Source organism: Halomonas cupida (assembly GCF_900142755.1).
Lineage (GTDB): Bacteria > Pseudomonadota > Gammaproteobacteria > Pseudomonadales > Halomonadaceae > Halomonas > Halomonas cupida.
The window spans coordinates 341675-399345 of sequence record NZ_FRCA01000003.1 but is presented as its reverse complement, the minus strand read 5'-3'; the positions used below and the strand labels follow the sequence as shown (position 1 = coordinate 399345).

General features: G+C 59.5%; 51 protein-coding genes and 1 tRNA gene (2 of these 52 running past the window's edge). 25 read left to right on the top strand and 27 right to left on the bottom strand.

What is annotated here, in order from left to right; translation table 11 throughout:
- Window positions 1–2274, top strand: partial view of an insulinase family protein gene (locus tag BUE38_RS08175; RefSeq protein WP_084541829.1) — the 3' portion only. It extends 633 nt beyond the left edge of the window; only the last 2274 of its 2907 coding nucleotides appear in the window; its start codon lies beyond the left edge, outside the window; the stop codon is at window positions 2272–2274.
- Window positions 2275–2415: 141 nt separating this feature from the next.
- On the opposite strand, the gene sbcB is transcribed toward BUE38_RS08175, so the two are convergent.
- The 4 genes from sbcB to minC form a co-directional block, all read right to left on the bottom strand.
- Window positions 2416–3906: an exodeoxyribonuclease I gene (gene sbcB / locus BUE38_RS08170; RefSeq protein ID WP_073434528.1), complete on the bottom strand. Its 1491-nt coding sequence runs from the start codon at window positions 3904–3906 to the stop codon at window positions 2416–2418.
- Window positions 3907–4100: 194 nt separating this feature from the next.
- Entirely contained in the window at window positions 4101–4352 is a 252-nt protein-coding gene (gene minE / locus BUE38_RS08165; RefSeq protein ID WP_073434527.1) for a cell division topological specificity factor MinE, read from the bottom strand.
- Window positions 4349–5167: a septum site-determining protein MinD gene (gene minD, locus BUE38_RS08160; RefSeq protein ID WP_073434526.1), complete on the bottom strand. Its 819-nt coding sequence runs from the start codon at window positions 5165–5167 to the stop codon at window positions 4349–4351. The genes minE and minD overlap by 4 nt, the downstream gene beginning before the upstream one ends.
- 193 nt (window positions 5168–5360) lie before the next feature.
- Window positions 5361–6110 (bottom strand): septum site-determining protein MinC, encoded by a 750-nt coding sequence (gene minC, locus BUE38_RS08155; protein WP_073434525.1) that lies wholly within the window; start codon window positions 6108–6110, stop codon window positions 5361–5363.
- 417 nt (window positions 6111–6527) lie between these two features.
- On the opposite strand from minC, the gene BUE38_RS08150 reads away from it, so the two are divergent.
- Window positions 6528–9305 (top strand): DUF349 domain-containing protein, encoded by a 2778-nt coding sequence (locus BUE38_RS08150; RefSeq protein WP_073434524.1) that lies wholly within the window; start codon window positions 6528–6530, stop codon window positions 9303–9305.
- Between the two features lie 167 nt (window positions 9306–9472).
- Here BUE38_RS08150 and phbB read toward each other — a convergent pair whose 3' ends face one another.
- Window positions 9473–10219, bottom strand: coding sequence for an acetoacetyl-CoA reductase (gene phbB / locus BUE38_RS08145; protein ID WP_073434523.1), 747 nt, complete (start codon window positions 10217–10219; stop codon window positions 9473–9475).
- Between the two features lie 376 nt (window positions 10220–10595).
- Between phbB and BUE38_RS08140 the strand changes: the two genes are divergently transcribed.
- Together BUE38_RS08140 and BUE38_RS08130 are read left to right on the top strand one after the other, a co-directional pair.
- Window positions 10596–10672: transfer RNA gene (locus tag BUE38_RS08140), tRNA-Met, on the top strand.
- A gap of 533 nt (window positions 10673–11205) precedes the next feature.
- The gene (locus tag BUE38_RS08130) at window positions 11206–12150 is read left to right on the top strand and encodes a tetratricopeptide repeat protein (RefSeq protein WP_073434663.1); all 945 of its coding nucleotides are present in this window, start codon (window positions 11206–11208) and stop codon (window positions 12148–12150) included.
- 153 nt (window positions 12151–12303) lie between these two features.
- On the opposite strand, the gene BUE38_RS08125 is transcribed toward BUE38_RS08130, so the two are convergent.
- Window positions 12304–13497 carry a MalY/PatB family protein gene (locus tag BUE38_RS08125; RefSeq protein ID WP_073434521.1) on the bottom strand — a complete coding sequence of 398 codons (1194 nt, stop codon included), beginning with the start codon at window positions 13495–13497 and terminating at the stop codon, window positions 12304–12306.
- Window positions 13498–13575: 78 nt separating this feature from the next.
- Here BUE38_RS08125 and BUE38_RS08120 point away from each other — a divergent pair, with 78 nt between their 5' ends.
- The 9 genes from BUE38_RS08120 to BUE38_RS08080 all read left to right on the top strand — a co-directional run bounded on the left by BUE38_RS08120 (window position 13576) and on the right by BUE38_RS08080 (window position 19775).
- Complete coding sequence (locus BUE38_RS08120; RefSeq protein ID WP_073434660.1) at window positions 13576–14004, top strand: hypothetical protein; 429 nt, start codon at window positions 13576–13578, stop codon at window positions 14002–14004.
- Between the two features lie 77 nt (window positions 14005–14081).
- Complete coding sequence (locus BUE38_RS08115) at window positions 14082–14906, top strand: hypothetical protein (RefSeq protein WP_073434520.1); 825 nt, start codon at window positions 14082–14084, stop codon at window positions 14904–14906.
- 124 nt (window positions 14907–15030) lie between these two features.
- Window positions 15031–15441 carry an acyl-CoA thioesterase gene (locus tag BUE38_RS08110; protein ID WP_073434519.1) on the top strand — a complete coding sequence of 137 codons (411 nt, stop codon included), beginning with the start codon at window positions 15031–15033 and terminating at the stop codon, window positions 15439–15441.
- Window positions 15438–15905, top strand: a complete 468-nt coding sequence (gene ybaK, locus BUE38_RS08105) for a Cys-tRNA(Pro) deacylase (protein ID WP_073434518.1) — start codon at window positions 15438–15440, stop codon at window positions 15903–15905. The genes BUE38_RS08110 and ybaK overlap by 4 nt, the downstream gene beginning before the upstream one ends.
- Before the next feature lie 258 nt (window positions 15906–16163).
- The gene (gene loiP, locus BUE38_RS08100) at window positions 16164–16922 is read left to right on the top strand and encodes a metalloprotease LoiP (RefSeq protein ID WP_073434517.1); all 759 of its coding nucleotides are present in this window, start codon (window positions 16164–16166) and stop codon (window positions 16920–16922) included.
- Window positions 16923–17190: 268 nt separating this feature from the next.
- Window positions 17191–17517, top strand: a complete 327-nt coding sequence (locus BUE38_RS08095; RefSeq protein WP_073434516.1) for a hypothetical protein — start codon at window positions 17191–17193, stop codon at window positions 17515–17517.
- The gene (locus BUE38_RS08090; RefSeq protein WP_073434515.1) at window positions 17489–18010 is read left to right on the top strand and encodes a DUF501 domain-containing protein; all 522 of its coding nucleotides are present in this window, start codon (window positions 17489–17491) and stop codon (window positions 18008–18010) included. Before BUE38_RS08095 ends, BUE38_RS08090 begins: the two co-directional genes overlap by 29 nt.
- A gap of 64 nt (window positions 18011–18074) precedes the next feature.
- Window positions 18075–18611 carry an LOG family protein gene (locus BUE38_RS08085; RefSeq protein WP_073434514.1) on the top strand — a complete coding sequence of 179 codons (537 nt, stop codon included), beginning with the start codon at window positions 18075–18077 and terminating at the stop codon, window positions 18609–18611.
- A gap of 63 nt (window positions 18612–18674) precedes the next feature.
- Window positions 18675–19775 (top strand): NAD(P)H-quinone oxidoreductase, encoded by a 1101-nt coding sequence (locus BUE38_RS08080; protein ID WP_084541817.1) that lies wholly within the window; start codon window positions 18675–18677, stop codon window positions 19773–19775.
- Between the two features lie 75 nt (window positions 19776–19850).
- On the opposite strand, the gene BUE38_RS08075 is transcribed toward BUE38_RS08080, so the two are convergent.
- Both BUE38_RS08075 and BUE38_RS08070 read right to left on the bottom strand, forming a co-directional pair.
- On the bottom strand, window positions 19851–20354 hold the full coding sequence (locus BUE38_RS08075; protein WP_073434513.1) for a hypothetical protein: 504 nt from the start codon (window positions 20352–20354) through the stop codon (window positions 19851–19853).
- Between the two features lie 126 nt (window positions 20355–20480).
- Complete coding sequence (locus BUE38_RS08070; protein WP_073434512.1) at window positions 20481–20990, bottom strand: tetratricopeptide repeat protein; 510 nt, start codon at window positions 20988–20990, stop codon at window positions 20481–20483.
- A gap of 463 nt (window positions 20991–21453) precedes the next feature.
- Between BUE38_RS08070 and BUE38_RS08065 the strand changes: the two genes are divergently transcribed.
- Together BUE38_RS08065 and yaaA are read left to right on the top strand one after the other, a co-directional pair.
- On the top strand, window positions 21454–22485 hold the full coding sequence (locus BUE38_RS08065; protein ID WP_073434511.1) for an NADP(H)-dependent aldo-keto reductase: 1032 nt from the start codon (window positions 21454–21456) through the stop codon (window positions 22483–22485).
- A 182-nt stretch (window positions 22486–22667) separates the two neighbouring features.
- A complete protein-coding gene (yaaA, locus tag BUE38_RS08060; RefSeq protein ID WP_073434510.1) occupies window positions 22668–23444 on the top strand; it encodes a peroxide stress protein YaaA in 777 nt (258 codons plus the stop codon).
- Between the two features lie 21 nt (window positions 23445–23465).
- Here yaaA and BUE38_RS08055 read toward each other — a convergent pair whose 3' ends face one another.
- Window positions 23466–24047, bottom strand: a complete 582-nt coding sequence (locus tag BUE38_RS08055) for an isochorismatase family protein (RefSeq protein WP_073434509.1) — start codon at window positions 24045–24047, stop codon at window positions 23466–23468.
- Between the two features lie 144 nt (window positions 24048–24191).
- Between BUE38_RS08055 and BUE38_RS08050 the strand changes: the two genes are divergently transcribed.
- Entirely contained in the window at window positions 24192–25073 is an 882-nt protein-coding gene (locus tag BUE38_RS08050; protein WP_073434508.1) for a Tim44 domain-containing protein, read from the top strand.
- 108 nt (window positions 25074–25181) lie between these two features.
- Here BUE38_RS08050 and BUE38_RS08045 read toward each other — a convergent pair whose 3' ends face one another.
- Window positions 25182–25586 carry a hypothetical protein gene (locus BUE38_RS08045; protein WP_073434507.1) on the bottom strand — a complete coding sequence of 135 codons (405 nt, stop codon included), beginning with the start codon at window positions 25584–25586 and terminating at the stop codon, window positions 25182–25184.
- Between the two features lie 186 nt (window positions 25587–25772).
- Window positions 25773–26225: a hypothetical protein gene (locus tag BUE38_RS08040; RefSeq protein ID WP_073434506.1), complete on the bottom strand. Its 453-nt coding sequence runs from the start codon at window positions 26223–26225 to the stop codon at window positions 25773–25775.
- A gap of 530 nt (window positions 26226–26755) precedes the next feature.
- Between BUE38_RS08040 and BUE38_RS08035 the strand changes: the two genes are divergently transcribed.
- From BUE38_RS08035 to BUE38_RS08005, 7 genes are all read left to right on the top strand, one after another.
- Entirely contained in the window at window positions 26756–27688 is a 933-nt protein-coding gene (locus BUE38_RS08035; protein ID WP_073434505.1) for an ABC transporter substrate-binding protein, read from the top strand.
- Between the two features lie 223 nt (window positions 27689–27911).
- Window positions 27912–29414 (top strand): sugar ABC transporter ATP-binding protein, encoded by a 1503-nt coding sequence (locus tag BUE38_RS08030; protein WP_073434504.1) that lies wholly within the window; start codon window positions 27912–27914, stop codon window positions 29412–29414.
- The gene (locus BUE38_RS08025) at window positions 29411–30388 is read left to right on the top strand and encodes an ABC transporter permease (protein ID WP_073434503.1); all 978 of its coding nucleotides are present in this window, start codon (window positions 29411–29413) and stop codon (window positions 30386–30388) included. Before BUE38_RS08030 ends, BUE38_RS08025 begins: the two co-directional genes overlap by 4 nt.
- A 53-nt stretch (window positions 30389–30441) precedes the next feature.
- Complete coding sequence (locus tag BUE38_RS08020) at window positions 30442–31536, top strand: zinc-binding dehydrogenase (protein WP_073434502.1); 1095 nt, start codon at window positions 30442–30444, stop codon at window positions 31534–31536.
- Between the two features lie 192 nt (window positions 31537–31728).
- Window positions 31729–33267, top strand: a complete 1539-nt coding sequence (locus tag BUE38_RS08015; RefSeq protein ID WP_073434501.1) for an FGGY-family carbohydrate kinase — start codon at window positions 31729–31731, stop codon at window positions 33265–33267.
- Window position 33268: 1 nt separating this feature from the next.
- A complete protein-coding gene (locus BUE38_RS08010; protein ID WP_073434500.1) occupies window positions 33269–34015 on the top strand; it encodes an SDR family oxidoreductase in 747 nt (248 codons plus the stop codon).
- Window positions 34016–34055: 40 nt separating this feature from the next.
- Window positions 34056–35054, top strand: coding sequence for a LacI family DNA-binding transcriptional regulator (locus BUE38_RS08005; protein ID WP_073434499.1), 999 nt, complete (start codon window positions 34056–34058; stop codon window positions 35052–35054).
- Window positions 35055–35081: 27 nt separating this feature from the next.
- On the opposite strand, the gene BUE38_RS08000 is transcribed toward BUE38_RS08005, so the two are convergent.
- From BUE38_RS08000 to BUE38_RS07970, 7 genes are all read right to left on the bottom strand, one after another.
- Window positions 35082–36272: an HlyD family type I secretion periplasmic adaptor subunit gene (locus BUE38_RS08000; protein WP_073434498.1), complete on the bottom strand. Its 1191-nt coding sequence runs from the start codon at window positions 36270–36272 to the stop codon at window positions 35082–35084.
- Window positions 36254–38404 carry a type I secretion system permease/ATPase gene (locus tag BUE38_RS07995; protein ID WP_073434497.1) on the bottom strand — a complete coding sequence of 717 codons (2151 nt, stop codon included), beginning with the start codon at window positions 38402–38404 and terminating at the stop codon, window positions 36254–36256. Before BUE38_RS07995 ends, BUE38_RS08000 begins: the two co-directional genes overlap by 19 nt.
- A gap of 626 nt (window positions 38405–39030) precedes the next feature.
- Window positions 39031–39501 carry a hypothetical protein gene (locus tag BUE38_RS22470; RefSeq protein WP_143166238.1) on the bottom strand — a complete coding sequence of 157 codons (471 nt, stop codon included), beginning with the start codon at window positions 39499–39501 and terminating at the stop codon, window positions 39031–39033.
- 25 nt (window positions 39502–39526) lie between these two features.
- Window positions 39527–40813: a TolC family outer membrane protein gene (locus BUE38_RS07985; protein ID WP_255320737.1), complete on the bottom strand. Its 1287-nt coding sequence runs from the start codon at window positions 40811–40813 to the stop codon at window positions 39527–39529.
- A 370-nt stretch (window positions 40814–41183) separates the two neighbouring features.
- A complete protein-coding gene (locus BUE38_RS07980) occupies window positions 41184–44825 on the bottom strand; it encodes a transporter substrate-binding domain-containing protein (RefSeq protein WP_073434494.1) in 3642 nt (1213 codons plus the stop codon).
- Window positions 44822–45460 carry a response regulator transcription factor gene (locus tag BUE38_RS07975; protein WP_073434493.1) on the bottom strand — a complete coding sequence of 213 codons (639 nt, stop codon included), beginning with the start codon at window positions 45458–45460 and terminating at the stop codon, window positions 44822–44824. Before BUE38_RS07975 ends, BUE38_RS07980 begins: the two co-directional genes overlap by 4 nt.
- A gap of 681 nt (window positions 45461–46141) precedes the next feature.
- A complete protein-coding gene (locus BUE38_RS07970) occupies window positions 46142–47011 on the bottom strand; it encodes a LysR family transcriptional regulator (RefSeq protein WP_073434492.1) in 870 nt (289 codons plus the stop codon).
- A 112-nt stretch (window positions 47012–47123) separates the two neighbouring features.
- On the opposite strand from BUE38_RS07970, the gene BUE38_RS07965 reads away from it, so the two are divergent.
- On the top strand, window positions 47124–47870 hold the full coding sequence (locus BUE38_RS07965; RefSeq protein WP_073434491.1) for an NAD(P)H-dependent oxidoreductase: 747 nt from the start codon (window positions 47124–47126) through the stop codon (window positions 47868–47870).
- A gap of 12 nt (window positions 47871–47882) precedes the next feature.
- Here the strand turns inward: BUE38_RS07965 and BUE38_RS07960 are convergent, their stop codons facing one another.
- From BUE38_RS07960 to BUE38_RS07920, 9 genes are all read right to left on the bottom strand, one after another.
- Complete coding sequence (locus BUE38_RS07960; RefSeq protein WP_073434490.1) at window positions 47883–49115, bottom strand: benzoate/H(+) symporter BenE family transporter; 1233 nt, start codon at window positions 49113–49115, stop codon at window positions 47883–47885.
- 184 nt (window positions 49116–49299) lie between these two features.
- Window positions 49300–50553: a benzoate/H(+) symporter BenE family transporter gene (locus BUE38_RS07955; protein WP_073434489.1), complete on the bottom strand. Its 1254-nt coding sequence runs from the start codon at window positions 50551–50553 to the stop codon at window positions 49300–49302.
- Window positions 50554–50614: 61 nt separating this feature from the next.
- A complete protein-coding gene (gene benD / locus BUE38_RS07950) occupies window positions 50615–51400 on the bottom strand; it encodes a benzoate diol dehydrogenase BenD (RefSeq protein ID WP_073434488.1) in 786 nt (261 codons plus the stop codon).
- Window positions 51397–52422 carry a benzoate 1,2-dioxygenase electron transfer component BenC gene (gene benC, locus BUE38_RS07945; RefSeq protein WP_073434487.1) on the bottom strand — a complete coding sequence of 342 codons (1026 nt, stop codon included), beginning with the start codon at window positions 52420–52422 and terminating at the stop codon, window positions 51397–51399. Before benC ends, benD begins: the two co-directional genes overlap by 4 nt.
- A 65-nt stretch (window positions 52423–52487) precedes the next feature.
- Window positions 52488–52976, bottom strand: a complete 489-nt coding sequence (gene benB, locus BUE38_RS07940) for a benzoate 1,2-dioxygenase small subunit (protein ID WP_073434486.1) — start codon at window positions 52974–52976, stop codon at window positions 52488–52490.
- 26 nt (window positions 52977–53002) lie between these two features.
- Entirely contained in the window at window positions 53003–54367 is a 1365-nt protein-coding gene (locus BUE38_RS07935) for a Rieske 2Fe-2S domain-containing protein (RefSeq protein ID WP_073434485.1), read from the bottom strand.
- 188 nt (window positions 54368–54555) lie between these two features.
- Window positions 54556–55533 carry a catechol 1,2-dioxygenase gene (gene catA, locus BUE38_RS07930; protein WP_073434484.1) on the bottom strand — a complete coding sequence of 326 codons (978 nt, stop codon included), beginning with the start codon at window positions 55531–55533 and terminating at the stop codon, window positions 54556–54558.
- A gap of 75 nt (window positions 55534–55608) precedes the next feature.
- Window positions 55609–55899, bottom strand: coding sequence for a muconolactone Delta-isomerase (gene catC, locus BUE38_RS07925; RefSeq protein ID WP_073434483.1), 291 nt, complete (start codon window positions 55897–55899; stop codon window positions 55609–55611).
- A gap of 26 nt (window positions 55900–55925) precedes the next feature.
- Complete coding sequence (locus BUE38_RS07920; RefSeq protein WP_073434482.1) at window positions 55926–57041, bottom strand: muconate cycloisomerase family protein; 1116 nt, start codon at window positions 57039–57041, stop codon at window positions 55926–55928.
- 230 nt (window positions 57042–57271) lie between these two features.
- On the opposite strand from BUE38_RS07920, the gene BUE38_RS07915 reads away from it, so the two are divergent.
- Window positions 57272–57671, top strand: partial view of a LysR family transcriptional regulator gene (locus BUE38_RS07915; protein ID WP_073434481.1) — the start only. It continues 503 nt past the right edge of the window; only the first 400 of its 903 coding nucleotides appear in the window; the start codon lies at window positions 57272–57274; its stop codon lies beyond the right edge, outside the window.

The following is a 57671-nucleotide window of genomic DNA, read 5'->3' as shown; positions in this document are numbered from 1 at the left end:
GACCGCTCAGAGGACGAGCCGAGCCTGCGCGACCGGGTCATGCAGTTCTACCAACAGCATTATGGCGCCGGCGTAATGCACCTCTCCGTGGTTGCCCCACTACCACTGGATCAATTGACCCGGATGGTCACCGAAGACTTCGTGGACGTCCCCAACCGCGATCTGGAGCGCGAAAGAATCACCACCCCGCTGGTGGATGCTGATCGCCTGCCGCTGGCAGCAGAAGTCCAGTCGTTGCGTGACAGTCGCCATATCAGCTTCATGTTCCCGGTTGATGATCCGATTCTCAGCTACCGCACCAAGCCGGATAGCTACATTGCCAACCTGCTGGGGCACGAAGGCCCGGGCAGCCTGCTCAGCCAACTGCGCAAGCAGGGGTGGGCCGACGGCCTGTCCGCCGGCACTACTCGTGGTGACGGCCAGCATGCCCTGTTTACCGTCGATGTCAGCCTGACACCAGAAGGTGCAGAACATATCGATCGTATCCAGGCGAGCCTGTTTGCCGCCATCGAGCAGATCCGCCAGCATGGCGTCAGCGAAGCACGCTATGAGGAACAGGCCAGCCTGGCCCACCAGGCCTTCCAGTTCCAGCAGCACGGCAACCCGCTGGATGAAGCCATGCGTCTGTCCATGAGTCTCGCCTACTATCCGCTCAAGGACGTCAATCAGGCGGGCTACCGCATGGATGGCCTGGATCGGGGCGAAATTGATCACTGGCTGGATGCATTGCGGCCCGAGCACCTGTTGCGTCTGTACAGCGGCCCGGAGGTCGAGAGCGAACAACGTACGCAGTATTACGACACGGCCTGGCGAGAAGTGCCTGCCGACGTGGGAGAAGCCAAGGCACTGACCGGGCTGTCGCTTCCGGACCCCAACCCCTTCATCGCCGCAGACCTGACCCTGCTCGACCCGCACCAGGAGATTCCTGCCGTACTGCTCGATAGCCCACAGGCAGATGTCTGGTACAAGGCCGACAGCGAGTTCGACACCCCTCAGGTCTCCTGGCGCATCAGCCTGCAACACCCGGAAGCAAGCCAGTCGGCCCGCGAGTCGGCAATGACCCAGCTACTGGCGGGCTGGCTCAATGACAGCCTCAATGCGCGACTATACGCTGCACGCCTGGCGGGGCAGAGCTATACCGCCTATGCCCATTCACGAGGGATGACGCTGTCCTTCACCGGCTGGCGTGACCGCCAGTCACTGGTCATGCAGGAAGTGGTTGATCAACTGCTCAATGGCGAGATCGATGAAGCCAACCTGGAGCGTGTGCGCTACGGCCTGTCCCGAGAGTGGCGCAATGCACCTCAGGACCCCCTGTATCACCAGGCACAACGCACGCTGTCCGAGGCCCTGATTCGGCCACAGTGGTCCACCCCGGCGCTGCTGGAAGCCCTTGACGATATCAGCCTCGACGACCTCCGCGCCTACCGCGACGACTTCCTGAGTCAGTTGCATGTCCAGGCCCTGGTGGTGGGCAATCTCGGCGAGGAGCTCGCTCGTGACGAGGCCCAACAGGTGCTCGACAAGCTGCAACCTCAACTGAGTGCGGGTGATATTCCTGACCTGGTGGTGCTGGACGCCAATGACCTGCCGTCGCTGACGCCGGAGTCAACGCGAGAGGAGTCCATCCTGTTGCGATATATGCAGGGGGCCGACCAGTCCGTCCCCACCCAGGCGAAGCTGGCGGTGCTCGGCAAGTTGTTGGAGACACCTTTCTACCAGCGCCTGCGTACCGAACAGCAACTTGGCTACGTGGTCAATGCCGGCTATTCTCCGCTGCTCTATGCACCGGGTATCAGCATGCTGGTACAGTCACCCAGCACCTCCAGTGCTGAGCTCCGGCAGTACATCGACGCCTTCCTCAACGGCGTTCCGCAGATGCTGTCCAACCTCGAGGAAGAGGATCTCGCGGCCTGGCGCCAGGCGGTGCACGATGAGCTGCTGGTGCGTGATACCAGCCTCTCGGCTCGTACCTCTCGCCTGTGGGGAGCATTGTCCTGGGGTGACCTGATGTTCAATCATCGCCAGCGGCTTGCCGCCGCCGCCCTCGAAGTCAGTGCCGATGACCTGTCCACGATCTGGGGCGACCTGCTGGGTCATGACGTGGTCGATGTGGCCTTCGATCCAGGAGCAACTCCCAGCAACATCGCCAACATCAAGGCTGACCTCACGGTCCTGCCCGGTGACAGTAATGCCGATGTGGAGAGCAGCGCTCCCCGTTCGGAGATTCCTGCGGCCAACCTCAAGCAGGCACCGAGTCCCACATCTCCCTGAGGACCTCCTGTTCCCGCTCTCGCTGAGGGCTCCTCATTTCCCCCCTCGCTGAGGGCTCCCACAACGTAGAAGCCCGGCATCCGCCGGGCTTCTCATTTGCAGAACGCTGCAAGTCAATAGGGTTGCCTGCCGGGCAGAGCCCTAACCAAATGCCTGAGGCGGCATGATCGACTCCACATACATCACCATCTCCTCGAGAACCTGACGATCCCGGTCGGACAATGATGTCTGATTGAGGCGCTCGATCTCCCGGGCAAAATCCTTCAGCGTCAGACTGGAAATCGCCGAATCATTCATCCGCTCCCAGCGCTGAGTCTCCCAGCGTGCCTGCTCTTCCCCAGTCAAGGTGTCGGGATAACTGCGCGCCCGGTATCGGAACAGCATTTCCTCGAGGCGCGGGTCCTGGAAGGCGAAACGAGCATCGACCAGATCCCAGGCGGACGTCTCGCGCACGCGCTGCATCTGCTGACGATCCGCCGGCGAGAAGAAACCACCGGAATACAGCATCAGATCGGGATCCCGAGGGGGCTCGGGGTGAGCTTCGGCGAATACTTCACGGACCTTGTCGGCGATGGCGGGATCACTGGCCAGGCGCCGGTAGTGTTCACGACACAGGTTCATGTCCAGCTCGAGTCGCTCGACGATATCGCCGTACTCCCCCTGGCGCGCCCCGGAAACATCCTTGAGCGCACTGGGCGGGAAAATCACCGGGCTCTTGTTGACGTGAATGACCTTCAGCGGAATACGGCTGGCACCCTCAGCGAGATCATTGTTGCTGACAAAGACCCGCTGACGCACCTGCTCTGCCGACAACTCCAGTAACTCACCGGGGTCCACCGACAGGTCAAAGACGATGACGCCATTGGGGTTGGAAGGATGCTCCGCCAGCGGCAACACCAGAGCACTACATCCACGACTGGCCGGGTAGCGACGTGAAATATGCAATACCGGCCTACGCTGAACCAGGTCCAGCCGCGAAGCCACCTGGCGCTTGTTGCGCAGCGTCAGCAGGTAGTCGAACAGGTTGGCATTCCTTTCACGCAGCAGCCTTGCGAGGGCAATGGTGGCACGCACATCGGCCAGCGCGTCATGAGCCCCGACATGTTCGATCCCATTGGCTGCGGTCAAGTCCTCGAGACGGAAGCTCGTTGCACCGTCCTCTCGCTTCGGCCACTCGATGCCCTCCGGACGCAGGGCATGAAAGGCGCGCACGACATCGATCAGATCCCAGCGCGAATTACCGTTCTGCCATTCCCGAGCATAAGGATCGATGAGGTTACGATAGAACAGGTGGCGACTGACTTCATCATCGAAACGCAGACTGTTGTAGCCCAGCGAACAGGTCCCCGGCACGCTCATCTCATCGAAGATGGCACCGGCAAATTCGGCTTCCGGTAGCCCCTTGCGACGAGCCTGTTGCGGTGTGATACCGGTGATAAGGCAAGCCATGGGGTGAGGCAGCGCGTCATCCGCCGGTTTACAGAACAGCTCCAGCGGTTCACCGATTTCGTTGAAATCCGCATCGGTACGAATCGCCGCGAACTGGGATGGGCGATCACGCCGCGGATCGGCACCGAAGGTTTCGTAATCGTGCCAGAGATAGGTCAACGGAGCGGCATTGGACTGCGCCATGGATGAGAGCTCTCCAGGGAATATCAGCCAGAGAAAAACCAGCCGGGAAAAAACAGCAGACAAGCCTAACACAGGCTGTCCCAGCGCTCAGCACCCTGCCCCCGGTCTTCGGGACCGGGGCCAACACCACCGCAGCCCGCACATCCTCACCACCACTCGGAGGCAATCGACGGCGGGCACAATACTGATAGCGATCAGCCGCGTGGCAGCGTGACGTTCAACTCGAGTACCGAGCAGTTGTCTTCACTATCAAGCGACATGTTGATGGCATCATCGTCCACCTGCACGTAACGGCGGATCACCTCCAGCAACTCCTTCTCCAGCATCGGCAGGAAGTCGGGCTGTCCGCGCTGACTACGCTGATGGGCAACGATGATCTGTAATCGCTCCTTGGCGACAGACGCTGACTTCTTGCGCTCGCGCTTCAGGAAATCGAGAAGTTTCACCGGCGACCTCCTCCAAACATGCGGCTCAGAAGACCTTTTTTCTGGAACTCATGAAAACGCAACGGCACCTCCTCATCCAACAGACGGCTGACGGTGTCGACATAGGCCTTTCCGGCGTCGCTATCAGCATCGTGGGTCACCGGGACACCCTGGTTGGATGCCCTCAGTACCGCTTCAGACTCGGGAATCAGGCCGACCAGGTTGATCGCCAGAATCTCACGAATATCCTCGAGATTCAGCATATCACCTCGATCAACACGCCCCGGGTTGTAACGCGTGATCAGCAGGTGCTCTCTGATGGGGTCATCGCCGCGTTCGGCACGCCGGGTCTTGGACGACAACAGCCCGAGAATGCGGTCGGAGTCGCGTACCGACGAAACTTCGGGGTTGGTGACGACGATCGCCTCGTCGGCAAAGTACATGGCCAGCTGAGCACCACGTTCGATACCCGCCGGAGAGTCGCAGATGATGAAGTCGAAGTCGCTGGACAGGGTGTCCAGCACCTTTTCCACACCTTCCTGGGTCAGGGCATCCTTGTCCCGCGTCTGGGACGCGGGAAGGATATGCAGATTATCGACTCGCTTGTCACGAATCAGAGCCTGATTGAGTCCAGCTTCCCCCTGGATCACATTGACCAGGTCATAGACCACGCGGCGCTCGCAGCCCATGATCAGGTCCAGGTTCCGCAGGCCGACATCAAAGTCGATCACCACGGTCTTGTTGCCCCGCAGCGCCAGTCCTGTGGCGATGGCAGCTGCACTGGTAGTCTTACCGACCCCGCCCTTGCCGGAAGTCACAACGATGATCTTGGCCAAGTGTCACATCCTGTCCTGGTAATTGGTATTTCCCGTATGACTGCCGATGGGCAGCCATCCACGTGTCCTCGGAGCCGTGCTCTCGATCGTCTCGCCGCCAGATACCCTGTCGTGCCAGCCTGCAAGTACCCTCGATGATGGCATATTCAGGCACGAACCCTCGGGCTCGGCACGGGTCTCATCGACGAATTATCTAGGCCAACGGCTTGATGCAGAGCTGGTCATCTTCCAGAGCGACCTGTACCGATCCACCCAGCAGTTGGGGATCGATGTCCTCGAGTCGCTTGTAGTTGCCGGCCACTGACAGCAGCTCAGCACGCAGTTCGCGACAGAAGATGCCTGCCTTGTGGTCACCGTGAATCCCGGCGAGCGCACGACCGCGCAACGCGCCATAGACGTGTACGTTACCCGCTGCCAGCAATTCAGCACCGGCATTGACCGAACCCACCACGACCAGATCTCCATCCGGAGCCGTCACTTGCTGCCCAGAACGTACCGTGCCTCGAAAGATGCGCCCGCCGGGCGCCGGCGCAGCTTCGAGGGCTTCCACCTCGACATCATCGCTCTGCGGCTCGGCCTCCACCGGGGGCACACTTTCCAGAGTCCGCGCCCGAGCTTCTTCCTGAGGAGGAAACCACCCCAGGCCCAGCGCCCAGGCAGACTGCTTGACAGGGTCGGCGCCACCACGCACGGCGACCGGCAACAGCTTGTGTGCACGACACACGGCACAGATCCGCTCCAGGGCAAGATGTGGCTCATCGACCTTCTCGACACTGAGCACCACCGGCGTGTGCTGGAAAAAGGCAGGTGACTGAGAGAGTTTTCCGGCCAGCTGTTCGCGAATACGCTCAGGGTCCGCCGAGGAAAGCTCCATCACTGTCATCGGCAACATGCCGCCCTTGAACGTAAACGCCATGCTGTCCCTGTCCACTTTGAGGCTCATTGCCTAACTCCACGTCAGGTGTTGGTCGGGTAGGCTTCAAGCTAAGCGAGAGCCTGCTTCCCTGCAAGGGATCATAAGCTGCTATAGGACCAATGTCAGTGTCTCAAAACAGCCACAACCCACTGTGCGGGTCTTTTCTGCCGGCAACGCGCGTGCTTAGATAAGGAGGACGGTGCGAAACAACACGTTTCCGCCCAGCACTCCCCCATCCGCAGCATAGACAGACGAATGCCATGATGGGGCGGCGCTTCGCACCCCGTACTCTACTGTCGGCTGACATGGATGCTCTTTGCAACCAGTTGCCGAGGAGACGAAGAATTCTACGCCAGAGCTCAGTATATTGAGCCAGGGCGGGTCAAGGCAGCTCTTCGGAAGCCTTGGTGATCCGTCCCCCTACTTTACATGTCAGGATGCCCCATGCCAGGACTCCTCAGCCGACTCTTTTCGCCGCGCTGGCGTCATCCGGACCCCACCGTACGCCGTGAAGCCGTCACCAGACTGGATGCCACCCGCCAGCGCGAGGTGCTTGAACAACTTGCCCAGGACGAGGACCCGGATGTTCGGCTGACAGCAGTGCAACGTCTAGACGACCCGGATCAGTTATTGAGGTTGCGCCAGCAAGGCGTGGTATCACGTGAGCTGGACCATCAACTGGCAGAGCTGCTGTGTGGACGCGCCGGAGGCATCGAACTCGGTAGGCGCCTGGCATTGGTCGAGGAAATCTCCGACCCGGCTCTGCGTGCCAGGATCGCCATGCACGGTGACAATCAGCAGTTGCGCTTGACCGCTCTGGCAGGCATCGATGATGAGACAATGCTGATCGAGCAGGCCTGTGACAACAGCATTGCCGCCGTACGCCATGCCGCCGCCGAGCGAGTCACGTCCGAACAGGGGCTCAAGCAACTGGTGCAGACCGCGCGTCGTGACCGCCATGTCCAACGCAATGCACGCGACCGTCTCAGCCACCTGCGGGCCGACGCAGACGCCATCAAGGAATCCATGGCTCAGCGTGAATCCCTGCTGATCAAGCTCGAGCAGCATGGCCGCGCTCAGTGGGAGCCGCTATACGCCGGTCGCTTCCGCCATCTCGAACGCGAATGGCTGAGCCTTGCCGACCAGACAGAGACAGAGCAGGAGCGCCGCTTTCAGGAGGCCTGCCTGCGCTGCCGCAAGGTGATCAATGATCACGAGGCCCACGAACAGGCGCAGCAGGCCGATCAGCAGCGACGTGAACAGGCCGACCTCGACCGGGAGGCACTGGTCATGGCTTTCGAGGAAAGTCTCGACGCGCTGCGCCAGGGAGAGTACATCACTCAACAGGACCTGGCTTCACTGCGCTCGCAGAAGCAGTTGCTGGCCACACGCTGGCAGACCCTGTCCGAGACACATCTCGCCAACCCCACACTGCGCCATCGCTATGACACCGCACTGAAGGCCTACGACGTCATCAATCAAGCCTGGCTGCGCCTGGAGGAGCACGGCAATGCTCTGGAGGAAGCCTTCAAGAGCAACGATGAGCACCGTCTAAAATCGATCATCAAGGCCTGTGCCTGGCCGGGCGATCTGCCATTGGAGCCACGTCTGGCACGCGTTCAACATTACCTGCGGCTCGAACGCGAACTGACCGGCAAGGATAACGCTGCGGAACAGGTTGAGCGCTTCGACAAGGAGCTCGCCATGCTGGAGCAGTTACTCGACGACGGCGCCTTCAAGGCCGCCAGTCGCCTGCACCAGCGTCTCAAGCACCTGTCGGAGAACCTTCCCTCCAGTGCCGACCAGCAGTTGGCCAGCCTCAAGCGTCACGGGGCTCGACTCGCGGAACTGCGTGACTGGCGTGGCTTTGTCGCCGGTCCCAAGCGAGAGCAGCTGTGCCAGGCTATCGAAGCACTTGAGCAGGAGGACCAACTGACCGATCAGGATCGTGATCGCCGACATCGGCAATTGGTCAAGCAGTGGAAAGCATTGGGAGATGCGGCTGCCAACCGTGAACAGTCGGAGCGCTTTCGCTCCACCTCCGATCGTATCCGCGCCACGCTGGAAACCTGGCATGATCAACAACGTCACCTGCGCCAGAGCAACCTGACCGAACGCGTGGCTCTATGCGATCAACTCGAAGCCCTGCTCGAACAACCCGCCGCCCTGGCGGATCCGGATGCGCTGCGCGATATCCGTGACAAGGCCAGAGATCAATGGCGCAGAACCTCGCCGGTTCCCCGCGATGATGCCGAAGCCATCGGCCGACGTTTCGGACGCATACGGCATCGCCTGCAGGCCTTGATTGACCGTCGAGCCACGGAGATTGCCGAGGCCAAGCGCGCCTTGATCGGCGCTACCCGGCAATTGCTTGAGCAGGATATGCCTTCTCGTCAGCGAGCCGAACGCGTCAAGGCGCTTCAGCATCAATGGCGAGAGCTGGGTCGCGCCCCCAAGGGCGAGGAACAGACACTGTGGCGCGAATTCCGCCAACTCTGCGATGACATCTTCGCCCAGCGCGATGCCGAGCGGAACGACCGTACTCAACGGCTGCGCCAGCGCCAGGATGAAATGCAGGCTCTCATCGACCGTGTTGATGCCTGGCAACCCACCAGCAGCAGCGATGCGGCGCAACTCGACCAGATACTTGCCGAAGCCAACGCCCTGGAACCGCTGCCCTCCGGACGGCGTACCGAGGGCATGAGACGCCGCTGGACGGGTATCATTCGTGCCCGCCGTGAGCGCATCGAGCGGATCGCCATCGCCGATAAGGTCAGCCAGTGGCGAGATGTCATGCCACTGATTCAGGCTCATCTCAAGGCCGACGCAGACTGCCTGGCCGGACGGCCCTGCCATGACGTCCCGCTGACAGAAGGCATGACGCTATCCGACAATCTGCACAAGGCACACCAGCAGCGCAATGATGCCCGCCGCAACCCCGTGCCCGAGCCTCAGGTCGCTGAACAACTGGCACGACTACGCGTGCACCTGGCACTGATGGCCGGACACCCCATCGCGCACCATGACGAGCCGCTGCGTCTTGCCATTCAAGTGGATCGGCTCAACGACAACTTCGGGCAACCCCTGGAACGTGAAGATGAGTTGGAGGCCGTGCTGTGTGCTCTGCTGGCCACCGGGCCGGTATCGCCCCAGACCTGGCAGCGCGAGGTCAATGACCTGGACACGGTACTGGACTCCCTGACCCAGTTGCCTCCGCCCTGACACTCGACCGACCAGCCGCCCCATACTCGAGCCCAGACGCCCCATACTCGAGCCCAGACACAACAATGCGAGGCCATGGCCTCGCATTGTTGTCCTGCAGCGACTCTTCTGAACACAAGCTTGAACACAAGAGCGCCTGATACTGGAATGACACCGACAGTAACCGGTCAGCCCATGAACTGACCACCGTTGATGTCGATGTTGGCACCAGTGATGAAGCCATTGTCGCGATCCGCCAGGAAGGCAACGAGACGTGCAATTTCCTCCGGAGTACCGTAACGCTTCATGGGGATCGTCTCACGAATCGCTTCGCGCACCTTCTCGGGAATCTTCATGATCATGTCAGTGGCAATATAGCCGGGCGACACCGTATTGACGGTGATCCCCTTGGTGGCCGTTTCCTGCGCCAGTGCCATGGTCAGGCCATGCATACCGGCCTTGGCCGCCGAGTAGTTGACCTGGCCGAACTGGCCCTTGCGACCATTGATGGAAGAGATGTTGACGATGCGGCCGTAGTTTTCCTCGAGCATGCTCTCGATAACACTACGACAGGTGTTGAAGACACTATTCAGGTTGGTATCGATGACCTCGTTCCATTGGTCCGGGCTCATCTTCTTCAGCGTACCATCGCGTGTGATACCTGCGCAGTTGACCAGTACCGAGATCGGACCGTACTTCTCTCGCGCTTCATTTACTCCGTTCTGACAGGCTTCATAGCTGGTGAGATCCACACCCAGGATATCGATGCTGTCGTAACCATCCGTACGCTGGGTTTCCAACCAGGTCCTGGCCTTCTCTGGGTTGTTGTAGCCGGCCAGTACCTGATAACCGGCATCCGCCAACCCGCGGCAGATGGCAGTTCCGATACCTCCAGTTCCACCGGTAACCCAAGCAACAGTCTTCTGTTGAGTCATTGACGACCTCCCTGATTGTCATTCTGGCGCCATCATGCAATTGCACTGACAATGGCGCACCTCTTTACTGACTAACACTTACTGGCTAACCCATCACCCTGACCGCAAGGCGGTCGCTGACACATTCCATGTTGCCGAGTGCAGTTTGAGATCCTGTGACAACCATTCCATTGCTCCACTGCTGTTCCACTGCGTTTCTGAACACGAGCTTCAGGCAACGCCGCTGGACAACAGTCCCATCGTGGCGCCGCCAGCAATCCAGATCACAGCGCTCTGTCAGTATGGACCAGAGAGCACGGCCACCACGCTTATTCACACTCGCTTCTACACAGGGTTGACATCCTCGCCAAAAGTCGTAGAATACGCCCCACGTTGATGCGGGGTGGAGCAGTCTGGTAGCTCGTCGGGCTCATAACCCGAAGGTCATCGGTTCAAATCCGGTCCCCGCTACCATCTTCAGAAAAATGGGATAGCCTCATGGGCTGTCCCATTTTTTGTTGGCTGCCCTGTCAGCCTACCCCGATAGAGGGGCCGCGGTGAACCTCTCCGAGCGACCCTTTTGTGATAAAACTATGCCAGAACAAACATCCGTCAGGACGCTCTGCCGTAGATCAATCATTGCTTACATAAGCTTCTATTCCAGATCCCCAGCAACTCTGCTGTAGTCCGCACTCTATTCGGCCGGCCATACGGCAAATCCAGCTGCTGTCATCGGCTGACACCAGGCTATCCTGTCGTCTGGCTCCTCCACCCAGGAAGTCTGCAACGCTGGATCATGCTCGACTCGATGCCCTGGATCGTTCCGCCGAACGACTTGCGACCGCCATGGCGGTTCCTCTTCGCTGCCCCGAACCCGCTTACGATTGTTGACCCGCGTTGCATCCTATAAGTTGGCATAAGCCTTGCGCGGGACTTGAAGTCGTCACTCGCCGCCCACATCCTTGCTCTATACGTTCAGCCCCATTACACCTCCAGAAGGCTTCATCATGCCCATTGTCGACCCACGCTCCGGCGAGCCCATCAGCGCCACCCCCGAAGCCGGTGCACAGCAGCCATCGCAGCAGCAGGCTCAGGCGCCTGCCGACAGTGACCTGATCTTCGATGTCGATCGCAGCAATATCCAGCAGGTGCTGGAGCTGTCGACGCGTATCCCGGTACTACTGGACTGCTGGGCTCCCTGGTGCGAACCCTGCAAGAACCTGATGCCGGTACTGGAGAAGCTGGTCCGCGAATATCGTGGCACCTTCCTGCTGGCCAAGCTCAACATCGATGACAACCAGGATATCGCCGCCCAACTGGGCGTGCGCTCGGTACCCGACGTCAAGCTGATCAGTCAAGGCGGCCTCGTCGACCAGTTCCAGGGCGCCTTGCCGGAGAAGGAGATTCGCGAATGGCTGGGCCGTTACTTCCCGGCACCCGAGGATGCTCCGGCCAGCCCAGAGGAACTTGCCGAGCAGGCACTGGCCAACGGCGACACTGACACTGCCCTGGGCATCTACCAGGAACTGTCTCAGCAGTACCCCGAACACTATGCCTATCAGATACAGATGGCGCGTACCCTGGTATCGGCACAGCGTAATGACGAAGCCCGTGCGCTCCTCGACGCACTGCCCCCCGAAGAACGTGATGCCCCGGCAGCACGCGGTGTGCGTGCCAGCATTGAATTCAGCGAGGAGGCCCCCAGCCAGGACGATCTGGCCGCCATGGAGAGTCGTGATGACAGCGAGGCCAACTACCTGCGCGCGCTGCGCAAGGTAGCTGACGGCGACTACGAGAACGGCCTGCCTGGCCTGCTGGCCGTAATGAAGAGCGACCGAGCCTATGGTGATGATCTCGCACGCAAGACATTGCTGCGGGTATTCGACGCCCTGGGAGCCGACCACCCGCTGACCGTGGACTACCGGCGCAAGTTGTTTGCGTTGTTGTATTGAAGCGGTAAGCGGTAAGCGGTAAGCAAGTGTCGCGCCCCGTACATGGAACCGGCAACACAGCAGCCAACAGATCCGTGTATGACCAAACCCATTCCCCAAGGATATGGGGTACGGGGTTACTTACAGCTTATAACTTATAGCTTACCGCTCGCTTTACCCCAGCACCCTATCCATGCGCTCGAGTGCCAGCTCGAGCTGCTGTGCTGTGGTACCGAAATTGAGCCGGGCGAAGCCGGGCCAGCCGAAATCCGCCCCGTCCGACAGCGCCACTCCGGCCTGTTTCAGCAACTCTGCTGCCGGGGAGTCGGCGCTGCCGACGTGTGACTCGCGCAGGTCCAGCCAGGCCAGATAGGTCGACTGCGGTGCTGCCAGTTGCACGCCGGGCCAGCGGGCGACGCGCTCCACCAGAGCTCGCCGGTGACCGCGCAGCACATCGAGCAAAGCCTGGCGCCAGGCTTCGCCATGACGAAATGCGGCTTCCGCCGCGACCAGGCCCAGCACATTGCCATCCGGCATCAATCCCTTCGCAGTCTCGACAAAACGCCGCCGCAGCCGGGCATCGGAAATGATCGCACAGGCCGCTGTCAGACCCGCGAGATTGAAGGTCTTCGACGGTGCCCACAGCGTCACGATACGTGCCGCAAGCTGGGGAAATGCCGCCGCCAGCGGGACATGACGGGCTCCCTCGTCGAGCAGCAGATCACAATGCAGCTCATCCGACACCACTACGAGGTCATGCCGCTCGACGAAGGCCGCCAGTCCCTCCAACTCGGCATGACTCCATTGACGGCCAGTGGGATTATGAGGGTGGCACCACAACAGCAAGCGCGTGCGCTCGGTAACGGCCGCCTCCAGTGCATCCAGGTCCAGCGTCCACTGCCCCTCTTCACTCTCGGGCGGCACTAGCGCAGCCTGCTGCAGTTCTCGCCCGGTGCGTCTTGCCACCTGTAGAAAAGGAGGGTAGATCGGCGTTACGGTCATCACACCATCACCGGGTTCGGTAAAGGCCAGGCTGGCCAGGTGCAGTGCCGGCACCACACCGGGCAACCAGTGCTGCCAGCCGGCCTCGATGTCCCAGTCGTAACGCCTGACACTCCACTCGCAGAGCGCCGCACGCAGCGAATCCGGCACCAGTCCATAGCCATAGACACCATGTTCGAGCCTGGCCTGCAGCGCCTCGATTACCTCCGGTGGCGAACGGAAGTCCATGTCCGCCACCCATAGCGGCAGCACGTCCTCGTCGTAGCGATGCCACTTCTGGGATGGCCACTCGATAACGTCTTCGGCAGCATCAGACGACAAACGGGGCTGCCGACGGTTGATCGGCGTGGCAAAATCGAAACTCATGGATGTCTCCCTGACGAACTCACTGTCGAGCGCCTTCAGTAGCGCCTCACAAAGCAGAATGAAACTATGACAAGCACCATGCCGCAAGACGGCTTCTACGCCAAGGTCTGCCGAGGAATGCCGGCCCTGATCCGACAGTGGCTGATCCTGGGTCGCGGCGATGCCGACAGGCTGGCTCTGATTCTTGCCGAGACCGCACGCGTTGCCGGCCTGGGCGATCCAGGCGAAACTCCCAATGGCGAGCAACTGCAGCACTGGGCCGAAGGAGGAGAGCTTCCGCCGCACTGGGCAGTGCGTACGGCGCTGTTCCTGCTGGTACAGATGCCGGCTCGGCCGACTCCAGAGTCTGACAACGAAGCCTGCGCCTGGGCCTATTGCTGGCTGCGCAACCGCGACTTCACCAACCGCGATGCAGCCCTGAGCGCCCTGCCGGACCACCTGCGTAGCCAATTGAGCCACGCGGTGACAGCCGCCTGGGCCGACCGCCAGGGGTTGCGACTGGTCTAGGCTCTACAGCGAGGCACCCGACCGGCGCCATTGAGGCGCTCGTACCTCGTAGCTTTCAACAACAAGGAACGACATATATGGAAGTCCCGTTGTCCTGGCAGTTGGCCAAGTTGCTGGTCTCCATCAGCATGGTACTTGGGCTTTCGGTGATCGCCGAGCAGGTCAGTACCCGCGTGGCAGGCCTTCTGGCGGGTTATCCTCTGGGGACCGCCATTGCGCTGTTCTTTATCGGTCTGGAGTTGTCGCCTCAATTTGCTGCCGATGGCGCCGTACATACCCTTGCCGGGTTCACAGCCACGCTGGCCTTCGGTGGCGGCTATCTGCTCGCGGGTCGTCGCGATGGCCTGCCGGGCATACTTCGCGGTACCGGTCTGGGACTGATCGCCTGGCTGGCCACCAGCCTGATGCTGACTCAACTCGACTTCACCCGTGTCAGCGGCACTCTGACGACACTGGTCGCCATCGCGTTGTTCAGCTGGCTGTACCGCCGCATTCCTGAAACCCGAGCGACGCCTCGCGGCGGCTTTGCATGGTCCGCCCTGGCACTACGAGCAGGGCTGGCTGCCGGCATCATCTTCCTGATCACCGGCCTCGCCCATGTGTTACCCGCCGCCTGGGCCGGTGTCATGGCAGCTTTCCCGGTCACCATGTATCCGTTCCTGGTGATTCTCCACCTGGCCCAGGGCGCCGCTCCAGTTGCCACGGTCATCAAGCACTATCCGCTCGGGCTCGGCTCTCTGCTGTGCTACGCCCTGGTGGTGTCATTGACCTATGCCAGCCTTGGCCTGTGGTCAGGCACGTTATTGGGTTTTGCTGCCGCCACGCTCTGGTTGCTGCTGTGGACTCGCTTGCGGAGCTGGTGGCAACGCCGCCGTTCGTCAACGGCAATCGAGACGCCATAGAGCACCTCCGGGGCTGCCATTATCTATCAGCAAGGGTTGACCAAGCGCTTGCTCGGGATGATTCTGTAGAACGTGCTGTAGTGCGGATCCATCCATTGCCCATCTCGAAGGGAGAAAAAGCCTGATGTTGACGCGTACCATAGAACCCGCGTTCTACGACACCGACGCCCTGGGTCATATCAACAATACTCGCCTGCCGGCCTGGTTCGAGCTGGCCCGCAATGATCTGTTTCGACTGTTCACCCCTGACCTCGACCCGCGCAAGTGGTCACTGATCATGGCGCGACTTGAAGTCGACTTTCATGCCGAGCTCTACTATGGCCAGGATGTCGAAATCCGCACCTGGCTTTCACGCCTCGGCAACAGCTCCTTTACGGTGACCCAGCAGGCCTGGCAACAGGGTCGCCTCACCAACACCGGTCACACGGTACTGGTCAATTTTGACCATGCCAGCAAGGCGGCCATGTCGATCCGCGGCGCCCTGCGAGAGGCGTTGGAAGCTCATCTCCACGAAACCGAGACCCAGAACTCATGACACCGGCAATCAAGGCCCTCGAGAAGGCCCGAGTCGAATTCGAGGTAACCTCCTACGAACATGACCCACGCGCTCCGGCATATGGCGAGGAAGCGGCGCACACCCTTGGCCTCTCCACCGACGAGGTGTTCAAGACTCTGATGGCCCGTCTTGACGCTGACACCCTGGTAGTCGCCATCGTTCCGGTCTCCCGACAACTGGATCTCAAGGCGCTGGCACGCGCCGCCGGCGCTCGCAAGGCCTCCATGGCCACTACGGACGAGGCCGAACGGGCCACAGGCTATGTCGTTGGAGGCATCAGTCCGTTGGGGCAGAAGAAGCGCCTGGCTACCTTTATCGACGACAGCTGCCAGTCGCTGGACACCGTCCACGTCAGCGGCGGCCGTCGCGGCCTCGAACTGAGTCTGTCGCCTCGCGATCTCATCGAACAGACTCGAGCCACCGTGACCAGTATTGCCCGTTGAATGTCCTGCAGAGCGTGTCGCTGCAGCGGCTGGGACTTCAGTAATCCTCCTGGTGCAAATGGTTGAGACTTCTCGAATAGCCCTTTAAGGTATGCCAAGCTCAGCCCCGCGCCTCCTCCCCTACCCGAATCAGGCTCTTTCGCCCGCGCGGATAGAGATGTCATGAGACACCTCCAGCCCAGCAAGAGTACCAATGCTCGTGCCTGGTGGGTTGGCAGCGATAGATGATAGATAGCCCTCATCAACAGGACGATGACCATGCAACTCCGTACCTCGTTTGCCGTTGCCGCACTGTGCAGCGCTACCCTTCTCGTCGGCTGTGAAAGCTTTTCGACCGACGCCATGATGCAGAGCGGCATGACCGCCTTCAACGCCGCCACACTGAGCGACGAGGACGTCAAGAGCATGTCCGACCAGTCCTGTGCCCAGATGGATGCCGAAGCCCAGATCGCCGGCCCGGACTCCGTCTACAGCGAACGACTGGCCACCATCGCCAACAACCTCGGTAGCCAGATCGATGGAACTCCGGTCAACTACAAGGTCTATCTGGACGATGAGCCCAACGCCTGGGCCATGGCCAACGGCTGTGTGCGTGTCTACAGCGGGCTGATGGACATGATGAATGACAATGAGGTCGAGGGTGTGCTGGGACATGAGCTGGGCCACGTTGCACTGGGCCACTCTAAATCCGCCATGCAGACCGCCTACGCCACCTCAGCAGCACGCGGCGCTCTCGCAGCCAGCGGCAACAGCGTCGCCACTGCGCTGTCCAATTCCCAGCTGGGTGACCTGGGGGAGAAGTTCGTCAATGCTCAGTTCTCCCAGAGTCAGGAAACTGCCGCGGACAACTTCTCCTTCGACCTGCTCGGCGAGCGTGGAGTGCCCCGCGAAGGCCTGGTCACCGCCTTCGAGAAGCTGGCCAGCCTTGATGGCGGTGAAGGCAGCATGCTCTCTTCCCACCCGGGATCTTCCGAGCGCGCCGAGAATATCCGCGAGCGTCTCGCCGAAGAGCAGTAATCCCCTCCCCCGGCAAGGCACCTACTGTCTTGCCGGGAATCTTCGGCAACCTTCTGCATGCCGACTTCCAACACACTGTTGGCCAACAGTGCTGTTTTCCACAGCCAGTCACTTCCTGGTTACTGTGGATAAGCCATCCATGACCTTTTGCCGTACAATCTCCTGATGAACGGCTCGAATCAGAGCATACAATGCAACACCGGTGGTATTTGAGCCTGCGGTGCCTTGTGTGTTTTCCTGAGCCGCTGCCGCCAGGAGAACTGTTGCCATGGCCATACGCTATACCCAATGGCTCGACCCCGACGATGAAGAGCGGCATCGTGCTGCCGAGGCAATGCTGGAGGCATGGTTTTTCGAGCGCTTTGCCGACTACCCGCACATCCGCTTGTTCGGTGCCGACCCCTACGATTATGATGCCCCGTTCAATCGACTCTATGATGTCCTGATCACCCGTGCTGCGGAGTATATCGAGCGCGAACAGGCCTACGTCGCCACCCCCGAGCAGTTGAGTCGCGCCTTCTACCGCGCCGTGGCCCGCTCGACCAAATTTGTAAGAGACAACCCCGATGGTAATCCGCCCCGAAACGACTCCTGATGCCCAGCAGTTGGACATCATTGCCCAGCAACTCGGGCGCGCTCCCCGCGGCATCGAGACTCTGGCGGCAACCGACGGCACCGGTACTCCTCTGGTGCTGCGCATGGCACCGATCGTCGATGGCAAGCCCTTTCCCACCCTGTACTGGCTCAGTTCCGAACTGCTGAAGGTCGAGCTGTCACGTATCGAAGCCGCTGGCGTGATCAAGTCGCTGGAGGCACGGGTGCAGGAAGACGAGACATTCCGCACGGCCTACCACGCCAGCCACCAGGACTATATCGATACCCGCTGGCGTCTGATGAGCGCCACCCAGCGCAGCGAAGTCGAACGCCTCGGCTACGAGAGCATCATGCGCGAACGTGGTATCGGCGGTATCGCCAATCATGACCAGATTCGCTGCCTGCACACCCAGTATGCTCACCACCTGTGTGGCAACAATGTGGTCGGACAGTGGCTCGATGAACACTACGGCATCATCGATCTATTGCCCTGAGCCCTGAGAGAGCCATCACGGCATCCCCTCGCCAGGCAACTGCCCCATATTCAAGGAGGATTACATGGCCAGTATCTGTGTGTATCTCGGCTCACGTCGGGGAGAAGACCCCAGCTTCATGGCCGCGGCGAAGCACTTTGGCCAGTGTCTCGCCGAGCGAGGTCATGGGCTGGTCTACGGTGGAGCCAGCGTCGGCCTGATGGGCGCTCTGGCAGATGCCACCATGGCCGCAGGCGGGGAAGTCACCGGTGTCATGCCTCATCACCTGATCGACCGTGAACAGGCACACACCGGGCTGACACAACTGATTCGCGTGGCGGACATGCATGAACGCAAGGCTCAGATGGCACAGCGCGCCGACGCCTTTGTGATGCTGCCTGGTGGCATCGGTACCTTCGAGGAGTTCTTCGAGAGCTGGACCTGGCGTTACCTGGGCCTGCATGAAAAACCCATCGGTGTGCTCGATACCTCGGGGTTCTATCGCCCACTCCTCGACTTCCTCGACTCCACCGTGGCCCAGGGCTTCCTCAATTCCGACACCCGCGCTTCGGTGGTCAGTGCCACCACCCCTGAAGAGTTGCTCGATCTGCTATTGAGCTGACAAACCAATGGAAATGTCGCAGACCGTCGCTTGAATCGCCGCTCACTCCGGGAGTCATTGATCATGTATGCAACCGTTATCACTGAAGGCTCAGTCCACAAACCCGCTGGGGGCTCATCCCACAAACCCGCTGAGGGCTCATCCCACAAACCCGCTGGGGGCTCCGTCCAAAAACCCGCTGAAGGCTCAGTCCAAAAACCCGCTGAAGGCTCTCTCCACTGGCAGATTGTCGAGGATCTCCCTGCGCCCGAGGGACGCGAGGTGCATATCGCGGTGGCCTGGGCCGGCGTCAACCGGGCGGATCTGATGCAGCGGGCTGGACACTATCCACCACCGCCCGGCGCCTCCGAGGTACTCGGTCTGGAGGTCAGTGGCACGGTCATCGCCTGCGGCCCCGAGGCCAACCAGTTCTCGCCCGGCGACCAGGTCTGCGCTCTGCTTGCCGGCGGTGGCTATGCCGAGCGCGTCTGTGTCGACGAACGCCAGTTGATGCCGGTGCCCCGCGGCCTCTCGCTACGTGATGCCGCTGCCCTGCCGGAAGTACATGCCACGGCATGGCTCAACCTGTTCATGGAAGGTGCCCTGCAACCCGGTGAGCGTGTGCTGCTGCATGCCGCGGCCAGTGGCGTGGGTACCGCAGCCATTCAGCTCTGCCGCCATTTCGGTTATCCCTGCTTCGTGACCGTCGGCAGTGATGACAAGCTCGAGCGCTGCCGCGCACTGGGCGCCGATGCGGGGTGGAATCGTCATCAGGGGAGTTTCGTCGAAGCGGTAAAGGCCTGGGGTGAACCCAGCTTGATCCTCGATCCGGTAGGTGCCAGCTATCTGGCCGACAATCAGCGCGTACTGGCTGCCGATGGACGTATGGTGGTGATCGGCTTCATGGGAGGCCGTTCGGCCGAGCTGGACTTTGGCCGCCTGCTGATGAAGCGCCAGCGCATCATCGGCTCGACTCTGCGTGCCCGCCCTCCCCACGCCAAGGGCGAGATTCTCGCTCAAGTCGTCAAGCATGTGTGGCCAGCACTGGAAAGCGGCGCGATCAAACCGCTGATCGATGCCGACTGGCCCATTGACGAGGCCGAACAGGCACACCAACACGTCATGGCCAATGCCAATACCGGCAAGGTACTGCTGAAGGTCGCTGCACCAGGCAGCGGCGCCTGAGCCCGCTCTCGACGTGGCATAACATGGCAATCCAATAGCTCATGTTGAGCTATTGGATTGTTGCCCGGGAACGGGCTAGTCGCTGGAGGAGGTCAGTTCGAGGGTTCTGGCATAGGTCAATTGCAACAAGCGGGCATCCTCACCGGCACGATGGCGGCGGATATCCTGCTGATCGATCATGTTCTCCTTCACGTCACTCCACATCGCCATCTGTTCTTCGTTGAGCAGACGTCGCAATGCTTCGAGACGGAAGCCTGGGATCATCCCGGCATGATGGAACAACAGTGACAGCCAGGTATTGTCATAGCCCCAACTATCGCTGTAGGCAATACCCTCTTCGTGGAGCTCATCATTGAGCCAGCGTGCGACATGGCGCACCGGATAGCCCTCACGCTGGAGTCGTGCACGAGAAATCCCGTGCAGTAATTCGGCCTTGGGATCCCAGTGTGTCCATTCATCCAGGGGTTGGATAAGAAAGGCACAGCAGCTGCCATCGGCACGAGCAAGGCCGATTTCGATAGGGTAGCTGCCGCGTCCGAACCCGGACGCCTCGATATCCAGCAGTGTCGGTAGCGCCACAGGCGGAACAGTCCTCGAGGTGACGGCCAGCCGCCAGGCTGGTCGAGCCGATTCAGAAGTCGCCGAGAGTACCTACCGCAAGGGCCTGCGCAACCCCATACCGGGGCATCTCAGCGAGAACTGCTCCTAGTGTCGCTGCTGGTCGCCAGCATTGTCCAGCGAGCCGTTATGCTGCATACCAGCAAGATGGGCCCAGTAATCAGCACGTTCCATGTCCACCGGCAAGGCCAGTTCACCATGGCGATAGGCCTGCTCGAGGCGTGCCGCCGCCATGGTATGCCCCGCTTCACCGGCACGTGCATACCAGGTCACGGCATGATCGAAACGCCGCGGATAGAGGGCGCAGCCATGCTCATGAATCTGTCCGGCCTGATACTGGGCACGGATATCTCCACCGTGTGCCGCCTGAAGCACGTAACGCGCACCACGAGCCTTGTCCTGAGGGGCTCGCGCACGGTGATAGAGCATATGGCCGTAGAGCGATAGCGCCGCCGGGTGACCGGCATCTGCGCAGCGCTGGAACAGACGCATGGTCAACTTCTGGGTACGCGGCGAACGCGGAAGCCAGCGCGTCTGGAACAGCTGCTGGGCAAGATGATATTCGAGCCGCGTCTTGAGTGACGATGCCTGCTGCATGGCAACCAACCTTGAATACGGGTTCTCGGAAAGAAAATCCCGGGTCCGGAGGGATCCGCCCCGAAACCAGACCCAGAAAAAAAGCCAGCCATCAGCCAGGCTAGCCATACTCCACGCTTACCACACTGCCGATGCCACTGTGTGCACCTGCAACACGGTAATCGTACCTGCATCTCATCAGCAGTATCACAGAGTCATCTGTGACCGTGGGGTCGCAAGCATACGCCTGGGTTTACAAGGACTCAACCCCCGTTACCAGGCGCTCTGACCCAGGGCAACGCCACGTTCAAGAGCCATGAACGCTGCAATGCAGCGTGAAGCCTGTGCCGATGCGGCTATCATGCAACTTCAGCTGATATACTGATATCCGTTAACAGGGTAATGAAATCTGTCATTCCACGCAGAATCATTGCCGAATTTGCTGCATCTCGAGACGTACACCATCCAGCAACCGGGAGCCACTATGCAGACGCGTCCGCTGGGCCAGACCGGCATGAAAGTCAGCCGACTGTGCCTCGGTACCATGACCTTTGGTGAGCAGAACACCGAAAGCGAAGCCCACGAACAGCTCGACCGTGCTGTTGCCTTCGGTATCAACTTCATCGATACGGCGGAAATGTATCCGGTGCCACCGACCGCCGAAACACAGGGTCGCACCGAACAATACATCGGGAGTTGGCTGAAGCAACGCGGCGTACGTGACGATGTGATCCTTGCCACCAAGGTCGCCGGCCCGGGCATGGCTCATGTTCGTGGCGGGAGCCGCTTGACCCGCGAGCATATCCACGCCGCCATCGACTCCAGCCTGCAACGCCTGCAGACCGACTATGTCGACCTCTATCAGTTGCATTGGCCGGATCGTGGCACCAATTTCTTCGGCCGCCTCGGCTACAGCTGGAACGAGGAAGAAGACGCCACCTCTCTCGAGGAGTCACTTTCCGCCCTCAAGGAGCTGGTGGATGCCGGCAAGGTCCGCGCCATTGGCCTGTCGAACGAGACGCCCTGGGGCATCATGCATAGTCTGCAGCTCGCCGAGCGCCTCGGTGTACCGCGTGTTGCCTCGGTACAGAATCCCTACAGCCTGCTCAATCGCAGCTACGAGGTCGGCCTGGCCGAAATCGCCCAGCGTGAAGAGGTGGGGCTGTTGGCTTACTCTCCGCTGGCATTCGGTGTGCTGTCCGGGAAGTATCTGGAAGGTGCCCGACCACCCAAGGCACGCCTGACGCTCTATGAACGCTTCCAGCGCTACAACTCGCCACTCGCCGAGCGTGCCACCCGTGCCTATGTCGAGCTGGCCCGAGAACATGGTCTGGATCCCGCTCAGATGGCCCTGGCCTGGGTCAACTCGCGCCCCTTCCTGACCAGTAACATCATTGGTGCCACTACCATGGAACAGTTGGAAAGCAACCTCGGCAGCGAATCCCTGGTGCTGTCCGATGAGGTGCTGGAGGCCATCGAGACGATTCACGTCGAAACGCCCAACCCCAGCCCCTGAGAACCTCCCGGCCCGGGGGGGGCAGCCCCCGGTCTCCCCTCCTCGGAGCTCATCGCTCCGATTCCACCGCTGCTGGGCGGCAGACTATCGCCTCCATAGCCCCGGCCCTGGCCGGGGCTTGTTACAATGCCGTCTCTTCTTCTTACCGCTTCGGCCACTGTCGACCATCAGGGAGCCCGTTGATGCTCAGCATTATCTCGCCAGCCAAGACTCTGGACTTCGAGACCCCCGCCACCACCGAGACTTTTACCCAACCAGACTATCTCGACAGCAGTCAGCAGCTGATCGAAATCCTGCGTGACTACAGCCCTGCGCAGATCGCCGAATTGATGGGCGTCAGCGATCGAATTGCCGGGCTCAACGCAGCACGCTTTGCCGAGTGGCAGCCTCCCTTCACTCCGGATAATGCCAAGCAGGCTGCCCAGGCTTTCCAGGGTGATGTCTATGTGGGACTGGAGGCAGACACCTTCGACGAGGACGACAATGCTTTTGCCCAACAGCATCTGCGAATTCTCTCTGGACTCTACGGTCTGCTGCGTCCGCTGGATCTGATTCAGCCCTACCGCCTGGAAATGGGTACCCGTCTCAGGAATCCAGCAGGCAAGGATCTCTACGCTTTCTGGCAGGACACCCTGACTGCCGAGCTGGACGAGTCTGTTGCCGCCAGTGGCTCACCGATACTGGTCAACCTGGCCTCCAACGAGTATTTCAAGGCAATAGCAGCACGCAAGCTCAAGGCCGATGTGGTCACGCCAGTATTCAGAGACCTCAAGAATGGTCAGTACAAGATCATCAGCTTCTACGCCAAGAAGGCACGCGGCCTGATGGCAGCCTGGATGATTCGTCAGCGACTCGACGACCGTGAGGGCCTCAAGGATTTCAATGTTGCCGGCTATCGCTTCAACACCGCCCAGTCCGAAGGCAATACACTGGTATTCACCCGCGATACACCGGCCTGAGACCGGCCGGCAGCACGAATATCATGGTGTCAGCCGCAGCGGACGTCCGGCTCGCGGCTTGAGCAATCGGCGATGAACGTCACGAAAGGTGTTGTCATCGCAGCGCTGCAGCCACTCGTAGGCCACCATGTCCGCGCTTACCACGACACCTCCCGCCTGCACCAGCCGTTCACGTGCCAGGCGGGCTTCCTCCAGACGACGGCTGACACAACCCTCGATCAGCCAGAATACCTCGAACCCCTGGTCGCGCAGGCCCAGTGCGGTCTGTAGCACACAGATGTGCGCCTCGGCTCCGGCAATCACTACCTGAGGCCGCGACAGCTCCTTCAGCCCTTCAACAAATCCCGGCTCACGGCAGGCATTGAAATGGCGCTTGACGATGCCACGCGTCGATGCCGGCAGTACCGACGCCAGACGTGGCTCGGTCGGCCCCAGCCCGTCAGGGTTCTGCTCCGTACACCACACTGGCACCGCCAGATGCTCGGCCACCGCCACCAGCCAACTGATCTCCGACACGGCCTGGTCGGCCCGTTCGATCACCGGCATCAGCCTGCTCTGGACATCGACGATCAGCAATAGACTGCGTTCAGGATCCATCAACATGCCATCCTTCCTCATTTTTTGACTGTCATGTCTTTCCGCTGCCCGCGCAATCGATAGAATGGATGAGTTTTCCCCCTGTTGTCCTGTCCCGATATCCGACTCGTTGGCAGTCGGGGACAATCACTCACTCTGGAGATCGACTCGATGCGCCACTTCCTCGTGCTGCGCCATTTTTTCGCCATCAACCGCTTGATCGTCATGCTGCTGGTCGCCATGCTCGGAGCCGGCCTTGCTCTGGATAGCGCAGAAGCGCGCCGTGCTGGTGGCGGCAAGAGCGTCGGCACCTTCTCGCGTCAGGCAGACCAACCTTCCGCCACTCAATCGTCGGCCGCTCGCCCCAACCAGGCAACTCCCGCCACGGCACCACGCAAGGGCGGTTTCATGGGCGGCATGCTCGGTGGTCTGCTGGCCGGCGGCCTGCTCGGCGCACTGTTCTTCGGCGGCGCCTTCGATGAGCTTCGCTTGATGGACATCCTGCTGATCGCAGGCCTGGCCTTCCTGCTCTTCAAGCTGTTTGCGCGACGCCGCACAGCCAATGCAGGAGCAACCAGTGCGCCTCATGCGGACTCTCCTCAGGCACCAACCAGCTGGTCTCGTGAGCAGCATGACACCAGCGCCTTCAGCACGCCAGGTGGCAGCGCTTCGACGGGCCCCGTCGCTGACCCAGAATGGTTCGACCGTGAGCGCTTCCTTGGTGGTGCAAAGGAACACTTCATGACCCTGCAACGTGCCTGGGACAACAATGACCTATCCGGTATTCAGGAGTACGTCACCCCCGAACTCTATAACCTTCTGCGCGAAGAGCGAGCCAACCAGCCGGCCAATAACCGCACCGAGGTCGTGCGTCTGTTCGCCGAACTGGGCGGAGTGCGCGAGTACGACAATCAGGCCGAGGCTCGTGTGCTGTTCCACGGAGTACTGGAAGAGAACGGAGAGAAGACCGAGTTCAACGAAACCTGGCACTTGATCCGCAATCTGCGTGACGGCGCCCCCTGGTATGTGCAGGGCATTGAACAGAACGACTGACAGATCACCAAAGGCTCCGGCAACCAGGCGCCACAGCCAGCAACTGCCGGAAGAAGTGGTGAAGAAGACGTACTGACAGAGGCCGGGCAGATGCCCGGCCTCTGGTATTCATGATGACTCGGTGGCTCCTTCCTCATCCGCCGACTGCTGAACGTCTTCATCGGCATCGTCGACCGCCTCGTCGACGGCCTGCTGTGCATCATCCGCCATACGCGTGACCGTATCACCGGCCTGCTGTGTGCCGGAGTCAACCACTTGAGTCGCGTCATCAAGCGCTTCGGAGGCCATACCACCGGCATTGGAAAGAACCTCAGCCGCTCGGTCGGAGGCTTCGTCGAGCGCCGCAGCAGCCTGGTCGACCATGCCCTGAGCCTGCTCCTTGACCGCTTCACGAGCCTCATCCACCTTTGCGCCTGTCTGTTCTGCGGAATCATCCTCACAAGCGGCCAGTCCAAGGCCCAGCATGGCGATAGCACCGGCCAGCGCCAGGCGACGAAACTTCCCATAAATCATGGTTCTTCTCCAGAAAGGCAGCTGAATAGCTGCATCGCACAGTATAGGCGTGTGTCGGCAACAATCTTCAAAGGTATCCTGCTGACTTGATGATTTCAGACAAGAATTCCCGAACTGAACGCAACGCGGCCGGGCATTTGCCCGGCCGCGAAGGATTGCCAACCGGCGTTGCCGGCAAGGCGTGCCTTAGTTGGTAGTTTCTTCTTCTGCACTATCCTGCATGTCATTACCGGCATCTTCCATGGCCTGACCGGCATCGTCCATGGTTTCATCAGCCATCTGGTCGGCTTCAGAAGCAGCGTCGTCCATGGCCTGGCCAGCATCGTCAGCCATCTGCTCCGCGTCGTTCATGGCCTCATCGGCAGCCGCACCCATATCATCAGCTGCCTCGTCGGTAGCGGCAGCCGCGTCATCCGTAGTCTCTTCGGCAGCAGCGGCCGTGTCGTCCATGGCCTCATCCGCAGCAGCACCAGCTTCTTCCATGGACTGCTCGGCCTCGTTGGCAGATTCTTCCATGGATTCCATGGACTGCTCAGCTTCATCCGCCGGCGCCTCTTCCTTATCACAGGCAGCCAGGCCGCCAGCCATGAAGGCCATCAGCATGGCCATACCTACAGTACGTTTCATGTTACCGTTCATGACTATCTCCTCCTGAGACATTAGTCGAATGGATAGCCTAACCCTAGCTGGCGCCAGCTGCCGTGACCATCCCTAAGTGTGACTTTGCGTAACGCGACAAGGAAACCGAAGTTTACTTGGCCCTCGCAGGTATCAAGTTTTCGAATCGGCACAAGGACCTGCGGCCAAACGAACCACTTGATAGCAGTTGCAGCATAGTCCGAAGAGACCCGTTTTGGCAGCCCCCGGATGACATATTGGCAAGCTTCGAGGCCTGAGCAGCCAGCAGTCGCAGTACGGTCGGATACCCACCGGCAGACGCCTGAAATGAGAGTAAGGCCGGGCTGTATATAAGCACCTGCCAGCGGCGCAGTCCTGCTCGCCGCAACCGCTATACCTTAGTCGCAGTGACATTGACCTGGCATTTCAGCTCGACTAGCTTGCAAGAATGTTGACGTTAACATTTTAAATGACAACGTCATCATATCGGCAGATAACCACCACTTTTCGGAACTTCAAACAAAGCAAGAACAACAACCGAGGAGCCAAGCATGCCAGTCACACCTCTCAAGCACAGCGCAATGCTGTCCAGCCTTGTCCTGGCCTGTTCCCTGACGGCAGCGAGTGCCAGTGCTGCAGATGAGCCGCTGAAGATCGGTATGTCCTTCCAGGAGCTCAACAACCAGTATTTCGTCACCATGCAGGAAGCACTGGAGGAAGCCGCGTCAAGCATCGGTGCCGAGCTGATCATCACCGATGCTCGTCACGATGTGGCCAAGCAGGTCAATGATGTCGAGGATCTGATTCAGCGTGATATCGATATCCTGCTGCTCAACCCCACGGACTCGGTGGGTGTAGAGACAGCAGTGCTTTCTGCTCAGGAAGCCGGGGTGACCACCATCGCCATCGATGCCCAGGCCAATGGCCCCATCGATGGCTTTGTCGGCTCGAAGAACTACGATGCCGGCTACAAGGCCTGTGAATATCTTGCCGATGCCCTCGGCGGAGAGGGGCAGGTGGCATTGCTCGATGGCATCCCCGTGGTCCCCATTCTGCAACGGATCGAGGGTTGTGAGGCGGCACTGGGTGAGCATGAAGGTATCGAGATCGTCGGCAAGCAGAATGGTCGTCAGGAACGTACCCATGCAATGACCGTCACCGAGAACCTGATCCAGGCCAACCCCGAACTGGATGGCGTGTTCAGCGTCAATGACATCGGTTCGTTGGGTGCCTTGATTGCCATCGACTCCAGTGGTCGAGACATCAAGCTGGTGAGTGTCGATGGGCATCCCGAGGCGATTTCCGCCATCCAGCAGCCGGACTCCGCCTTCATCGCCACCTCAGCACAATATCCCCGTGACATGGTGCGTCTGGGGCTGGGATTGGGCCTTGCCAAGCACTGGGGTGCTTCCACCGCTCCGGCCGAAATCCCCATTGATATCGAGCTGATCGACCGCGAGAAGGCCGCCGACTTCAGCTGGTAAGACGCACGGGCAATCACCCCGCTTTCATTCAAGCTCAACAGATACGCCGCCACAGGTGAAGCGCTGATTGCATCGGCGAGCAGGACGAAGCACAAGGAGCACGGCGCGCATCCACCGCAGCATATAGCGCAATATGTGAGGATGGATAGCACCATGCGACGCCGTGATTCGTCTGCGCAGGCATTCAGTCAGTGTTTCCCGGGCGGCGTGCGAGGGTAATCTGATGTCCCCTCTTCTCTCATTACGCCATATCTCCAAGGCATTTCCCGGCGTCAAGGCGCTGAGCGATGTGTCGCTGGACCTGCACGAAGGCGAGGTGATGGCGCTGCTCGGCGAGAACGGTGCCGGCAAGTCGACGCTGATGAAGATTCTGTGCGGCATCTACCAGCCGGATGACGGCAAGGTTCTCATCGATGGCAAGACACGCCACTTCGATGGTTATCAGGATGCACTCAAGGCCGGTGTCGGTATCATCTTTCAGGAATTCAGCCTGATTCCCTGGCTGGATGCCGTGGACAACATCTTCCTCGGCCGCGAATTGAAGAATCGCCTCGGTCTGCGCGACCGCCGACGCATGATTCGTGAGACCGAAACCCTGTTGCAACGCCTCAAGGTCTCGATTTCACTCGACTGTCCCATTGCCGAGTTGAGCGTAGCCGAGCAGCAGTTCATCGAGATTGCCAAGGCGTTGTCACTGGATGCCCGCATTCTGGTGCTTGATGAGCCCACCGCCACTCTGACACCCAGCGAAGCCGATCACCTGTTCGATATCATGCGCGAGCTGCGCAGCCAGGGGGTGGGCATGGTGTTCATCTCTCACCACATGGAAGAAATCTTCACCATCTGCGACCGGGTCACGGTCATGCGTGACGGTGAGAAGATTGACGAACTGGCTGTCGCCGATACCAACGCCGACGACCTGATCGAAAAGATGGTCGGCCGCAGGGTCGAGAACATCTTTCCGATACGCCGCTGTGATGCCGATTACAACGACGTGGTTCTGGATGTGGCGGCCCTGAGCCTGACACCGAACGGCCCTGAACATTCACTCAAGCTGCACCGAGGAGAAATTCTTGGTCTTGCCGGGCTGGTGGGCTCGGGACGCTCGGAGTTTGCCATGGGCCTGATCGGTGCCACTCGTCCGGCCGCGGCCCGGGTTACCCTGGAAGGTCACAGCGTCAACTTCAGCCATCCGGCCATCGCCCTGGAACACGGCATCGGTCTGCTGCCGGAAAGCCGCAAGAGCCAGGGGCTGATCCTGCCCTTCTCATGCCGCGACAACATCAGCCTCAATAACCTCGACCAGTACCGCAACGGCGCCCGCCTGCTGCGCCGAAACGCAGAAGTCAGCAACGCCGAACGCCTGATGCAATCCGTCAGGGTCAAGGCCCCGAGTGCCGAGACGCCAGTCGGCAATCTCAGCGGTGGTAACCAACAGAAGGTCGTCATCGCCCGCTGGCTGGGTCACCGATGCAAGGTACTGATCTTCGACGAACCGACTCGAGGCATCGACGTCGGCGCCAAGTCGGAAATCTACGCCCTGATGAAGGAACTCACCGCCCAGGGCGTCTCGATCATCATGATTTCCTCGGAGCTGCCCGAGGTTCTGGGCCTGTGTGACCGCGCCGCGGTGTTCTACCAGGGCGCCATCGCCGCTGTGCTGCAGGGCAATGAACTCGATTCCCAATCCATCATGCATCACGCCACTGGAGGACTCAGCGCATGAGCCAAACCGCCTCCACCAGCCCTCGTCATGATCATTCTCGATCCTGGCTGGCCCGCTTTCGCCGCACTCCGGTGTTCTACCCATTGATCGGATTCATTGTGGTTTTTGTTGCCATGGCATTGATCAATGACAACTTCCTGACCTCGAGTAACCTGTTCAATCTGGCCCGCCAGGCCTCGATCATCGCCATTCTCGCTGCTGGCATGAGCCTGGCGATTCTGACCGGGGGTATCGACCTCTCCGTGGGGCCGGTGATGGCCCTGTCAGGCACGGTCATGGCTGGACTGATGGTGGCAGGCATGCCACCCAGCGTAGCAATCATCGCGGGACTGCTGGTTGGCGCCGCCTTCGGTGCCATCAACGGCGCCTTCGTGGCCTTCGCCGGAATGCCGCCGATCATCGTTACCCTGGCCACCATGGGCATTGCCCGGGGTCTGGCACTGATCTATACCGGGGGCTATCCCATCTCCGGCCTGCCTGCCGAGTTCGCCTTCTTCGGCCGCGGGAGCCTGGCGGGCATCGAGATGCCGATCATCATCATGATCGCCGTCTTCGCCATCGGCTATGTGCTGCTCAGCCACACGGCCACCGGTCGCTACCTGTATGCCATTGGCGGTAACGAGGAAGCCACTCGCCTGTCGGGTATCCGGGTGTCGCGCTACAAGATGCTGGTCTATGTGCTCAGCGGTACCACTGCCGCCATTGCCGGTCTGATTCTGACCTCACGCCTGATGAGTGGCCAACCCAATGCCGGAGTCGGTTTCGAGCTCGATGCCATTGCCGCCGTGGTGCTGGGTGGTGCTGCCATCACCGGTGGTCGCGGCATGATCCTCGGCACTCTGGTCGGCGCCCTGCTGCTCGGTGTTCTCAACAACGGTCTCAATCTGATGGGGGTCTCGCCGTACCTGCAGAACGTGATCAAGGGCTGCATCATCCTGCTGGCCATCTATATCAGCCGCAAGCGTGCACCCTGAGCACCGATACACCTCACCCGCACCGAGATGAAACAGAGATAAGGAAGGCTCCGATGTCGACCCACAATGACAAGTCCATCATCAATGACAAGATGAATGCCGTGGTCTGCCACGCGCCCTATGACTATCGCCTGGAGAACCGTGACACCCCTCGGCCCGGCCCCAATGAACTGCTGCTGAAGATCGTCGCCTGCGGCATCTGCGCCAGTGACTGCAAGTGCCGCTCAGGCGCCGCGATGTTCTGGGAAGGCGACGACCCCTGGGTCAAGGCGCCGGTGGCCGCTGGCCACGAGTTCTTCGGTGAAGTCGTCGAACTGGGCGAGGGCGCGGCGGAACACTTCGGCGTCTCGCTGGGCGATCGCGCCATCGCCGAGCAGATCGTGCCCTGCAACAAGTGCCGCTACTGCACTTCCGGTCACTACTGGATGTGTGAAGTGCACAATATCCATGGCTTCCAGCGCGTGGTAGCGGAAGGCGGCATGGCCGAGTACCTCAAGATCGGCTCGACCGGGCGGGTACACCGCATTCCCGAGGAGGTCAGCGAGGACGACGCAGCCTTTATCGAGCCGATGTCCTGTGCGGTGCATGCCGTCAACCGCGGCGATATCCAGCTCGACGATGTGGTGGTGATCGCCGGTGCCGGCGCCATTGGCCTGGGCATGGTACAGATCGCTCACCTCAAGACGCCACGCAAGCTGATCGTCATCGATATGGTCGACGAACGTCTGGAACTGGCCAGGCAGTTCGGCGCCGATATGGTGCTCAACCCGGCCCGCGATGATGTCGAGGCAGAAGTCCGTGCGGTAACCGACGGCTATGGCTGTGATGTCTATATCGAAGCCACGGGGGTCCCGGCGGGGGTAGTCCAGGGCCTCAACCTGATCCGCAAGTTGGGGCGCTTCGTCGAATTCAGCGTGTTCGGCAAGGAAACCAGTGTCGACTGGTCGATCATCGGCGACCGCAAGGAACTGGATGTCCGCGGCGCACATCTGGCGCCCTATACCTACCCTGTGACCATCGACCTGTTCGCCCGTGGTCTGATCACCTCAAAAGGCATCGTCACTCACCGCCTGGCGCTGGAAGACTTCCATCAGGGCTTTGAACTGGCCGACTCCACGGACTCGATCAAGGTGTTGTTGAGGCCATGAGGTGACGAGCCAGAAGCCGCGAGCTCCGAGCTGAACAGGACCGGATTTCAATAGCGGTGCCGGTAACAGAGTCGAGAGCTCAGACTCAATGCCGCCGCCGAACTGCTCGCGGCTCATAGCTCGCGACTCGTAGCTCGTAGCTCGTAGCTCGTAGCTCGTAGCTCGTAGCACTCCGCCCCAAAGGAGCCCCCTATGCCCCCCCATGTGATTGGCATCGACATCGGTACCCAGAGCACCAAGGCACTGGTGCTCGACGGTCAGGGTCGCATCATCGCCAGCCATCAACAGGGCTATCGTGTCGATACCCCGCAGCCCCGGTGGGCCGAGCAGTGGCCCGATGTCTGGTGGCAGGCCGTGGTGGCCTGCATCAAGGGTTGCCTGGCGTCGAAGGATGTCGAGCCGGCATCCATTCAGGCGCTGTGCATCAGTAGCCTGTACGGAGGCTCGGGCATCCCGGTGGACGAGTCCATGGAGCCATTGCATCCCTGTCTGATCTGGATGGATCGTCGTGCGGAGCCTCAAGTTAACTGGGTCAGGCAGCATGTCGATCTGGCCCGGCTGGAAGCGGTTACCGGCAACGGTGTCGACAGCTACTACGGTTTCACCAAGATGATGTGGCTGAAGCAGGAACGCCCGGATATCTGGGCACGCACGCGCTATCTGGTACCGCCCAACAACTACATGGCCTGGCGATTGACCGGAGAGTTGGCCGTGGATCACAGCTCGGCTGGCAATATCGGTGGGGTTTACGACCTGATCAGTCGTTGCTGGTCCGAGGAGATGACCACGGCACTCGGCCTCGATATCGACAAGCTGCCACCACGCCTCGTCGACTCGGGTGATGCCGTCGGCTCACTTGATGCCGTCATGGCCGAGAGGCTGGGTCTACCCGAAGGGATTGCCGTCGTCGCCGGCGGTGTCGATGCCGCCATGGCCACCCTCGCCGGTGGCGCCACTGCGCCGGGCCATCATGTGGCCATGATCGGCACCAGCATGTGCTGGGGCATGATCAACCAGCGACCAACGCCCGGCAGTGGCCTGATCAGCTTTCCCCATGTACTCAACGGCCAGCGCGATATCTATACCTTCGGCGGCGCCCTGACCGCGGGCGCCTCAGTCGTCTGGTATCTGGACACCTTCTTCGCCGATCGCAATGACCATGGCGCGATCTACGCCGAACTTGAAGCGCTTGCTGCCGCCCTGCCACCGGGTGCCAACCGGCTGCTGTTTCTGCCCTACCTGATGGGTGAACGCAGCCCGGTGTGGGATGCCCGCGCCAGCGCCGCCTTCATCGGCCTCGATTTCACCCATCGCCGCGAGCATATGTATCGCGCCGTGCTCGAAGGCGTGGCCTTTGCCCTGCGTCACAACATGCAGGCCGGAGCATCGATGCAGGTCGAGCTGGACCCCCGCCTGATTGTCGTCGGTGGTGTCACCCAGTCCGACCTGTGGATGCAGATCATCGCCGATATCACCGGCCACCCTGTCTACACCTATCGCGAGAATGTCGAAGCCGCACTGGGTGCCGGTCTGCTGGCAGCACGTCATCAGGGGCTGTTGTCCCTCGACGATGGTGAACTGCATGGAACCCTGATCGAACGCGCCATCCCCAACCCGGATGTCCAAGCCACCTATGATGCGCTGTTCCAGTGCTACTGCGACCTGTATCCGGCATTGCAACCGCTGATGCACCGTCTGGACGCCATTGAACTCCCTGGAGAAGTCGCCTGAAATGTCTTCCGATAACCGACTCATCGACCTGCGAGACAGACGCATTCTGGTAACCGGCGCCAGCAGCGGTATTGGTGAGGATATCGCCCGCCTGCTGCGTGAATCAGGCGCCGAGCCACTGCTGGTTGGCCGCAATGCCGAACGCCTGGAGGCGCTGGCCTCGGAACTGGACTGCCGGAGCCTGGTGATGGATATCACCGATGAGCATCAGGTTCAGCAGACACTTGGCGGGCTGCCGGCCCTTGATGGATTGGTCAATTGTGCGGGAATCTCGATTCTCGATTCTGCCCTGACATTCAAGGCCGGGGATCTCGAACAGATTCTGCACACCAATGTGGTGGCCAGCGCTGTGGTAGCACGTGAGGTGGCTTGCAACATGATCAAGCACCAGCGCCAGGGCGCTATCGTCAATGTGTCCAGCCAGGCCGCCAGTGCCGCGCTGCAGGATCATCTCGGCTACTGCGCCAGCAAGGCGGCCATGGATGCCATGACCCGCGTACTGTGTCTGGAGCTGGGCCCCCACGGCATTCGCGTCAACAGCGTCAATCCCACCGTCACACTGACCCCCATGGCCGAGATGGCCTGGTCGGCACCGGAGAAACGCGACCCGATGCTGGCCGCCATTCCCCTGGGACGTTTCGCCATGCCGCGGGAAGTCGCGATCCCGGTGGCATTTCTGCTCAGCGATGCCGCCTCGATGATCTCCGGCGCCTGCCTGCCGATCGATGGCGGCTACACCGCCGTGTGATAGTCTGCCCCGAATCACCCGCCATCAGCTCAGGATGCCCATGAAACGCAAAGGCACGGTCACCATCAACGATATCGCCCGCCATGTCGGGCTGACCAATATCACGGTGTCACGTGCCTTCAAGCATCCGGACAAGGTCAAGTCGGCAACCCGCGAGCGAATTCTGGCAGCGGCTCGGGAGCTGGGCTATGTGCCCAATGCCTTCGCCAGCCAGCTACGCAGCAGTCAGAGTCGTTTGATCGGCGTGGTCATTGCCAGTATCGACAACCCCTTCTACAGCGAAGCGATCAAGGCCATCTCCCGCGATGCCAAGGCCCGTGGTTACGACATTCTGCTGATGGATACCGATGGCGACAGCAACGTCGAAGCGGCCGCCATCCAGACGCTGCTCAGTTACCAGGTGGCGGGTATCATCCTCTCGCCGGTCTCCGATGCGCTGGACTACCTGCCGGTATATATCGACACCCTGCGCGATGCCCAACTGCCGCTGGTGATGCTCGACCGCACCCTGCCTGTCGAGGACTTTCCCCAAGTAGTGCTCGACAACTGCAAGGCTGGCTGGCTACTCGGCAACGCCATGCTCAAGCGCAACCTCGATCAAGCGCTGGTGCTCACCGGGCCAGCCAGTTCGTACATTACCCGGCAGCGCCTCAAGGGAATCGAGGACGCCTACGGGCAGGCCAATGCCAGCATCAAGCTCGACCGGCGCGAGGGTCTCTACAACTTCGAGCCCGCCTACGATGCCGTAGTCCGCTACCTGAGCGAATCCGGCCAGCCCAGCGCCATTGTCGGCCTCAACCAGTTGATGACTCTAGGGGCGCTGAGTGCACTACACGATGGCGGTATTTCCTACCACGACGCCACGGTGCTTGGCGTCGACCAACTGCCCTATTGCGGTATCTTCGATATCCGCATTCCCACCACCCGCTTCGATGCCTCATATGCCGGCCACCAGGCCATCCACCTACTGCTGGCACGTATCGCCAACCCCACCGCGGAGCCGCAGCGCGTGGTGATCGATGCCAGCATGGATGAGTAATCACCGCTCTTCACGAGCCTGCCGCCACTACCGTTCGCGCAGCGCTTCCCGGGCCTTGTTGAATGGCTTGAGCAGATAATCGAGGATCGTGCGTGAGCCGGTGGCTATGTCCACCGTAGTGATCATGCCGGGAAATATCGGATGCTGTTTACCATCATCGGTTTCCAGCCACGACTGATCCGTGCGGATATACACCTTGTAATACCAGGTGTCCCGACGCACTTCATCCTGAGTAGTGTCCGGTGAAATCACCGTAACCTCACCATCGAGACCACCATAGATGGAGTAGTCGTATGCGGTGATCTTGACCTCGGCATGCTGCCCGGGATGAATAAAGGCAACATCACGGGGCGAGATGCGGGCCTCGACCAGCAACTGGTCTTCAAGGGGGACAATGCTCATCAATTTGCCGTTGGGCGGAATCACTCCTCCTGCAGTGGTGACTTCAATATCCTTGACGATACCGCGTACCGGCGAGATGAACTCCAATCGCTGCAGTGAGTCCTGGCGGCCCCTTACCACCGAGCGCAATGACTCGATATCCCCCATGACCTTGGCCAGTTCCTCGCGTGCCTTGACGTAATACTGGTTGCGCGCCTCCTCGATGCGATTGCTCAGCTCACTGGCCTGACGGCGCAGACGCAGCACTTCGACTTCCGTGGCAGCACCGCGAGCGACATAGGGCTGGGTCATGTTGATTTCCTGTTGCACCAGGCGTCGCTCTTCCTCCAGGCCAGACACCGTTTCCGTCAGACTGGAGCGTCGAGACCGATAGAGGCTCATCTCCTGTTCGATCAAGCCTGGGTGGTCATTCAGTTCCTCGGGGAACTGGGGCTCCGTATCACTGACCTCGGCGGTCAGTCGCGCGGAGCTGGCCAACAGTGCCAGCAGATGCGAACGGCTTTCGCCCACAGCCGACTCGGCACGAACAGGATCCAGTTTTGCCAGTACCTGGCCCTTCTCGACAATATCCCCGGGTTTAACCAGCAGTTCCTTGAGGATACCGCCTTCCAGAGACTGCACCACCTGCTCATTGGAGGACGGCACAATCTTGCCGCTACCGGTGGTCACCTCATCAATCTGGAAATACCAGGCCCAGCCACCAAAGGCTACCAAAGCCGCTACCACTAACCACACCACAATGCGACTGTGAGGCAAACGCGGTTCGCTCAGCACCTTGTCTGATGGAGCACGGGCCATTACTGATTCACCGTCCATTGGCGGGCCTCCTGTGCCGTATTATCGCCACGTGAGAACTTGCTGATCACCTCGTCACGTTGACCATCGCTGATGATCCTCCCGCCGTTGACGACGATGATCCGATCGACCAGTTCGAGAATCACCGGGCGGTGGGTGGCGACAACCAGAGTGCGTTGCCCCACCCAGTTCTTGAGCTGGTTGACGACCTGGCGTTCGGTGACATCATCCATTGCTGCCGTGGGCTCATCGAGCAGCACGATATTGGGATCGCACAACAGCATGCGAGCCAACAACAGTGACTGACGCTGACCACCGGAGAGGCCACGGCCACCTTCGAGAATCATGTACTCGAGTCCGCCCTGCTGCTGCTGTACCAGAGTCAGGGCGCCACTGAGCGTCAGTGCCTGGTGGATTTCCTCATCACTGGCATCCGGCCTGCCAAGCGTCAGGTTGTCGCGCAGGGTGCCGAAGAACAGCCGAGAACCTTGATGCAGAAAGCCCAGATCACGGCGCAGATCAGCAGTATCCAGATTATCGATGCTCACTTCGTCAATCAGCACCTGACCGACGCGCGGCAGCTGCATACCGGCCAGCAACTGCAGCAACGTCGACTTTCCGGCACCGTTGCGACCCAGGATGGCAACGCGCTCACCGGCCTGGATATTCAGACGTCCTACTTCGATATCCGGCACCTTGCGCTCATCGTCGTACCAGAACTGCACGTTGTTGAGCTGGTAGGTACCACGGATCATCGCCTTGTGTACCGCTCGTCCATGCTCCGGCTGGTCGACCGGCTTCTGCATCAGGTCATCCAGGCCGCGTCGTGCGGCCCTCGCCTGCTGCCAGCGTGACAGAACGCCGGAAACCTGAGCCAGCGGTGAGATGGTCCGCGAGGCCAGAATACTGGTCCCGACCAGAGCTCCGGTAGTCAGGTCACCCTGGATCACCAGGTAGGCCCCGATCAGCAGCACACAGGCATAGACAATCGACTGTACCTGCTGAGTCCATGTCATCAGCAGGCCCACATAGAAGCGCTGACGTTTGCTGATATCAGCGGACACCTGGTTGGCATGATTCCATTGGTTCTGGAAGCGCTGCTCTGCACGCAGAAGCTTGATGTCTTCGATGTTCTCCACCGACTCAATCAATGTCGCGTTGCGTACGGCGGATTCACGCAGTCCCTCGTTGGCCAATCGCGCCAGCGGACGCTGCAGGACCAATCCAGGGATCAACAGCAACGGAATGGCCGCCAGTATCACGTAGACCAGCGGCCCGCCGATGAGCCACACCACCGTGACGAACAGAAAGAAGAACGGCAGGTCAGCCACGGTTCCAATGGTGGTGGACGTCACCAGGTCTCGAATCTGCTCCAGCTCGCGAATCTGGGAGATGAAGGAAGCCGTTGAACGGGACCGGTCACCATTGCGGATACGCAGCGCATGACCGAATACTCGGTCGGAAATGCGCAGATCCGCACGTTTGCCAATGACATCCGAGGTATGGGTGCGTACCAGGCGCATACTGAACTCAAAAAGGAAGGCAATGAGCACGCCACCGAACAACACCCAAAGGGTAGGGTAGGACTGCGCCGGCACCACACGATCATAGACCTGCATCGAGAACGTCATCCCGGCCAGTGCCAACACATTGGCCACCAGCGATGCCGCAATGATGTCACCGAAGCGATGCCAGTCGCGGAACACCGTCGCCCACAACCAGTTTTGCCGCCACGGTTTGATGTACTCGTCAACTCGTGCGTCCGGTACCGAAGTCAGTGGCTTCATGAGGATGGCACGCACCGCACTCTCACTCAGTTGCCTGGCCGGAACACTGGCCACCAGTCCGCCATTGTCGCTGAAGCGGACCCGCAGCCCCCCTTCCCGGTCCTCACCTTCAACCACGCCAATCTGTCCGTCATCCAATTGGACCACAAATGGCATCTGCCAGCTCTTCAATAGCCGAGAGGAGTAGCGGACCTCACGCGCATCCAGTCCCAGGTGACGGGCTATATCCTTCAACTGCTGATCGAGCGTAGCCCCCTTGTTCCAGCTGGTTGCAACACGCACACTCTCTTCCGAGAAATCAAGACGATAATGTCGAGCAACGGCCATGAATGCCGACAATAGATCGTCACGTTGTGGTATTTCCATCGTTACCTACCTGCGACGTCTGTCGTTGTAGAGTCATGCTGCGATTGTTTCTCGCCAGCACACCATGCATGCAATCTGATTCAAGGAGTCACCCAGACACCCTGGAACAATGAATCAAGACGTGGATAGATGCGTCCCTCTGGATGGAGCTTATTTATCCATGACACTCTACCGCCATACACCTTGCTGATCCTTGCCTATTCAAACAATCACTACACCACACTTTCCAGATATCATATTGTTGATATACCGCCATGTTTGACATCATATCTGCGTGACACGCCAGGCATTACCAGCACACACAATCCCGAGAAACACCCACGCATACCTGTGGAAAATCTTCCTGCCTGGCTCCGAAAAACCTTCATAAAAATTCATTCAAAAACCATATACACAACCAATCAACATGGTCATGAAAACGGCCCGATATAAAACCAGCCAATAAAACTCGGAAAAGCAGCATTCATCTGCCAGTTGACTGCCGGAAGGGGGCACAGCACCATGCACCAGAATGAGCCGTCGTGAAAGTGGTCTCTCTGATGATATGACCGAAGGGAAAAGTACGAGAGACGCCCTCCAGTACCAGCGAGAGCACCTGAACCTCCGGCGTGTGCCTACCAGAGGCTCTAGTGTGGCGTCCCACAAGTTGGCATGATTTCAGCACGCCATACCGGGTTGATGGCCAGATGCCGCTTGCAGGGAATGGCCGACACCCTTTCCAAAAGCGGCAACACCGCCAACGGCACCTGATGGTTCTGACACACGATAAACTTGTGGGACACCACACTATTAACATGGCAATCAAATAGCTCATCCTGATCAATTTGATTGTCGTCCGCACCACACTGGCACAGATGCGCGGATCTGCTGGTGTGGTGCGGTCTCGCGTCGGCCTGATGGCCGACGGCGGCACGTCCCTGTGCCGCCATTAACCCAACATGAAAGCATGCCGGGTTAATAACATGGCAATCAAATAGCTCATCCTGATCGATATGATTGTCGTCAGCACCACACTGGCGCGGATGCGTGGATCTACTGGTGTGGTACGGTCTCGCGTCGGCGTGATGGCCGACGGCGGCACGTCCCTGTGCCGCCATTAACCCAACATGAAAGCATGCCGGGTTACCAGGTTTCAGACAATTTCGTCTCCGGGCGATCAAGACCCAGAGTGGGCAATAGTTGATGCACTGACGTACGGTAGACGACGGCCGATTGCCATTGGTCATACAGTGCGCTCTGCTGCGCGACACGTGCCTGATAGACCTCCTGCTCATTACTCAGTAGGTCATTGACACTGCGCTGTCCGAGCAGGTATTCATCGCGATAGACTTCACGTGAACGTCTCGCGCTCTGCAACTGTTGCTCGGCAGCGACAAGCCGGCCTGAGGCGCCACTCATACTCGACTCGGCCTGAGCGGCCTTGAGCAGGATATCCTGCTTGACCTTGTTGATATCCGCCTGTGATGCGGCCACATTGCCTTCTGCCTGACGCACGCGGGCACCCACAGATCCCCCCTGATATAGGGGCGCGTCAACGGTGACCTGGATCGAGTTGTCCCAGTAGCTGTCATCGTCCGAGTCATAGTGGGTGCGCCCACCCTCGAGGCTGAAAGATGGCATGTACCCCTTGCGCTCCCCTTCGATTGCCAGTCGCGCTACTTCTGCCGATGCCTCGGCCTGCAGCACCTGGGGTATCTGCTCGTAGTTGATGGCATCGAGGTTGGCTTCAACCTCCGTCAGTACAGCAGGTACATCACCGACTCCATTGATCCGAGTGCCCGTCAGTACTCCCAACTCGGCCCGCGCCGACGCCAGTTGAGCGTCATACTGTGCCTGCTGGGAACGCAAGGCGGCGATACGTGACTCTGTCTGCAGCAGATCCGAGTGGGTTCCGAGTCCTCCCTCTGCACGCATCGCGGCGATGTTGCGCACTTCTGTCAGTGAGGCAATGCCATCATTCACCACACGCCTGAGTGCCTCGAAACGTTTAATCTCGACATAGACCCGTGCCGTTCTCCCACCAACATCATTCAGCGCGCTCTGCAGCTCGTAGCGTTTTCCTTCCTGCATGGCGGTGTATTGGTCGACATTATTACTGGTCCGTCCGAAATCATAGAGAAGCTGACGTAACGCCAGACCGTAGTTATCCGATTGGGCGAAGTCATCACCATCACTGGCACTGCCGCCCATCCCCCCCTGAAGTGATACCTGAGGACGCCAGGCACTCTTCGCCTCATCGATCTGCGCATCAGAGATACTGATTTCTGCAGCAGTTCTGGCAATGGATGGATCATTTTCGAAAGCAAGCATGATGGCATTCTGAAGCGACAATTCTTGCCCACTATTTGTACCTTCCCGTAACGGCGAATCGGTATATTCAACCGCCTCAACAGACAGGGAAAAGGCCATCACCACAAAAAAGGATAAGTAACGCTTCATTATTTACCACCAGAAATAAAACTGATCATCAGCAATCAAGATAGTGTGAGAAAAACAACCCCTCGTAGGTTAAATCATCTCACACCAGAATCAGCCACCGACCAGGAAGATTCCCACAGGCAACAAAGAACACTCCCATCCTCATGTAGGAAAATTCCGATAGAAAATGAAGACAAAAGATGCAAGCAACAGCTTGTTTACTTCCCATGCATCTCTGAAAACCGATTATGGACTCTCAATAACTTTCAAGGCATAAAAAAAGAGGCCCCGGAATGGAGCCTCCTGAAAGGTGTCATCAAGTCAAACATCGAGCACAGACAGGAGCTCTGCAACCCTCGCTCTACAGTGTCTCGGAATTCGGCAGGGCATGTTCTCGGAGATGTTCCTGAAGATCCGACAACTCCAGCAACAGTACAGCCATCTGTTGTCCTACCTGATCATCATCCTGCTGCTCCTGGAGGCAGTGCTCAACCGTCTCACAGGCCACTACCACTGGATCGGCACGAATGATTCTGGCCCCCCCCTTGAGCTTGTGCACCAGCTCAGCCTGTCGGGAGCGATCTCCCTGGGCGATGGCGTCCTGCAACACCTCGATATCTTCGGCATTGGTGAAGTACAACTTCTCCAGCAACTGCATCACGGTTTTGGGATTGACGCCCAGGCTCTTGCATACCGAACAGATATCGACATTTCTGATCTGGCTGACACGACAGACGACTTGCTGCATGGACTGTACGCTCTCGATCAGATCACGCAACTCCTGCATGCTGACGGGCTTGTACAGACAACCGTCCATACCGCTGGTCAAGCAGCGATCCCTTTCATCCACCATGGCATTGGCAGTCAAGGCATATATCCTGGACCTGGGACCACCCTTGAGTAACTCTCGCTGACGAATCGTCTCTGCCAGTTCATAGCCCGTCATTTCCGGCATATTGCAATCCGTTATCACCAGTTCAAAGCAGTCAGCTTCCCAGAGCCTCAGCGCCTCGGCACCACTGGCAGCGACTGTCACTCGCTGGTTCAACTGTTGCAGTTGCTGTTCCAGCAACATGCGGTTGGCCGCATGGTCATCTACTACCAGCATATTCAGCGATGCCAGCGGTACCGGCTCGGACACATCAATATGGGCGGGAATCTGCAATGGCCAATCCATCGCCTTGAGCGTCAGGTCGACCACTACCCGTGTACCGACATGCTCCTCACTCTCCAGCGTGAGTTGGCCGCCCATGCGATCCACCAGCCCCTTGCAGATCACCAGTCCCAGTCCTGTGCCATTGATCCCCGAGGACAACTGCGTATAGGGCTGGAAGATGCGCCCCATATCCCGCTCGGGAATACCGCAGCCACTGTCTTCCACGACGATGCTCAGTTCGGTCATATCACTGGCCACTTTCGTCATGCTCAGACCGACTCGAACCCCTCCCGAGGATGTGAACTTGATGGCATTACTGACCAGGTTGGAAATGACCTGCTTGAGACGATTGGGGTCAACGAAGACGTCGTGACGCTTGCTCGCTGTAACCTCGAGCTCCAGCGTGATGCCCTTGTCGGTGGCCAGTGGTTGAAAGATATCGACAACCGATTCGCACAACGCAACAGGATCCATCCTTGCAGGCTTGAGATCCAGTCCCCCCGCCTCGATCTTGGAGAAGTCCAGCACATGCCCGATCAATTCCAGTAGATCCCGCGATGCCTGATGTGAAATCTTCAGTGCCTCATGATCCACCAGACCCTTCTGACCCCGTTCCCGCGCCAGCTCCAGCATCCCGATGATGGCATTCAGCAGGGTACGGATTTCGTGACTCATGGTGGCAAGAAAACGGCTCTTGTACTGGCTGGCCGACTCCGCGACTCGTGTTGCCTCCTTGAGATCATCCATCAAGCGGTAACGCTCACTGACATCGATCCAGCCACCAATGACGCCACGCACATCGCCAGTGTGACCGCATAACGGAATAATCCAGTGATAGACCGTTATTGTCTTGCCCTCCAGTGAGAGCACTCGATCACCAATCATCGGCTGACGTGTTTCGATCACGGTATCGTAGTCCCTCAACAAGGACTCCTTGACGGCCGTATCGAGCCCTTCCACGTCATCCAGTTGGCGATGCATCACCTTGCTTTCGACCTGACCTAGCGCTTCCAGATAGCTGGTATTGCAACGCAAAAGCCCCCCGTGAAGATCCCTGACATAAATCGGGTGGGGGGTGCCTTCGATCTGGGCGGTCATGAATTCAATCTGGTCGGAAAGCGCCTCTTCAACCCGTTTACGTTTGGAAATCTCCTTACGCAGAAAGAAGTTCCAGGCGAAGAACAGTGCCATCACCAGCAGCGATACCAGCGCCACACTAACAATGATGGAGCGATAGGCCTGCCATCCCGGCACTCTGATCACCGGGTTGGTTCGCCAGCGATTCTCCATGCTCGACAATTCATCGGGCCGTATGCTGGTCAGTGCGAAATTCAGGACATCCACCAGAGTGGTATCACCATGCATGGTGGCAAATGAGAGCTTGGCAAACTTGCCGGGAAGAATGCCATCAATGTGCAGATTGGAGTCCTGCTGGCGAAGAAGGAAGTAGTGTGCGCTTCGATATGGCTGGATGGACAGGTCAGCATCACCATCATTCACTTCCTGATAGGTCGACCAGATGTCATCCTGTTCGGTGAAGGTGACCTCCGGATACTCCAGCGTCAAGGATGGGATCAGCGAATGGCCACGGGGAAGCGCCACGACAAGGTCACCAAGGTTATCTCTATAGTGCTGGATCTCATCATCTCGGGATACGACTGCATAGGGTGATATCAAATACGGGCGGCTGAACAGATACTGTTCTCGACGACTGGGAGTGGCAGCGAAATCTGCCAGCATATCGACATCACCGGATTGCAAAGCGCCAACCGCAGCCCTGATTTCCGAGAACGGGACTACCTCGAATTCAATCCCGATAAGCGCTGAGAGACGCGACAACACATCCGAGGTAATGCCGACATAGCGGTTGTCTGCATCATAATAGGAGTATGGTGCCAGCTCATCATTGACCCCGACCCGCACCACTGGGTTGTCCTCAACCCACCGGCGCCATTCACGGGGCAGTTCAAGGCGCCCACGAGATACCACGCCTCCACCTCCCCAACGATCCACGATCGCATTGAGGACCTCCGGCGCGATGGAGTCGATCGACTTGTTCAGAATCGATAGCAGTACCGGGTTGCTCGCAGAGACGGCGAACCCCACATCGACGGATTCGTCAATCAGATCGACGATACGTGCGTCATTGGGAAAGTACTGGTTGAGGACATACTGCGCCGATACCGAGTCCGTCACTACACTATCGACATCACCAAAGATCAGACTCGAGATGGCATCCAGCGTCGAGCCGAAACGGCGTAGCTCCGTGTTCGACACCACAGCCTGGACATTTTCACTATCCAGCCATGGGGCATTGAGTTCATCGTATCCCGTCACCCTGGCCGGAGTCTGCTCCTCCTCGACCGAGGATATCGACTTGACCAACGCCAGACCAGAGCTCAAGTAAGGATGCGTATAGTCCACCCCTTCGGTGGAGCCGGTATTGACCGGCACCGTTGCCACCACATCAATCTTTCCCTGTCGCAACGCGGCAAAGGCCTGGCCTCGGTCAGCATACTGGGAAACATGAACTTCAAGCCCAGAAAAACCGGCAATGATGCCGAGCACATCTGCTGAAATACCTTCCAGCACGGTACGATCGGAAACCACTTCAAAGGGCGTATATGAAGACAGGAAAACACCGACATGGAGCGTTCCCAACTGCCGGATCCGCATCTGCTCCTGTTCGGTGTATAGGTCGAGTCGCTGTGACTGATGAGTTCTTGCCAGCAAATCCAGGCGGGTCACCGGCGGTTCGTCCGCCAGTGTCTGTCCAGCAGAGCCCACCAGCAGAATCAATGCCAGGCCGACTAGAAGAGCTCGCCTGGCAAGGAGAAGGAGTGTCATATGATTGCGTTGCGTTTTGCCAGTTCAATCAACTCGGCAACATTACTCACACCAAGCTTCTGATAGACCCGGGTCTTGTAGGTACTGACCGTCTTGTTACTGATCAGTAGTTGATCGGAGATTTCCTTGTTCGAGCGCCCCTGAGCAATCTGGCTGAATACCACCAGTTCGCGTTCGGAAAGTGAGCGAATCAGTTCTCCATCGTCGCCTCTGCCCTCACCGTCCGACGATACCTTGGCATCCTTGGGAAAATACTGATAACCATCGAGAATGGACCGGATACCATTGAGTACCGCGGTCATGTTCTGTTCCTTGTTGACGAAGCCTGAGGCACCGGCCTGCCAGCAGCGACGGCTGTAGACCTGCGTCGCCATCGAGGTAAACACGAGAATATCCGGTGGCTCAGGCAAGGAGCGAACACGAGAAATGACCGTCATGCCGTCAAGACGCGGAATACTGATATCCAGCACCACAACAGCGGGCTTCACCTGCTTGACCAACTGAATGGCATCGACCCCGTTATCGGCCTCTCCTGCCACTTCCAGTCCATTGGTCGAAAGCAGCGAACTCAGTGCCATGCGTATCACGGGATGATCATCGACAATGACGACACTGCTCTTGGCGAATGACACCATCAATCTCCTTCAAGCCTTAGCGGCAGTCTCATCCAGCAGACCAGTTTTCTCCAGTTGACAGCTCAAGCCATAACGAGCCAACCAGGTCACGTAGATGCAGTTATATCAGATAAGAATGGCTGACTGACAAGCTGTCACAGCCATCAAAGTACCGCATTGGCGCTGGATTGAAGATATCGAGGCAACTTTAGCCAATCCAGCACAGTGCGCCGGGCTATTGCGGGACCAGTGGTAATTGAGGCGCAGTATTACAATACTTTCGACCCAGACCTATCAGAGCCGCCCTCAATTAGTGTAGGAATTTTCCTTCTTTTGTGCACAGGTCGTTGCTGGAGATGCTTCTGTCTCAGGTTCTCCTTTCCTGGGCAGTGCTTGATACGACGTTCCATAGCCATGACTCCTTACAGAACTCCGCATCCGGCCATGTGGGAAATTTCGGTGGATAGTAGGGTAGGATGAAATCCTGCTGAATGATGCGACACGGGACTTATTATCAACAGGGCAATCAAATAGCTCATCCTGATCGATTTGATTTTCGCCCACACGACACTGGCGAAGATGCACGGATCTGCTGCTGTGGTGCGGTCTCGCGTCGGCCTGATGGCCGACGGCGGCACGTCCCTGTGCCGCCATTAATCCAACATGGAAGCATGCCGGGTTAATATCGCTATTGACTGCTGACTACAGCAGGCGTCTCAATGCATCGGTAACGAAATCGAGAAAGGCTCTGATTCGTGCCACCCGGCGCAGATCCTGGTGCACCAATAGCCACAGGTCCACGGACAGCTCATCAAGGCTCTTGCCCAATCGCGTCAGTCCGGGATCCGCCTCCCCCAGATAACACGGCAATATCGCTGCCCCCAGGCCTTGATGTACCGCATCACGACGTCCCAGCAGGCTGTCGCAACGGTAGCGGACCTGATCAGCATGATGCTTCATCCAGGCGGCCAGTTGAGCATCATCCGGTCGTAGCCCTTGATCGACCCATGCCCAATCGGTTGCTGGAGCGGTATCGGCGGCCATGGAGCCTTGTGCAGCGACATAGATTGCCTGGCAGAGCGTCGCAACACGACGTCCGATCAACGTATCCGGTGGTGTATTCGAGGGCCGAATGGCAACATCGGCATCTCGTGCAGCCAGGTCATGAAGCTGGTTGGATACGACTATCTCGAGCACCACATCCGGATATTGGCGCTGAAAGTCTGCAAACACAGCCGACAACAGGCCATGAAGCAAGGTATCGGTGGTAGTTACCCGAATCACACCGCTCAGGCGCTGATCCCGCCCGACCACTCGACGAGTCGCAGCATCAACTTCCTGCGCAATACGCGCCGCTGTACGGGCCAGGTCTTCACCTGCGGGGGTGGGACAATACCCCGTGCGCAACCGTTCGAACAGCACTACCTCAAGGCGCTGTTCAATCTTCGCCAGGCGCCGGAATACGGTGGCATGACTGACACTCAATCGTCGCGCAGCAGCAGAGAGGGAGCCGGCCTGAGCAATCGCCAGTACCGTCTGCAGATCATCCCAATGCAACGACTGTTCATCCATGCAAACTCCATTTGCATAATCAGGGAATTATATTGCAATCACGAACAGCGTAGCCTGGTCGTCATTCACTGCAAGCATCCATTGCAAGCATTTCCTGCAGGAGAGGACCACCATGAATGTGCTGATCGTGTACTGCCATCCGGAATCGATGTCGTTCAACGCGGCACTCAAGGATATTGCCGTCACAACCCTTACCGAACAGGGTCATGAGGTCCGTGTCTCTGACCTCTACGGCGAAGGCTTCGACCCCGTCGAGCATCCTCGTCACTTCGAGACGCGGCATGACAACCAGCGCTTTCTCCCCCTCAACGAGCAGCGCCATGCCCATGACAACGACCAGCTTGCCACTGACGTCACTCGCGAGATCGAACGACTGCACTGGGCTGACCTGGTGATCCTGCAGTTTCCGCTGTGGTGGCATGCCCAACCCGCCATGCTCAAGGGTTGGTTTGATCGGGTGATGGTCTATGGCGGCCTGTACTCGGGTAGTCGACGCTATGATCGTGGTGTGCTGAGTGGCAAGCGAGCCATCAGCTCGGTGACCGCCGGGTCCCCACTGGCCGCCTTCGGCCCCTGGGGCCGAGGTGGTGATATCAGCAGGTTGATGTATCCAACCCACTGTTCACTCTATTATCTGGGTATGGAAGTGCTGCCTCCCCAACTCTCGTTCGGCGTTCAGGGTGGCGGACTCAGCTACCAGGCAGAAGACGCTTTTCAGCAACACCTCGCGAACCTCAAGCATGCCTGGCGCACTCGGCTCGGTCAGCTCGATGACGAGAGCCCGATCCCCTTCAGCGGCTGGAACGATTGGGATGAAGACGGCGTACTGACCCTGCAGCACCCACTGCGCTGGCGATGACAGACCGGAGCATCAACTACGCCGCAACCGTCCCAGCCACCCACCTTGCCCATGCAACACCTTGACCGCCACTGCACCGATCACCACGCCCCAGAAGGCAGCACCAAGGCCGAAAAGGCTCATGCCCGAGGCAGTGACCATAAAGGTGATCACTGATGCCTCACGGTGATCCTCAGCTTCGATGACCGCCGCCAGATTGCTCATGATGGCGCCGATCAGCGCCAGACCAGCAAGCACCGCAACAAAGGCGCCCGGCAGTGAAGTGAACAGTGCCACGATGGTGCCGGCGAACAGACCTCCGATCAGATAGAAGACACCATTGGCGACCCCGGCGATATAACGCCTGTCGGGGTTTTCGTGGGCGTCTCGTCCGGTGCAGATCGCCGCCGTAATGGCGGCAACGACTGTCATGATGCCGCCAGCACAGGCCGTAGCCAGCGAGGTCAGCGCGGACACCGTGAGAATCGGCCTGGCGGAGGTGGAGTATCCCGCTCCATGCAGGATTGCCATGCCGGGCAGGAACTGCCCGGTAAGGCTGACCACCAGCAGCGGTACGGCAAGGCTCAGAGTACTGGCCAGATTCCACTCGGGCGAGATCCACTGCGGTATCGCGACATGCAGAGCGACACCTTCGAGACTGGCTCCTTCCAGCAATACGGCCAACACTACCCCCGTCATCAGCAGCAGAATCAAGCAATAGCGCGGCCACACCCGCTTGAACAACAGATAAGCCGCCAGCATGCCCAGCGCCAATGCCGGAGACGTCTGGATCGACTGAAAGGCCCCCAGACCGAACTGGAACAGGATCCCGGCCATCATCCCTGCGGCAATACCTTTGGGAATCAGCGCCATCAATCGGTCGAAACTCCCTGACAGGCCAATCACCAGCAACAGTACTGCTGCCGTGATATAGGCCCCCACGGCCTCATTCAGAGACATCCCGGGGAACAGCGTCACCAATAGTGCCGTTCCCGGCGCCGACCAGGCCGTCACCACCGGCACCCGCAACCATAGACTCAGGACAATGCCGGACAACGCCGCTCCCATCGAGATCGCCCATACCCATGAAGTCATCATCGCCGCGGGAACCTGTGCCGCCTCCCCGGCCTGAAAGAAGATGGCCAGAGGGCCCGAGTACGAGATCAGCACCGCCACGAACCCGGCCACGATTGCCGATAGCGAGAAGTCGTGGCGCAGTGACGGCAGCAGCCCGACGGGCTTCGAGGATGACGTTGGGTGTGTCATGGGCGACGATCCTGTAACAGAGAAATCATTCCAGAGGAGAGCCCTGGCGGAAGGGCACCACGGCAGGAAAGGAGAGCCAGCCTACTTCAACCAGCGGAACCTGGATAACCCCTGGTCCGGCAGTGAACCTTGAACAAGAAGGACCCGGGTTATCCCGGGCCAAGGAGGATACTGCAGTGACCGATCAGCGCGTTTCGGCACCGGTCTTGCGGCGCCAGGGCGGCGCCATGGTGAACTCGAAATCCTTGAATTCGACAAGCATCGAGATCGTAACGCCCAGCACCAGCGCCCAGAACGAGGCTCCGATCCCCAGGATCTGCACACCGGAGACCGCAATGAGGAAGGAGAACATGGCCCCGACTTCATGCTTGCCCGAGAAGGTCATCTGCAGCGCGGAACCGATGACCCGCAGCAGCGCCAGGCCAGCGATGATAGCAATGACGTAGCCGGGCATTGCCTCGATCAGACTGAACAGAAAGCCATAGAATGGCGCTGCCACGATGAAGATGATGCCGACAATGACAGCAGCCACCCAGCGCTTGTCGTGACTACCGGCTTCCGGCCCGGAACAGATGCCGGTCATCGGCGCAGCGATGCAGGTGCTGTGCAGATTGAAGAAGGCCGAGAGCATGGTCCCGAGTCCGCCCACGGCGGTGATCGCATTGGCCGGGGCTTCCTTGTAGCCCATCCCCTTGACCAGACCCACGCCAGCCGGCGTTTCCATACCCACCAGAATCAGCGCCAGCGGCAGGCCATAGGCCAGAAAGGCCTCAAGGGTGAAGGTTGGCACGATGAATTCGGGGAGTTGGAAGGTGAATGCCACACCGGAGAAGTCAGCACCGGAGATAGCCACATAACCGATCCCCACCAGCAAGGTGACCACCAGCGGCGGCACTCGGCGCAGGTAACGCGATGCGAGGAAGTAGGACAGGATCATCACCACCGCCGGCAACATGGCGTTCTCCAGTGGTGCCACCATGTTGGTGCCGAACTTGAGCAGGATGCCAGCCACCATGCCCATGACGATCGGCATCGGAATCAGCCGCATCACAGTGCTCATCCACCCTGCCAGGCCAACGACCAACGAAATGGCACCAGCGATCAATGTGGCTCCCAGAGCCGCATTGAGTCCCACCACCGGAATGATGGCCGCAAACAGCAGTGCACCGGGAATGGAGTTGGCCATCGGCAGCGGCAATCGGTACCAGGCCGGCATGAAAAGCCCGAACAGGCCATTGATCATCAGATAGCTGATCACCCACAACAGCGTGAATTCCTGCGGCAGCCCTGCGGCGGTTCCGGCACTGATATGGATGATACCGGCGCTGAGGCCGAAGATCCCCGCCACCACGCCAGCGCTCAGGTTATCGGCATTGAGGTCACGGATGAAGTCTCGTGGTGCCGACTTGAGGCCGACACCTTTCTCGATGTGTTTCATGGTGTGCTCCAGGAGTTGTTGTCGTTGGAAGTTCCGAGCCACCTGGCCAGAGGAAAGGGAGTCAGCCCTGGTCCCCGCCAGCGACCGGCAGTACATTGCCGGTGATATAGCTGGCCTCAGCAGAGGCCAGAAACAGGATGGGCGCAGCCATCTCATCCAGGCTGCCGTAGCGCCCCATCAAGCAGCTCTGCCGGGTCTGGTCGATATGTGCCTTGAACCAGGCACGCTCACGTTCATTACGCGGCTCCGGCGTGCCTCGAGAAATGCGTCGCGGTGGTGCCTCGGTACCGCCCGGTGCTGTGGCTACCACGCGAATACCGTGCTCGGCGTACTCGAAAGCCAGTGATGCGGTGATGGCGTTGATCCCCCCCTTGGCCGCGGAGTAGGGAATGCGGTGAATGCCACGCGTCGCCGCGGAAGAGACATTGACGATGACGCCGCTGCCCTGCTCCACCATGGTCGGCAGCGCGGCGCGACAGCACCATAGGGTCGGCATCAGCGAACGGGTAATCTCGGCACTGATCTCGGCGTCGGTAAACTCGGTGAACGGTTTGAAATTGATCGCCCCACCCACATTGTTGATGAGGATATCGACACGCCCGTAATGCTCGACGGCACGGGACAGGGCACCCTCGGCACCCTCCCAGGCCTCCAGGTCCGCCTGCAGGGCGATAGCCTCCAGGCCCTGCTCACACAGCTCGCCCACCACCTCGTGGATCAGATCTGCACGATCCACCAGCGCCAGGCGAGCACCTTCAGCCCCCGCCAGCTCGGCAACCCGACGCCCAATGCCCTGGGCCGCCCCGGAAATGACCATCACCTGGCCTGCAAAGCGTTGTCGGCTCATGCGGCCTCCTCGGATGCCTGGTTGGGCGTGAACTTCTCGTAATGGAAGCTCTGTGGCTTGATGCCTTGCGCATCAAAGTGCTTGAGCACGGCGTCGACCATGGGAGGCGGCCCGCAGAGATAGACATCGACGTCACCACCGTGCATCACCTCAGCGTCCATATGCTGGGTCACATAGCCCTTGCGCGGGTGGTCGCTGGCCTCATCCACCACCACCGTGGTGTAGGAGAAAGTCGGCAGCCGCTCGGCGAAAGCATCCAGTGCGGCGGTCTTGACCAGGTGATCATCTCGATTAACGCCATAGATCAGGTGTAGCGGCATCTCACAACCCGTCTCCGCCAGTTGTTCGAGCATCGAGAGGAAGGGTGCCAACCCCGTACCACCGGCCAGCATCAACACCGGACGAGTAATTTCGCGCAGGTAGAAGCTGCCCATCGGCCCGGTCACGGCGAGTTGGTCTCCCGGCTTTGCCTGACCGGTGAGGTAGCCGCTCATCAACCCTCCGGGGACGTTGCGGATCAGAAAACTGGCCCGGGACGACCCCGGTCGTGAACTGAAGGAATAGGAACGATGGGCCCCCTTGCCCGGTACTTCGAGGTGCACGTATTGTCCCGGCAGGAAGCTGAACCCCTCGCCCTCGATATCGATCTCGACCTCAATGCTGTCTTCGGAAAGTTGCTCGATACGCGTGATCGTCGCCTGGCGACGATCGACACCGGTCTTGCACAGCGACGAGGCCACCGGCACCTGAACCACACAGTCCGATGACGGCACCATCTGGCAGGTCAGCACCATCCCTTCGGCGGCTTCCTCATCCGACAGGGCCTCATCGATGTATTCATCGCCCAGCTCGAACTCGCCCTGATGGCAGTGGCACTTGCAGGTGCCACAGACGCCATCGGAGCAATCCATGGGCAGATTGACCTTGTGACGATAGGCGGCATCCAGCACCGTCTCACCGTCATTGCATTCGATAAAGCGAGATACTCCATCCTCGAAGTTGAGCGCAACGGTATAACTCATGTCTGTCATCCTCCCCCACCAGTGTCAGGGCTGGCCTCTGAATCAGGGCTTATCCGGGCGTCCACTCAGATGTGGTAGACGTCGATCACCTGGTGGATGTAATCGTTGTTCAGCTGCACCACCTTCTCGGTGATCAGCGGTTGCTCACCGGACACATCCAGGCGGTAGAAGGATGCGCCGAAGTAACTGTCGGTCTGCTTGTAACGGTGGCTCAGGGTGTGCCAGTTGAAACGGACCTTGAGTTGGTCGCCATCGCGCTCCAGCACCTCGATATTGGTGATCTGGTGGGTGGTACGCGGCTCCGGTGTGCTGGCACCGCTGCGCTCGGTCTTGATCCGGTAGACGCGGTCCTCTAACCCTTCGCGGTTGGGGTAGTAGATCAGCGAGATTTCCGACTGCGGATACTCGACCAGGGTGTCGTCGTCATCCCAGCAGGGCATCCAGAATGATGCGTCCTTGTGGTAGCACTCCAGCCACTCATCCCACTGGCGGTCATCCAGTAGCCGTGCCTCGCGGTAGACAAAGGCCTGAACCTGTTCGTAAGTGATGGACATGACATTTCCTCCTCGATGGACAGGGCTCAGGATGCGACGGCGATGAACTGGCTGCGCTCACGCTCGATGGAACGCAGCATCTCCTGCACCCAGTGCTTGTGATGCAGCACGTAGAGTCCCTCGTCTTCCGGTGAGGCCCCACTCATCAGCGGCTTCATATCGATGGCCCGAGCATTGTCGTCGGCTCCCTGGATCCATTGATTGGCACCACGGGAGAGGTCGTTCCACTCGGCCGCACTGCTTTGATAACCGTTGTGGCAACCGCGGAATTCCTCGAGATCGTCCGGCGTGCCCATGCCACTGACATTGAAGAAGTCCTCGTACTGGCGGATACGCACACGGCGGTTCTCGGCGGATTCGCTCCTGGGGGCGAAGCAGTAGATGGTGACTTCCGTCTTGTCGACAGCGATGGGGCGCAGCACACGAATCTGGGTCGAGAACTGATCCATCAGATAGACGTTGGGATACAGGCACAGGTTACGGGTCTGGTTGACGATGGAGTCGGCCCGCGCCTCACCGAACTGCTCCTCGACCCAGTCCTTGCGGGTATGGACCGGACGCACCTCCGGGTTGAGCAGGCGTGTCCACAGCATCATGTGGCCATTCTCATAGGAGTAGAAACCGCCCTGACTCTTCGACCAGCCATCGGCATCCACCGCTTTGGTGCCACCCGCGTCGTAATTGCGGCGATCCATGGTCGAGGCATAGTTCCAGTGAACGGTGCCGACGTGATAGCCATCCGCACCATTCTCGGCCTGCAGTTTCCAGTTACCGGTATAGGTGTAGGATGAGGTACCACGCAGGACTTCCAGCCCCTCCGGCGCCTGGTCGACGATGTTGTCGATCACCTTCATGGTTTCGCCGAGATGCTCCTCCAGCGGCAAGACATCCTCGCTGAGGCTGCCGAACAGAAAGCCCTTGTAGTTGGCAAACATCGGCACCCGCTTGAGGTCATGGGAGCCGTCCTGCTTGAAGCCCGCCGGATAGGCGCCGGTCTTCTCGTTCTTGGCCTTGAGCAGGCGTCCATCGTTCTTGAAGGTCCAGCCATGAAAAGGACAGGTGAAGGTGCCCTTGTTGCCGCGCTTGCGTCGACACAGGGTGGCGCCACGGTGGGCACAGGCATTGATCAGAGCATGCAGCTCACCGTCCTTGTCGCGGGTGATGAACACCGGCTGACGCCCCATGGTCAGGGTGAAGTAATCCCCCGGCTCCGGGATCTGGCTTTCGTGGGCCATGAACAGCCAGTTGCCCTCGAAGATATGCTTCATCTCCAGATCGAAGAACTCGGGATCAGTAAACATGCTGCGGTGGCAGCGGAAGATACCGTTCTCGGCGTCATCCACGACCGCGCCACGGACACGGGCTTCAATCTGATCGAGTGTGCTGGTCATTGTGGTTCTCCTCTCCGCCGGTCAGCTCTGCACCGCCGCCTGTCGCGCACGGTTTATCGGGCTAGCCGTCCCCGGACCATGCCGATCGGCACGGTCGTCAGGTCAGCGGTTCTCGGTTGCTTGTTTTCAGCTACTGGTTGTCCCGGTAGCCATCAGGAATCAGTGCTCGCAAGGAGCGATAACACGAATCAAGCGTCCTCGAGGGCGCGCGGCCGCTTGTGGCGCTGCTGCAACTCGGACTCGGTAGTCGCCGCCAGCTCGACATCGAACACCACTTCGGTGAACGGGGCCCCCAGCTCGGTGAAGCGAGCCTCCAGACCACGCTGACGAGCAGCCTCGTCGTCCTCGATGCGTGTGGCTTCCACCACCAGCTCATCACGGGTCGCGAAGGCAAAGTCGTCATAGGTGTAGGGGTCACCCGCCAGATTGATCTGGGTGGTCAGGTGGCGATGCCCCTGCGCCGAGATGAAGAAGTGAATATGCGCCGGGCGCTGGCCGTGGCGGCCGAGCAGATCGAGCACCTGCTGGGTGGGACTGTCCGGGGGGCAGCCATAGCCGGAAGGAATGATGCTACGCACACGATAACGGCCCTCGTCATCGGTCAGGATGGTGCGACGCAGGTTGTACTCCGACTGCGAGGGGTCGAAAAAGGAGTAGTTGCCCTTGCTGTCGGCATGCCAGATCTCGACCCTGGCGCCAGCAACCGGCTTGCCCTCGGTATCGCGCACCTGACCGGTCAGCCACATGACTTCAGCGTCAGTATCCGTACCATCGTCCATGCGCGCCTCGCCTTGCGACTCCGGCGCGCCGGCAACGTACAACGGCCCTTCGATGGTACGTGGCGTACCGCCATTCAGACCACGCGCCTCATCGGCGGCATCCATGCGCATATCGAGGTAGTGATCGAAGCCCAGCCCCGGTGCCAACAGGCCAAACTGGGAGTCCTTGCCCAGCGCATTGAGCAGGGCGACGCTCTGCCAGAACTCCTCAGGGGAAACATCGAAGTCATCAATCAGGCGATAGATGTCCGACAGCAGGCGATGCAGAATCTGTTTGCCTCGCTCGCTGCCGGCGGACTTATCGAACCCGCTTACGGTGTTCAGAAAGTCCTGCACCTCGGCAGTATCGAAGATGCGCGGGTTGTGGTGCTGGGTCATGCTGTTCATATCGCTATCCTCACGGTGTGGCGTGTCATTTGTTGTTGTCATTGCTGCTGTGATTGAGCTGGATGCCAGCGTCGTTCAGGAGTCATCCTCACGAACCGAGGAAGGATGACGGCACAAGGGTTTGACGCTGATCTCCATGTAAGGAAACAACGGTAGGTTCGAGACCAGTTCCTGCAGTTCGGCGTTATCCTCGACATCGAAGATGCTCACATTCGAGTAGCTACCCGCGACGCGCCACAGGTGACGCCACTTGCCGCTGCGCTGCAGCTCCTGCGAATAGGCCTTCTCGGTTGCCTTGATATCGGCGGCCTTGTCGGCGGGCATGTCCACAGGCAACTTGACCGTCATTTCCACTTGAAAAAGCATCGTTTCTCTCCCCTTCTCGCCGCTGTTCAGCGTGCGAATTCCTTGAGCCTGTCCTCGTCGATCTCCACGCCCAGGCCCGGCCCGGTCGGCAGTTCGACACCGAATTCCGCAAACTTCAGTGGCCTGGCGACGATGTCATCGGTCAGCAACAGTGGGCCGAACATCTCCGTACCCCACGCCATTGCCGGCAACGTGGCCCAGGCGTGCAGAGCCGCAACGCTGCCGATGGTGCCCTCCAGCATGGTGCCGCCGTAGAGTCCGATACCCGCGGTCTGGGCCATTTGAGCGAGCCTCAGCGCACCACGCGGGCCTCCACTCTTGGCAATCTTGAGGGCAAAGGCACCACTGAAGCCTTGACTGATCAGCGTCAGACCATCGGTGCTGTCCTGTACTCCTTCGTCGGCCAGCATGGCCACCTCGAAGCGCCGTGAAAGCCGCGCCATACCGGCATGCTCACGAGCTGGGATGGGTTGTTCGATCAGCTCGACACCGGCCTCCTGTAGCGCCGAAATGGCGCGTACTGCGGTGTTTTCATCCCAGGCCTGATTGACGTCAACACGGACGCTGACGTTGTCTCCCAGTGCAGCCTTGATCGCCGCCACATGACGCACGTCCTGATCGACAGAGCGCAGCCCGATCTTGAGTTTGAAATCCCGGTGGCGGCGCTCATCGACCAGACGCTGCGCTTCCTCGATATCACGCTCGGTATCGCCACTGGCGAGGGTCCAGAGCACCGGAAGATGGGTGTGTTGCGCGCCGCCCAGCAAGGTGGCGACCGACACGCCCAGGCGCTTGCCCTGAGCATCCAGCAGTGCCGTCTCCAGCGCCGATTTGGCAATCGCATTGCCCTGGGCCACCTTGCTCAGCTTCGCCATCAGCGCATTGATGTTGGCGGCGTCCTCGCCCAGCAGCACCGGCCCCAGCCAGGTATCGATGTTGACCTTCATGCTCTCGGGGCTTTCCGGGCCATAACTCAGGCCACCAATGGTGGTAGCTTCGCCCAGGCCCTCGATGCCATCGCTGCAGTGCAGGCGCACGATGACCATGGTCTGGGTAGCCATGGTGGCCATCGACAACTTGTGCGGACGGATGGTCGGTAGATCGACCAGTAACGTCTCGATGGATTGAATCTGGCTGGACATCCTGGCTCCCTGGGTTACTGGAAAGATGGCTACTGGAAAAATGGTTGCTGGAAAAACTGTTGCTGGCAAAAGGGTTTCTGACGAGGACATTGGCGATCGGCTGTGTAGGTAAGCGGATTCTTTTGGCGTAATCCCTGACCGACATTGCCCTAGGGTCTGAGCGCAGTTTGATTGCACTCCAGCGTCACAACCAATATGGTTTGGGTGCCACACCATACTCAGGAGGTATCATGGAGCTTCGCCATCTCCGCTATTTCCGTGCCGCGGCGGAAGAGCTGAACATCACGCGCGCGGCGGCGAGGCTGCATATGGCACAGCCCCCTTTAACAAGACAAATCAATCAGTTGGAAGAAGAACTTGGCGCCCAACTGTTTGTTCGCGGACCACGAGGATTGACCCTTACTCCAGCAGGCCAGTTCTTCTACGAGCACTCATTGCAGATACTTGAAAAGTTGGACACCACAGTCACTGCAGTACGCAGGATGGTCCGTCACAACCGCGAGCTATTCAGCATCGGTTTCGTGCCATCGCTGTTCTACGGCCAGCTTCCCCTGTTGGTTCGAGGCTTACGACAAAAGGACAATGTGGAGCTGACGCTGGCCGAAATGACCACCGTCGAACAGGTTCAGT

Coding starts and splice junctions, on each gene's coding strand:
- sbcB (WP_073434528.1), bottom strand. CDS start 3,906: ATGGCGCAGTCCAATGCCGCTCCGTTGACCTATCTCTGGCACGATTAC.
- minC (WP_073434525.1), bottom strand. CDS start 6,110: ATGAGCCTCAAAGTGGACAGGGACAGCATGGCGTTTACGTTCAAGGGC.
- BUE38_RS08150 (WP_073434524.1), top strand. CDS start 6,528: ATGCCAGGACTCCTCAGCCGACTCTTTTCGCCGCGCTGGCGTCATCCG.
- phbB (WP_073434523.1), bottom strand. CDS start 10,219: ATGACTCAACAGAAGACTGTTGCTTGGGTTACCGGTGGAACTGGAGGT.
- BUE38_RS08130 (WP_073434663.1), top strand. CDS start 11,206: ATGCCCATTGTCGACCCACGCTCCGGCGAGCCCATCAGCGCCACCCCC.
- BUE38_RS08125 (WP_073434521.1), bottom strand. CDS start 13,497: ATGAGTTTCGATTTTGCCACGCCGATCAACCGTCGGCAGCCCCGTTTG.
- BUE38_RS08120 (WP_073434660.1), top strand. CDS start 13,576: ATGCCGCAAGACGGCTTCTACGCCAAGGTCTGCCGAGGAATGCCGGCC.
- BUE38_RS08115 (WP_073434520.1), top strand. CDS start 14,082: ATGGAAGTCCCGTTGTCCTGGCAGTTGGCCAAGTTGCTGGTCTCCATC.
- BUE38_RS08110 (WP_073434519.1), top strand. CDS start 15,031: ATGTTGACGCGTACCATAGAACCCGCGTTCTACGACACCGACGCCCTG.
- ybaK (WP_073434518.1), top strand. CDS start 15,438: ATGACACCGGCAATCAAGGCCCTCGAGAAGGCCCGAGTCGAATTCGAG.
- loiP (WP_073434517.1), top strand. CDS start 16,164: ATGCAACTCCGTACCTCGTTTGCCGTTGCCGCACTGTGCAGCGCTACC.
- BUE38_RS08095 (WP_073434516.1), top strand. CDS start 17,191: ATGGCCATACGCTATACCCAATGGCTCGACCCCGACGATGAAGAGCGG.
- BUE38_RS08090 (WP_073434515.1), top strand. CDS start 17,489: ATGGTAATCCGCCCCGAAACGACTCCTGATGCCCAGCAGTTGGACATC.
- BUE38_RS08085 (WP_073434514.1), top strand. CDS start 18,075: ATGGCCAGTATCTGTGTGTATCTCGGCTCACGTCGGGGAGAAGACCCC.
- BUE38_RS08080 (WP_084541817.1), top strand. CDS start 18,675: ATGTATGCAACCGTTATCACTGAAGGCTCAGTCCACAAACCCGCTGGG.
- BUE38_RS08070 (WP_073434512.1), bottom strand. CDS start 20,990: ATGCAGCAGGCATCGTCACTCAAGACGCGGCTCGAATATCATCTTGCC.
- BUE38_RS08065 (WP_073434511.1), top strand. CDS start 21,454: ATGCAGACGCGTCCGCTGGGCCAGACCGGCATGAAAGTCAGCCGACTG.
- yaaA (WP_073434510.1), top strand. CDS start 22,668: ATGCTCAGCATTATCTCGCCAGCCAAGACTCTGGACTTCGAGACCCCC.
- BUE38_RS08055 (WP_073434509.1), bottom strand. CDS start 24,047: ATGTTGATGGATCCTGAACGCAGTCTATTGCTGATCGTCGATGTCCAG.
- BUE38_RS08050 (WP_073434508.1), top strand. CDS start 24,192: ATGCGCCACTTCCTCGTGCTGCGCCATTTTTTCGCCATCAACCGCTTG.
- BUE38_RS08045 (WP_073434507.1), bottom strand. CDS start 25,586: ATGATTTATGGGAAGTTTCGTCGCCTGGCGCTGGCCGGTGCTATCGCC.
- BUE38_RS08040 (WP_073434506.1), bottom strand. CDS start 26,225: ATGAACGGTAACATGAAACGTACTGTAGGTATGGCCATGCTGATGGCC.
- BUE38_RS08035 (WP_073434505.1), top strand. CDS start 26,756: ATGCCAGTCACACCTCTCAAGCACAGCGCAATGCTGTCCAGCCTTGTC.
- BUE38_RS08030 (WP_073434504.1), top strand. CDS start 27,912: ATGTCCCCTCTTCTCTCATTACGCCATATCTCCAAGGCATTTCCCGGC.
- BUE38_RS08025 (WP_073434503.1), top strand. CDS start 29,411: ATGAGCCAAACCGCCTCCACCAGCCCTCGTCATGATCATTCTCGATCC.
- BUE38_RS08020 (WP_073434502.1), top strand. CDS start 30,442: ATGTCGACCCACAATGACAAGTCCATCATCAATGACAAGATGAATGCC.
- BUE38_RS08015 (WP_073434501.1), top strand. CDS start 31,729: ATGCCCCCCCATGTGATTGGCATCGACATCGGTACCCAGAGCACCAAG.
- BUE38_RS08010 (WP_073434500.1), top strand. CDS start 33,269: ATGTCTTCCGATAACCGACTCATCGACCTGCGAGACAGACGCATTCTG.
- BUE38_RS08005 (WP_073434499.1), top strand. CDS start 34,056: ATGAAACGCAAAGGCACGGTCACCATCAACGATATCGCCCGCCATGTC.
- BUE38_RS08000 (WP_073434498.1), bottom strand. CDS start 36,272: ATGGACGGTGAATCAGTAATGGCCCGTGCTCCATCAGACAAGGTGCTG.
- BUE38_RS07995 (WP_073434497.1), bottom strand. CDS start 38,404: ATGGAAATACCACAACGTGACGATCTATTGTCGGCATTCATGGCCGTT.
- BUE38_RS22470 (WP_143166238.1), bottom strand. CDS start 39,501: ATGGCGGCACAGGGACGTGCCGCCGTCGGCCATCACGCCGACGCGAGA.
- BUE38_RS07985 (WP_255320737.1), bottom strand. CDS start 40,813: ATGGCCTTTTCCCTGTCTGTTGAGGCGGTTGAATATACCGATTCGCCG.
- BUE38_RS07980 (WP_073434494.1), bottom strand. CDS start 44,825: ATGACACTCCTTCTCCTTGCCAGGCGAGCTCTTCTAGTCGGCCTGGCA.
- BUE38_RS07975 (WP_073434493.1), bottom strand. CDS start 45,460: ATGGTGTCATTCGCCAAGAGCAGTGTCGTCATTGTCGATGATCATCCC.
- BUE38_RS07970 (WP_073434492.1), bottom strand. CDS start 47,011: ATGGATGAACAGTCGTTGCATTGGGATGATCTGCAGACGGTACTGGCG.
- BUE38_RS07965 (WP_073434491.1), top strand. CDS start 47,124: ATGAATGTGCTGATCGTGTACTGCCATCCGGAATCGATGTCGTTCAAC.
- BUE38_RS07960 (WP_073434490.1), bottom strand. CDS start 49,115: ATGACACACCCAACGTCATCCTCGAAGCCCGTCGGGCTGCTGCCGTCA.
- BUE38_RS07955 (WP_073434489.1), bottom strand. CDS start 50,553: ATGAAACACATCGAGAAAGGTGTCGGCCTCAAGTCGGCACCACGAGAC.
- benD (WP_073434488.1), bottom strand. CDS start 51,400: ATGAGCCGACAACGCTTTGCAGGCCAGGTGATGGTCATTTCCGGGGCG.
- benC (WP_073434487.1), bottom strand. CDS start 52,422: ATGAGTTATACCGTTGCGCTCAACTTCGAGGATGGAGTATCTCGCTTT.
- benB (WP_073434486.1), bottom strand. CDS start 52,976: ATGTCCATCACTTACGAACAGGTTCAGGCCTTTGTCTACCGCGAGGCA.
- BUE38_RS07935 (WP_073434485.1), bottom strand. CDS start 54,367: ATGACCAGCACACTCGATCAGATTGAAGCCCGTGTCCGTGGCGCGGTC.
- catA (WP_073434484.1), bottom strand. CDS start 55,533: ATGAACAGCATGACCCAGCACCACAACCCGCGCATCTTCGATACTGCC.
- catC (WP_073434483.1), bottom strand. CDS start 55,899: ATGCTTTTTCAAGTGGAAATGACGGTCAAGTTGCCTGTGGACATGCCC.
- BUE38_RS07920 (WP_073434482.1), bottom strand. CDS start 57,041: ATGTCCAGCCAGATTCAATCCATCGAGACGTTACTGGTCGATCTACCG.